At 39.8% G+C, this 57,671-nt stretch carries 45 protein-coding genes and 1 CRISPR repeat array (2 of these 46 cut by a window edge); of the genes, 22 read left to right on the forward strand and 23 right to left on the reverse strand.

Annotated features, from left to right (window positions below; genetic code table 11):
- From hflX to gshB, 6 genes are all read left to right on the forward strand, one after another.
- Window positions 1-338 carry the 3' end of a GTPase HflX gene (hflX, locus tag VB733_RS09645; RefSeq protein ID WP_323339912.1) on the forward strand. 1,423 nt of this gene lie to the left of the window's left edge, so only the last 338 of its 1,761 coding nucleotides appear in the window; the start codon falls outside the window, past its left edge; it ends in the stop codon at window positions 336-338.
- A gap of 700 nt (window positions 339-1,038) precedes the next feature.
- Complete coding sequence (locus VB733_RS09650; RefSeq protein ID WP_323339866.1) at window positions 1,039-1,932, forward strand: exosortase-dependent surface protein XDP2; 894 nt, start codon at window positions 1,039-1,041, stop codon at window positions 1,930-1,932.
- Between the two features lie 338 nt (window positions 1,933-2,270).
- A complete protein-coding gene (locus VB733_RS09655) occupies window positions 2,271-2,633 on the forward strand; it encodes a hypothetical protein (protein WP_323339867.1) in 363 nt (120 codons plus the stop codon).
- A gap of 166 nt (window positions 2,634-2,799) precedes the next feature.
- On the forward strand, window positions 2,800-3,984 hold the full coding sequence (locus VB733_RS09660) for a radical SAM/SPASM domain-containing protein (protein ID WP_323339868.1): 1,185 nt from the start codon (window positions 2,800-2,802) through the stop codon (window positions 3,982-3,984).
- Between the two features lie 223 nt (window positions 3,985-4,207).
- A complete protein-coding gene (gene grxC / locus VB733_RS09665) occupies window positions 4,208-4,468 on the forward strand; it encodes a glutaredoxin 3 (protein ID WP_323339869.1) in 261 nt (86 codons plus the stop codon).
- 129 nt (window positions 4,469-4,597) lie between these two features.
- Window positions 4,598-5,563, forward strand: coding sequence for a glutathione synthase (gene gshB / locus VB733_RS09670; protein ID WP_323339870.1), 966 nt, complete (start codon window positions 4,598-4,600; stop codon window positions 5,561-5,563).
- Window positions 5,564-6,214: 651 nt separating this feature from the next.
- Here the strand turns inward: gshB and ftsZ are convergent.
- Both ftsZ and VB733_RS09680 read right to left on the reverse strand, forming a co-directional pair.
- Window positions 6,215-7,516: a cell division protein FtsZ gene (ftsZ, locus tag VB733_RS09675; protein ID WP_323339871.1), complete on the reverse strand. Its 1,302-nt coding sequence runs from the start codon at window positions 7,514-7,516 to the stop codon at window positions 6,215-6,217.
- A 1,412-nt stretch (window positions 7,517-8,928) separates the two neighbouring features.
- Complete coding sequence (locus VB733_RS09680) at window positions 8,929-9,777, reverse strand: cell division protein FtsQ/DivIB (RefSeq protein WP_323339872.1); 849 nt, start codon at window positions 9,775-9,777, stop codon at window positions 8,929-8,931.
- A gap of 1,036 nt (window positions 9,778-10,813) precedes the next feature.
- Between VB733_RS09680 and VB733_RS09685 the strand changes: the two genes are divergently transcribed.
- Both VB733_RS09685 and VB733_RS09690 read left to right on the forward strand, forming a co-directional pair.
- Window positions 10,814-12,160: a P-loop NTPase fold protein gene (locus VB733_RS09685; protein WP_323339873.1), complete on the forward strand. Its 1,347-nt coding sequence runs from the start codon at window positions 10,814-10,816 to the stop codon at window positions 12,158-12,160.
- 292 nt (window positions 12,161-12,452) lie between these two features.
- Window positions 12,453-17,480 carry a hypothetical protein gene (locus VB733_RS09690; RefSeq protein WP_323339874.1) on the forward strand — a complete coding sequence of 1,676 codons (5,028 nt, stop codon included), beginning with the start codon at window positions 12,453-12,455 and terminating at the stop codon, window positions 17,478-17,480.
- A gap of 23 nt (window positions 17,481-17,503) precedes the next feature.
- Here VB733_RS09690 and VB733_RS09695 read toward each other — a convergent pair whose 3' ends face one another.
- Window positions 17,504-17,815, reverse strand: coding sequence for a hypothetical protein (locus VB733_RS09695; RefSeq protein ID WP_323339875.1), 312 nt, complete (start codon window positions 17,813-17,815; stop codon window positions 17,504-17,506).
- A gap of 819 nt (window positions 17,816-18,634) precedes the next feature.
- Here VB733_RS09695 and VB733_RS09700 point away from each other — a divergent pair.
- Window positions 18,635-19,462, forward strand: a complete 828-nt coding sequence (locus tag VB733_RS09700; protein WP_323339876.1) for a photosystem II manganese-stabilizing polypeptide — start codon at window positions 18,635-18,637, stop codon at window positions 19,460-19,462.
- Window positions 19,463-19,908: 446 nt separating this feature from the next.
- On the opposite strand, the gene VB733_RS09705 is transcribed toward VB733_RS09700, so the two are convergent.
- On the reverse strand, window positions 19,909-21,324 hold the full coding sequence (locus VB733_RS09705; RefSeq protein ID WP_323339877.1) for an LCP family protein: 1,416 nt from the start codon (window positions 21,322-21,324) through the stop codon (window positions 19,909-19,911).
- 297 nt (window positions 21,325-21,621) lie between these two features.
- Window positions 21,622-22,053: a hypothetical protein gene (locus tag VB733_RS09710; protein ID WP_323339878.1), complete on the reverse strand. Its 432-nt coding sequence runs from the start codon at window positions 22,051-22,053 to the stop codon at window positions 21,622-21,624.
- Between the two features lie 116 nt (window positions 22,054-22,169).
- Here VB733_RS09710 and VB733_RS09715 point away from each other — a divergent pair, with 116 nt between their 5' ends.
- On the forward strand, window positions 22,170-23,369 hold the full coding sequence (locus tag VB733_RS09715) for an AI-2E family transporter (protein WP_323339879.1): 1,200 nt from the start codon (window positions 22,170-22,172) through the stop codon (window positions 23,367-23,369).
- Here VB733_RS09715 and VB733_RS09720 read toward each other — a convergent pair.
- From VB733_RS09720 to VB733_RS09750, 7 genes are all read right to left on the reverse strand, one after another.
- Window positions 23,338-24,681 carry a serpin family protein gene (locus VB733_RS09720; RefSeq protein WP_323339913.1) on the reverse strand — a complete coding sequence of 448 codons (1,344 nt, stop codon included), beginning with the start codon at window positions 24,679-24,681 and terminating at the stop codon, window positions 23,338-23,340. The two genes, VB733_RS09715 and VB733_RS09720, sit on opposite strands and share 32 nt — an antisense overlap.
- 294 nt (window positions 24,682-24,975) lie before the next feature.
- Window positions 24,976-25,464, reverse strand: a complete 489-nt coding sequence (locus VB733_RS09725) for a hypothetical protein (RefSeq protein ID WP_323339880.1) — start codon at window positions 25,462-25,464, stop codon at window positions 24,976-24,978.
- Between the two features lie 126 nt (window positions 25,465-25,590).
- Window positions 25,591-26,016, reverse strand: a complete 426-nt coding sequence (locus VB733_RS09730; protein ID WP_323339881.1) for a hypothetical protein — start codon at window positions 26,014-26,016, stop codon at window positions 25,591-25,593.
- A gap of 41 nt (window positions 26,017-26,057) precedes the next feature.
- Window positions 26,058-26,744 carry a magnesium protoporphyrin IX methyltransferase gene (bchM, locus tag VB733_RS09735; RefSeq protein WP_323339882.1) on the reverse strand — a complete coding sequence of 229 codons (687 nt, stop codon included), beginning with the start codon at window positions 26,742-26,744 and terminating at the stop codon, window positions 26,058-26,060.
- A 179-nt stretch (window positions 26,745-26,923) separates the two neighbouring features.
- Window positions 26,924-27,814, reverse strand: coding sequence for an NAD(P)-dependent oxidoreductase (locus VB733_RS09740; protein ID WP_323339883.1), 891 nt, complete (start codon window positions 27,812-27,814; stop codon window positions 26,924-26,926).
- Between the two features lie 123 nt (window positions 27,815-27,937).
- Entirely contained in the window at window positions 27,938-28,681 is a 744-nt protein-coding gene (locus VB733_RS09745) for a tetratricopeptide repeat protein (RefSeq protein WP_323339884.1), read from the reverse strand.
- A 561-nt stretch (window positions 28,682-29,242) separates the two neighbouring features.
- Window positions 29,243-29,467 carry a hypothetical protein gene (locus VB733_RS09750; RefSeq protein ID WP_323339885.1) on the reverse strand — a complete coding sequence of 75 codons (225 nt, stop codon included), beginning with the start codon at window positions 29,465-29,467 and terminating at the stop codon, window positions 29,243-29,245.
- 19 nt (window positions 29,468-29,486) lie between these two features.
- Between VB733_RS09750 and VB733_RS09755 the strand changes: the two genes are divergently transcribed.
- From VB733_RS09755 to VB733_RS09765, 3 genes are all read left to right on the forward strand, one after another.
- A complete protein-coding gene (locus VB733_RS09755; protein WP_323339886.1) occupies window positions 29,487-30,839 on the forward strand; it encodes a pentapeptide repeat-containing protein in 1,353 nt (450 codons plus the stop codon).
- A 101-nt stretch (window positions 30,840-30,940) separates the two neighbouring features.
- Window positions 30,941-32,041, forward strand: a complete 1,101-nt coding sequence (hppD, locus tag VB733_RS09760) for a 4-hydroxyphenylpyruvate dioxygenase (RefSeq protein ID WP_323339887.1) — start codon at window positions 30,941-30,943, stop codon at window positions 32,039-32,041.
- A gap of 202 nt (window positions 32,042-32,243) precedes the next feature.
- Entirely contained in the window at window positions 32,244-32,942 is a 699-nt protein-coding gene (locus VB733_RS09765) for an HAD family hydrolase (RefSeq protein WP_323339888.1), read from the forward strand.
- Between the two features lie 67 nt (window positions 32,943-33,009).
- Here VB733_RS09765 and VB733_RS09770 read toward each other — a convergent pair whose 3' ends face one another.
- The 3 genes from VB733_RS09770 to lpdA form a co-directional block, all read right to left on the reverse strand.
- On the reverse strand, window positions 33,010-33,258 hold the full coding sequence (locus tag VB733_RS09770; protein WP_323339889.1) for a DUF5340 domain-containing protein: 249 nt from the start codon (window positions 33,256-33,258) through the stop codon (window positions 33,010-33,012).
- Between the two features lie 132 nt (window positions 33,259-33,390).
- Window positions 33,391-34,293: an indole-3-glycerol phosphate synthase TrpC gene (gene trpC, locus VB733_RS09775; protein ID WP_323339890.1), complete on the reverse strand. Its 903-nt coding sequence runs from the start codon at window positions 34,291-34,293 to the stop codon at window positions 33,391-33,393.
- A gap of 166 nt (window positions 34,294-34,459) precedes the next feature.
- Complete coding sequence (lpdA, locus tag VB733_RS09780; protein ID WP_323339914.1) at window positions 34,460-35,890, reverse strand: dihydrolipoyl dehydrogenase; 1,431 nt, start codon at window positions 35,888-35,890, stop codon at window positions 34,460-34,462.
- 613 nt (window positions 35,891-36,503) lie between these two features.
- On the opposite strand from lpdA, the gene VB733_RS09785 reads away from it, so the two are divergent.
- Complete coding sequence (locus VB733_RS09785) at window positions 36,504-39,224, forward strand: choice-of-anchor D domain-containing protein (protein WP_323339891.1); 2,721 nt, start codon at window positions 36,504-36,506, stop codon at window positions 39,222-39,224.
- 50 nt (window positions 39,225-39,274) lie between these two features.
- Complete coding sequence (locus tag VB733_RS09790) at window positions 39,275-39,868, forward strand: Uma2 family endonuclease (RefSeq protein WP_323339892.1); 594 nt, start codon at window positions 39,275-39,277, stop codon at window positions 39,866-39,868.
- 17 nt (window positions 39,869-39,885) lie between these two features.
- Here the strand turns inward: VB733_RS09790 and VB733_RS09795 are convergent, their stop codons facing one another.
- On the reverse strand, window positions 39,886-40,593 hold the full coding sequence (locus tag VB733_RS09795) for a tetratricopeptide repeat protein (protein WP_323339894.1): 708 nt from the start codon (window positions 40,591-40,593) through the stop codon (window positions 39,886-39,888).
- A gap of 343 nt (window positions 40,594-40,936) precedes the next feature.
- A CRISPR array of direct repeats spans window positions 40,937-42,201; the repeat unit is 37 nt; unit sequence GTTTCAATCCCTGATAGGGATTATTTTTAATTGCAAT.
- A gap of 541 nt (window positions 42,202-42,742) precedes the next feature.
- On the opposite strand from VB733_RS09795, the gene VB733_RS09800 reads away from it, so the two are divergent.
- Window positions 42,743-43,273 (forward strand): hypothetical protein, encoded by a 531-nt coding sequence (locus tag VB733_RS09800; protein ID WP_323339895.1) that lies wholly within the window; start codon window positions 42,743-42,745, stop codon window positions 43,271-43,273.
- Window positions 43,274-43,557: 284 nt separating this feature from the next.
- Here the strand turns inward: VB733_RS09800 and VB733_RS09805 are convergent, their stop codons facing one another.
- Together VB733_RS09805 and aepY are read right to left on the reverse strand one after the other, a co-directional pair.
- Window positions 43,558-44,637 carry a 2-aminoethylphosphonate aminotransferase gene (locus VB733_RS09805; RefSeq protein ID WP_323339896.1) on the reverse strand — a complete coding sequence of 360 codons (1,080 nt, stop codon included), beginning with the start codon at window positions 44,635-44,637 and terminating at the stop codon, window positions 43,558-43,560.
- 71 nt (window positions 44,638-44,708) lie between these two features.
- The gene (aepY, locus tag VB733_RS09810; RefSeq protein ID WP_323339897.1) at window positions 44,709-45,884 is read right to left on the reverse strand and encodes a phosphonopyruvate decarboxylase; all 1,176 of its coding nucleotides are present in this window, start codon (window positions 45,882-45,884) and stop codon (window positions 44,709-44,711) included.
- A 527-nt stretch (window positions 45,885-46,411) separates the two neighbouring features.
- On the opposite strand from aepY, the gene VB733_RS09815 reads away from it, so the two are divergent.
- Window positions 46,412-47,323 (forward strand): DUF5895 domain-containing protein, encoded by a 912-nt coding sequence (locus VB733_RS09815; RefSeq protein ID WP_323339898.1) that lies wholly within the window; start codon window positions 46,412-46,414, stop codon window positions 47,321-47,323.
- A gap of 52 nt (window positions 47,324-47,375) precedes the next feature.
- Here VB733_RS09815 and VB733_RS09820 read toward each other — a convergent pair whose 3' ends face one another.
- Complete coding sequence (locus tag VB733_RS09820; protein WP_416336309.1) at window positions 47,376-48,686, reverse strand: alkaline phosphatase; 1,311 nt, start codon at window positions 48,684-48,686, stop codon at window positions 47,376-47,378.
- Between the two features lie 237 nt (window positions 48,687-48,923).
- On the opposite strand from VB733_RS09820, the gene VB733_RS09825 reads away from it, so the two are divergent.
- Window positions 48,924-50,369: a carotenoid oxygenase family protein gene (locus VB733_RS09825; protein WP_323339915.1), complete on the forward strand. Its 1,446-nt coding sequence runs from the start codon at window positions 48,924-48,926 to the stop codon at window positions 50,367-50,369.
- 217 nt (window positions 50,370-50,586) lie between these two features.
- Here VB733_RS09825 and VB733_RS09830 read toward each other — a convergent pair whose 3' ends face one another.
- Complete coding sequence (locus VB733_RS09830; RefSeq protein ID WP_323339900.1) at window positions 50,587-51,141, reverse strand: DUF4126 domain-containing protein; 555 nt, start codon at window positions 51,139-51,141, stop codon at window positions 50,587-50,589.
- Between the two features lie 237 nt (window positions 51,142-51,378).
- Window positions 51,379-52,674: an adenylosuccinate lyase gene (purB, locus tag VB733_RS09835; protein ID WP_323339901.1), complete on the reverse strand. Its 1,296-nt coding sequence runs from the start codon at window positions 52,672-52,674 to the stop codon at window positions 51,379-51,381.
- A 176-nt stretch (window positions 52,675-52,850) separates the two neighbouring features.
- Between purB and VB733_RS09840 the strand changes: the two genes are divergently transcribed.
- On the forward strand, window positions 52,851-53,426 hold the full coding sequence (locus VB733_RS09840; protein ID WP_323339903.1) for a Uma2 family endonuclease: 576 nt from the start codon (window positions 52,851-52,853) through the stop codon (window positions 53,424-53,426).
- 146 nt (window positions 53,427-53,572) lie between these two features.
- Here the strand turns inward: VB733_RS09840 and VB733_RS09845 are convergent, their stop codons facing one another.
- Window positions 53,573-54,637, reverse strand: a complete 1,065-nt coding sequence (locus VB733_RS09845) for a DMT family transporter (protein ID WP_323339904.1) — start codon at window positions 54,635-54,637, stop codon at window positions 53,573-53,575.
- A 223-nt stretch (window positions 54,638-54,860) separates the two neighbouring features.
- Between VB733_RS09845 and VB733_RS09850 the strand changes: the two genes are divergently transcribed.
- Both VB733_RS09850 and VB733_RS09855 read left to right on the forward strand, forming a co-directional pair.
- On the forward strand, window positions 54,861-55,250 hold the full coding sequence (locus VB733_RS09850; protein ID WP_323339905.1) for a hypothetical protein: 390 nt from the start codon (window positions 54,861-54,863) through the stop codon (window positions 55,248-55,250).
- A gap of 230 nt (window positions 55,251-55,480) precedes the next feature.
- Window positions 55,481-56,218: a DUF4079 domain-containing protein gene (locus VB733_RS09855; RefSeq protein ID WP_323339906.1), complete on the forward strand. Its 738-nt coding sequence runs from the start codon at window positions 55,481-55,483 to the stop codon at window positions 56,216-56,218.
- A 92-nt stretch (window positions 56,219-56,310) separates the two neighbouring features.
- On the opposite strand, the gene VB733_RS09860 is transcribed toward VB733_RS09855, so the two are convergent.
- Window positions 56,311-56,985, reverse strand: a complete 675-nt coding sequence (locus VB733_RS09860; RefSeq protein WP_323339916.1) for a response regulator transcription factor — start codon at window positions 56,983-56,985, stop codon at window positions 56,311-56,313.
- 434 nt (window positions 56,986-57,419) lie between these two features.
- Here VB733_RS09860 and VB733_RS09865 point away from each other — a divergent pair, with 434 nt between their 5' ends.
- On the forward strand, window positions 57,420-57,671 hold the 5' portion of the coding sequence (locus VB733_RS09865) for a magnesium chelatase subunit H (protein ID WP_323339907.1). The gene runs 3,750 nt beyond the window's last position; the window shows 252 of its 4,002 coding nt (coding positions 1-252); the start codon lies at window positions 57,420-57,422; its stop codon lies off the right edge, out of view.

Here is a 57,671-nt window from a genome sequence, read left to right on the forward strand (position 1 = left end):
TTATCCATGAACTACCAGATGCTTTGATGGATGCTTTCCGCGCCACCTTAGAAGAAGTGACAGAAGCTGACGCTTTATTGCATTTGGTTGATTTATCCCATCCAGCTTGGTTGAGTCATGTTCGGGCAGTACGGGATATTTTGGGAATAATGCCCATTACACCGGGTCCGGCATTGGTGGTATTTAATAAAATCGATCAAGCTAGCAGTGAAACTCTTACATTAGCGCGGGAAGAATTCCCGATGGCTGTGTTTATTTCCGCCAGCGAGCGTTTAGGTTTAGAAACCTTGCGTCAGCGTCTTGGACAGTTGATTCACTACGCGGTTTCATCTCAGTAAATACAGGAAAATAGATAAATTTTCAATAGTAAATTACGCGGTTATATTAACCGCGTAATTTGTTTTTTGTATCAATAAATTCGCCAAAATCATACACACTAGTATAAGAAGGCAGTCCCCATGACGCACCCGTCACCGCCAATCATGAAAATGCATAACAGAATCTATCTATTTAGATTTTCATCTAAGGAGCATTTTCAAGGCAGAAGGCTAAAAATAAGCTTTTGTAGATTTTTACTATTAATGGCTGGGTAATTCAGTGTAAACACTAGATATTACTATTCTGAATTTTTCACTTGAGGACAGGCGATCGCATTTCCTAATTTATCTTATGTCTATAATTCAATTGAATTGATCAGTATTATTTTTAATAGCAAATATAATATTTATACAAAATAAAGTATTGATTTATGAACAATTTATGCTTGATAAAATAATTCCGTAAGATTACATATTAGTTTTACTAAATATCTTAAACATCTTGAACCAGCATAATTACTGAAACAGAGATAATTACGTAAAAAATTATAATTGATACTCACTAAGATAAATTTCTAATAAATATGCAGAGTAACTATAGACTATCTTGTATTGCATGTGGCAAATTATGTTTACGACTCTCTGAAGCGTCAATCTAGTATTCATTGACTGAATGCACTCATTTTTTAAATACTAACGAATACAAATAACAACAAATAACATGAATTTTCACCGTATATCTAGTTTTGTTTTTATCTCTTTAGGCGCAGTTGTAGTGCTTTCTCCGTCCGCTCAAGCCGCAAGTTTTCAGACAAACTTTACTCAATCTATGACAGGTGCAAATGCTTCTAAAGGTGACATTTGGCTAAACTCGATTACCCAGAAAAGTTCGATTACCCAACAAAACGTTACGTTTAACAACTTTTCCTTTGTCAAGACAGTTGATATCTTATCAAACACACCAATCACCGGAGTCAAATCAAACAGTACTAGCACGCCTGGAAACAACAATAACAACACTGGGGCAGCTAGTACAGATAAAGGTGATTTAGCTTCTTCTCCCATCGCTGTTTCTGGTCTGAAAAACCCAACTGGTACTGAAATTGCCACCTTCTTAGGTAACAAAAACTTAAACAATATTATCGATACTGAGGATAATGGTTCGTTTAAAATGAACCTCTTCTTCGACCAATTGATTCAAAAAGACGACACCGGATTAGATAACTTGTTCTTTTGGGAACGGGGTATGAACAGTAACTTGGATATCCAAGCCATAGATAGTAATGGTAAATTAATTGGTAATCTAGTCAAATTAACTAAGGCACAGCAAAATAACGCAGGTTACAAGATTGATACAACGGAAATTGCTGGCGCTCAAAACGTTGGGTCATGGGGAGTCAGCCTCCAACAATTGGGAGTCAACGCTTTTGCCGGTATTCAAATAATAGCCAATGGAACAAGCTATAATGGACCTGATTTCAAAGTAATCGCCAGAAGTTCACCACCTCCACGGAGAAAAGTTCCTGAGCCAGGTACAATAGCAGCTTTGGGCTTGATGACTTTAAGTGCGTTTGGAATTAATAAGAAAAATAAAAACTTGGTTACCCAGAGTTAAACAAGAATAGTTAGTTTTACATCTGTAGGGCGAATGGGACTAAGTTAAGATACTGAGTTTGGTGCGGTTTTTACAAATATTTTGCTCTTGGTGCTGTGAAAACCAAGGAAAAGAACAATAAGAAGAATTCCTCCGAAGATTAAGTCAAAGCATAGAGTTTCATCAGCCTAATTAATATCTGGGCTTAGAAGTAGACTAAAACTTCTGAGCCATTTTTTTTGGCAACTCAATCTAACCCTGCATAAACCAAAACAGTCGGACATATCAACTGGTAGGAGCGAGAAAAACAAAATCGCTTGTAGAAAATGTAGAAAATCAATCACCTACCAGGAAAAAAAATGAATCTTTTACCTTCTAAATCTAGCCATTTTGCCTTAGCAATGAGCTTGGCTGTAGCAAGTTCAATTATTAGCACAGTTGCCAAGGCAGAAGCGAATCCATTTATTCCTAAAACTACTGTAAATCAAGCAAATATTCAGAAAATCGATAATCCGATTGTTCGCAACAAAATTGATATCTTGACTCCAGGAAAAATCAATACCACTGGTGCAGACCCATTTAAAGAAGGATTTGCTGACTTTAAAGAAAAACCAGGATTTGCTGACTTTACAAAACCTATCGATGGTTCAATTATCACAAATCCAGCTATCAGACAACGTCCATCCGCAGTTGGTACATTCAAACAAATTCAAACTCCTTAAGTGTGAATATTTAAAACTTTCGGGAAGCAGGTATTAATAGCGATCGCTTAATATTCCCTGATTAAGCTTTGGTGCGTTAAGAACGACCCTCTAACGCACCCTAAAATACCTACAAATCTACAAAAATTTATTCTGTATTATTCTCCTAACAAAGTAGGTAATTATCATGACACAGGAAACAAAAAAAGTTCAATTTGTGGTCAAAACATCGAAACATTGTAATCTCCGTTGTCGCTACTGCTATGAATATGCAGAACTAGGGAATAAAAATGCGATCGCACTAGCTCAAATTGAAAAAATGTTTACGAATATTGCTAATTATTATCAAAATCTAGAATTTCCTATAGAAATTGAATTTGTTTGGCATGGTGGAGAGCCTTTATTACAAAAACCTGATTTTTACTGGCAAGTTTTTGATTTACAAAAAAAGATATTTAATTATGAAAATATTCGGATTAGAAATGGTGTACAAACTAATTTAACTTTATTAGATTCACAACGATTAAAACTTTTAAAATCAGGATTTGATGGTGTTGGAGTTTCACTTGATTTATTTGGAGGATTACGAGTTTATCAAACAGGTATTGAATCCCAAAATAAGGTTTTAGAAAATATCGACAAACTCACAGATGCAAATATCGATTTTGGGTGTATCAGTGTCCTGACAAAGCAAAATCTAGATTTTATTCCAGAGATATACAGCTTTTATCGCGAGATGAACCTTTCTGCCAGAATATTACCTTTGTTCAAAGGTTCATTTGAAAATCAACATCAAGGATTTGAAATCACTGCGTACGAAGTTTTAGAAGCATATAAAAAACTTGTCGATTTATGGTTAGCAGATGATAAATTTGTTTGGATATCACCAATTTATGAAGCAATTAAACAAGTAATTTATCATTACAGCCCCAACGCACCCACGAGTTTCTACGACAAACGCGAATGGGAGTCAATTTATATTGTCGATGTGGATGGAGAAGTCTACAGCTATGCGGATGCTTATGCAATTACCCATAGCCACGGTAATATCTTCAATCAACCTCTAGCAGCGTTAATTAGTAGCTCTCAACATCAAAAAATTATTAGGGAAGCAGAAGAGAGAATTCAAGAAACTTGCAGTCAATGTAAATTCTTTGGCAGTTGTAGCGGCTATCCTATCGCTGAAGGTAATCGTCAATATAATGAAATTAATCAAGATGGTTCGATTAATTGCATTGTTGATAAAGGAATTAGACAATATATTGAATATCGTTTATTTGAAATGGGAATTATTGATGTAGAGAGAGGAACAATTACGCTCGATAAGTTTAATGTCAACAGCCAAAGTTCACCAAGTTTAGCTTATATTTAATTAAACCTACCCGCCTAATACCAATTCACAATTCGCAAGTCGCAATACTCGCTTCGCGAGAAGCTAAAGCTACGCAATTAAAAAACTTAGATGCAGCAAAGCTTTCAGGATTTACATCTGTATCAGATTTTTCGTGAAATGGTATAACTGGACAATTTCTGCTAGTAGCAGTTTACAATTAAGAACTGTAAAGAAAAATAAGAGTAAACAAAATCATAACCTTATGGCAGCCAAAGTAGAAATTTACACTTGGAGAACTTGTCCATTTTGCATTCGTGCGAAAGCTTTATTGAAAAACAAAGGTGTTAACTTTACCGAATACAGCATTGATGGAGACGAAGACGCACGCGACAAAATGGCAGAAAGAGCAAATGGTAGACGATCGCTTCCACAAATTTTTATCAATGATCTGCATATCGGTGGTTGTGATGATATCCACGCACTTGATGCCCAGGGAAAATTAGATAATTTACTGGCGAACTAGAAATCCTGATTCCTGTCGGCTTGCAGGTTGGCTGTGTTTAATGATGAATTGGTAATCGCTGAACTTGACTTCCTGCGATCGCGGGTATGACAAAATTTTTCCTTCCCCTTTTTCCTTGAGGCTGCAATTGTGAAACTGGCTTTTATTATTGACCCTATTAATAAACTTGATCCCTGCCACGATACCAGTGTAGCCATTATGGAAGCTGCCTGTGTTTTGGGACACGAAGTTTGGATAACTCAAGCGAGTCAGCTAAGTGTAGTCAACAGCCAAGCTTGGGCTTTTCTCCAAAGAGTTGAACTGACACCAATTGAACTGGTAAGCGATCGCTGGGTTGCTGCTAATCCTTGGTATCAGTTAGGTGAAAGTATTAATTGCTGCCTGGAAACTATGGATGCAGTATTTATGCGGACTGACCCTCCCGTTGATACTGCCTATCTGTATGCAACTTATATTCTTGACTACATTGACCAAAACAAAACTTTGGTAGTAAATAATCCTAGTGGCATACGGTCAGCAAATGAAAAAATGTATGCGCTCCAATTTGCTCAGGCAATTCCCGAAACAATTGTGACTGCTGAGAAATCAGTCATTCGCCAATTTGTTGATGCTAAGGGTGCAGCGATTCTCAAACCTCTGGGAAATAAAGCTGGTGAAGGTATTTTATTTTTGCAAGCAGGCGATCGTAATTTCAACTCAATCGTTGAACTTAGTACCCAACAAGGCAAAATACCTGTGATGGTGCAGGTTTATTTGCCGGAGGCGAAAGCAGGAGATAAACGGATTATTTTGCTCAATAGCGAACCCATAGGCGCTTTAAATCGTCTTTCAACTGCTGGCGAATTTCGTAATAACATGGCTGCTGGCGGTACGGTTGCGAAAACGGAAATTACCCCACGTGAACTTGATATCTGCCAGCAACTAGCACCAACTTTGCAAAAAGACGGTTTAATTTTTGTCGGTATTGATGTGATTGGTGGTTATCTCACTGAAGTTAATGTTACTAGTCCCACAGGCATCCGCGAAATTGATCGTTTTGAAGGGACTCGTCTCGGTGAGCAAGTTATTAAATGGGTTGAGGGGAAAAAAGATTAGTGGTTTCCAGCCCGGAGGCTGAGAAGCAGTCAAAAAATTTACAGGTGGACTACTAGTAGTCTGTCAGGGTTGAAATGAGGGACTATAGTGTGAGCTTCTCGCTCACGCGGGCTTTCCGTCCCCGGAGTTTTCCGTGAAGAATATCTCCCCGGAAACTCCTCTCCCCACTACCAAAAACCCCTCAAAACAAAATTGACAGACTACTAGGGGATTGGGTATAAAAATTTGCAAAAATTCTAGGAAGTCCCTACCTGTTTTTGGGGTTTATTAGAAAAATATCTAAAAAAATTTTACATAGCAAATTTAGAGCAGGTAATGATATTGGCTGACACTCCTGCTAACTTGATTTTGATTGAATTCATCACATTAATTCGCGTGGCGACGAATTTTGCCCAACATTGGGGTAATGGTTTTTATAGAGATTGATGGAGAAAATTAACTAATTTAACTATCAATCGGTAACTTCAGGGAACACTAAATTACAAATACATAGTACAAACACTTCAATACAAATACTTCAACTACATGGAGTATTTGAATTTAAAGCTTTATAAATTCAAGGAATTACCTCGTCTTTAATACAAGAAATCTATGATACATTGGTACTAGCATCTGCCAGCCGCTACAGAAAAATTACCAATTGGGACTTGCTTAGTTTCCTGGGTCTTTACGTCTCCGTTGTAGAAAATCAGGAATATCCAATCCGGGTTTTTTGGGTTCTGCGGTTGGGGCTGGTGCTGGTGTATTTGTTGGTGGTTGTTGCTGTTGCAGTGGTCGCCGCGATTGTGGGGTGACAATGCCGGGACGTTGGTTGGCGCTGGTTTGAGTTTGTGCGGTTTGGACTTCGCCAGTAAAGCCAGTGGCAATTACTGTCAAGCGCACTTCCCCTTGGAGTCGGTCATCGATGACTGCACCAAAAATAATATTCGCGTTGGGATCAACCACTTCATAAATGGTTTCGGCAGCAGCATTGACTTCATGTAATGTTAAATCGCTACCACCCGTGATATTAAACACAACACCACGCGCACCTTCAATTGAGCATTCCAGCAAAGGAGAAGAAATAGCCGCGATCGCAGCTTCACGGGCGCGTGATTTGCCAGAACCAATCCCAATTCCCATTAATGCCGAACCTGCATCTGCCATGACTGCCCGCACATCGGCAAAGTCCACGTTAATCAAGCCGGGGATGGTAATAATATCCGAGATGCCTTGGACACCTTGACGGAGTACGTCATCAGCATAACGAAAAGCTTCTTGCATGGGAGTTTGTTCCGGGATCACTTCTAAAAGCTTGTTATTAGGAATGATGATGAGTGTGTCTACCCGGCTCTTAAGTCCTTCGATACCTTGTTCAGCTTGACTGGTACGACGGCGACCTTCAAAAATAAATGGGCGTGTCACAACACCGACTGTCAGCGCTCCCATCTCCTTGGCGACTTCTGCCACAATTGGGGCTGCACCCGTACCAGTACCGCCTCCCATCCCAGCAGTGATAAAAACTAAATCAGCACCTTCCAGAGCAGTTGCGATTTCATCTCGTGATTCTTCTGCGGCTTTTTGACCGATCGCCGGGTTGCCGCCTGCACCTAAGCCTCTTGTCAATTTCTGTCCAATTTGTAGGCGACTGGGGGCAGATGCCAAAGTTAGTGCTTGAGCATCGGTATTGATTGACCAAAACTCTACTCCACCGACATCTGAAGCAATCATGCGGTTTACGGCATTACTACCACCACCACCAACCCCAATTACTTTAATATTTGCAACCCTACCGGGAACTATGTCGCCAATGCGGGCATCTTCAATCGGAATTTTTTTGCTGTCATTATTCGACCCAAAATTTAGACCCGAATGGCTAAAAGGGTTGTTGGAGTTTACGGAGAGCGATAATCCGGGCTGTCCTGGAGATTGCGAGTTTTTATATGTTAGCCCTTGGTTATTATCAAGTGTCATGGGATTTGCGTGCTTGTAGATAAACGGCTTTTTAAGGTGTTATTCACCTAGTAGGTCAACTATTTGCAAGGCTACCATCATTAAAGATGATATGTTTTTTCTGCGGCTTATAACTTCCAAACGATTTTGGGTGGGCGATCGGAAAGTTGGTTTTGGCTACGCCTGTAATCAAGTTATTGGCTTTTAGTTTGTCATCCTCGAAGCTATTAATCGGCGAACCAAATGGTAATTCTAAAGAAGTATACCTAGTATTTACCTAAAATTGATATGTATAACTTCAACCGGACTTTTGTCGATTCACTGCAATGTTACACTTTTACTCCGTATAAGATTTGTGTTATTAAAAACCGATACATTGAGAATAGTAAGTTAATAATTGTCACTAATTTTACAATTGCATATGTATTTTTAGCTTCTCCGCAAAAACATTTTTAATCTTGTATCAATTGAAAAAGCTGTTGGCGAGATACTGAGATTCGGGTTGGTTTTCCATATCTCATTCACCTTTGCCAAGTCAGTTTAGTCGGATTTTCCCCCATGGCGATAGGTTAGCTGAAGATGTATATTCTCCAAAAATGCGATCGCTCTTTGGCTTTGGTATGAAAAGTATGATTACACAGTCAAAAATTATTGACTCACAAATATACCCAGTGATAAAAACGCGCCTAATAGCGCGTCTTGTTTGCTCGATCAACTTTACCATTACAACACCATGACAATAGATTGCAACTTTAAATACATATGAATACATAAGGTATGTAGTTTGTGCTAATCAAGTTTGTGCTAGCTATGTTGGTGACAACCTGCGCTTCTAGTAAACTGCGATTCTCTAGGGGAGACGCAACGCAAACGTCAGGCGACTGAGTCAAATCTTACCAGTATTCTCCAAGAACCTATGTTCACTAGAACAGAAGGGCGTTTGTTAAAACCAATCGATTACTCCAGGCTATACTGTCTCCAGTAAGAGGATGAAAAGATAAATAATCTCTTCTTTGCCGACGCGATGATCGAATTGTCTAACACCTTACGCCTCATCTCTAAATGTTTGGGTAATGATATTTGGAAAATAACGAATTCCCATCTTACTCCCAAAACAATATTAAAAACTTGTTCTCCTATTTTAATTAGAAGTTAACGCCTAATTTCGCCTATCTAGGCAAAAACTAAATACTCATTTACATATCTCACAAAATGAAACCTCGTTGTTAACTAAGAGATTTCAAGTTATTGGCGGGGATAATACAAGCTCTAATGTTTAAAACTCAAGTTTATTGACAATTATCTAGTTATTTGAGAGTTTAACCCTGATTTTCTCACTATCAAGCTTCAATATTGTCGCCAATTTCAGATTCTCAAATCTCAATCATTCCTCCTTTCCCAGCTAAATATGACTGAAATCTTCAGTTGCAATCTCAAGGATTTAATCGCTGTTTTTTCAGAGCATTTGTACTACGGGAAATTTGTATTGTTGGTGAATCTGGGTCTTTCAAGTCGATATACTCGATTTGATCGGTATTCACTTGTGCTGGTAGGTGTGCCATTTGCAGAAGTACCTTAAATTTTTCTGGGAGTAGAGAATTAGGTGTGCCTAAATGTACCTGACCTAATTCAGTTTTTAAGATTAAATTGCTGGGATCACGCCAGTCAATCTCAGTAATTTTTACAGAACTACGGCTCAGAGTCTGGTAAAATTGCGCCCAAAACTGCCGATATTGTTCGGGAACACCGATCACTTTGAGAGTGGGTAGTTTTGATTTTACATTTGAGGAACTATAGAAATCTGCTGGAATTAACGTCCCAGTGATATCAAGTAGTCCTAATGTCTTTTCTGTTACTCCTTCATCACTGCCATTGCGCTCCAATACAACCGCGATCGCCACGGGAATTCGTTCTTGAATTTCCACAACTAACCCTGGAGGCAGCAGACGACGACTAACATTTGCACGAGCGATCGCCGGCTGCTTTTGTAAAGACTCAGCAATCTGCGACGGCTCAATTTTCCACATTGATTGGGGATAGGATAAAGCGATTCGTGATTGCACAGCCTCATTGGAAAGCAATTGATTCCCGGAGACTTCGATATCTTTGGCAGCTTTTATGACCCAATGTGGTTGGATTGCACCCCATAACAAAGTACCAGCCAAACCACTAACCGCAACTGTTTGCCAAATCCTCTGAATAATCTTGACTCGCCGTTGTCGGCGTAACTTGTTCCGCCTCTGCGTTAAATCCGTGCGGGATACTGATGCGATATCAGTCATGAAAACCCCTTCCACACCTGAAATTTTCAAGTTTGCTGTCTTGCACTAATAATAAGCAAGTCACCAGCAAATTTAAATGAACCATATTTGCAACACCAAACCACTTTTCCCGAATTTCCTGAAAATTCCAGCAAATTCTCAAAATTCACACCAAAATTTTTGAGCGTGCAGATAATAATTTCTTTAAAAGTGTGCAGCGTTTATTTTGGAGCAAATGTAGCTTTTTGACTGTGGGGTGAGAGCCATCATCGGAGAAAAAAAGCTACAAATGAGGTATTGACAAAAACTAGATTAAATGGATGTACGCTGGTTCATAGCTAAATATTTAGTAGTAGCTATTCAGTCTTCAGCGTGAATCGGTAGAATGCAATGGTTGTAGTTTTATACTCTACCAAAAAAATATGGGAATGGGAAACTAAAGATTGGCGTTCAGGAAAAAGGTGAACAGAAATAGGTGGAGAACTAAGCTGTGGCGCATTTAGTTTGTATATTAGACGCGGGCAAGATGCCCACACTACAATAACTTGATGTTTTTCATTTATACAATTTAGCTACACATCAGCTTATACCCAGTAACCACTAGCCAATACCCGAAACGAATTTCCCGGCACAGGTATTGCCAAAAATATTGCAAAAACTCCCTAACTGAATATATACTCCTGATTGATTGACAAATATTTGAGTCAATGTTATCAGGTTGGTGACTTACTTAATATACGGTGTATTCAAGACAATTTTCTATTCCCAGCTAGAATGTGATAATTCTGGAATCTTCAGCAAAACATTCAGTATGTTTGGGTAGGTAGAGATTGTCAAAAGTTAAATAGCGGGTGTAAAAAAGACAGATACATTCGCGATCGCTAGGGATAACTTCAACCTCTACCCGATTAAATACTAGGTTAGCGTATCAAAAATGACCTAATGCTCTCTGCTGTATAGCAAAATACAGGGGTATTAATTGATGTTGTCACAAAAGTCGCTAGTCAATTTGGGGTAGAGGAATCGTATATAAAAGTACCAAAATAATTGCATCTACATGAAAACAAGTCTAAATTTATCTAGATTTTTCAAAGCCTGTAACCCCAGTAAAACGTTAGTAATGGGCGATGCTGCGGATAGGCAGTATTACATTGACTTTTCAGATGTGCGCGGTTGCAAAATAGTTGAAGAATTGCAACGAACTATAGTACGTATTTCTCCTGACGATCCAACTTGCCAGTTATTTACAGGTCATATTGGTTGTGGGAAATCAACCGAGTTGCAAAGACTGAAAGCAGAGTTGGAATTGGCTGGTTTCCATGTTGTGTATTTTGAATCTAGCCAGGATTTGGATATGGCTGATATTGATGTCAGCGATATTTTATTGAGTGTTGCCCGCCAAGTCAGCGCTAGTTTGGAAGCACTGCAAATTCGTACAAAACCAGGATACTTTACCAATCTATTTAAAGAAATCGGTGATTTCTTGCAAACTCCAATTGAGTTGACTGGAGAAGCCGAGTTTTCACTAGGTATTGCCAAAATTAGCGCTAAAACTAAAGATAGTCCACAGATGCGATCGCAATTACGACAATACCTCGAACCGCGTACTAATAGCATTTTGCAGGCAATTAATGAAGAATTGCTAGATCGGGCAAACGAACAACTCAAAGCACGAGGGCAAAAGGGTATAGTCGTCATCATCGATAATTTAGATCGGGTCGATATGCGACCAATGCCATCCGGGCGATCGCAACCAGAATATTTGTTTATAGATCGCGGGGAACAGTTGCGTCGTCTCAAATGCCACCTTGTTTATACAATTCCGCTAGCGTTAATTTTTTCCAACGAATACGAAACCCTCAAAAATCGTCTCGGTGGGGGAATTGCCCCCAAGGTACTACCAATGGTACTAGTTAGACAACGTAGTGGTAGCGACTACGAACCGGGAATGGCTTTATTACGTCAGCTTGTCCTCGCGAGAGCTTTTCCAGAAGCGTCTTGGAATGAAAGGTTGGGAATGATTGCTGAATTATTCGACTCACCCGAAACCCTAGATCGCCTATGTCGCGTCAGTGGAGGGCACATTCGTAATTTATTAGGTTTGCTCTATAGTTGTTTGCAGAGAGAAGACCCCCCATTTTCGCGAGAATCCCTAGAAGCAGTTATTAAAGACTACCGTGATGATTTGCTACTCGCCATCAACGATGAAGAATGGGAATTACTTTACGAAGTCGTTAATCAACAAAGTCTCAAAGGTGAATCCGAATATCAAAGATTGCTACGTAGCATGTTTGTTTTCGAGTATCGCGATCCCACTGGACGTTGGTTTGGCATTAGTCCAGCACTTGCCGAAACAGAAAAAGTCATCGCCTGGCAAAAAAAAGTTTTTAGGGCTGAGTTTTGAGGAAAAAGGAGAGGGGGAGATGGGGAGATGGGGAGATGGGGAGATGAGATGCAAATCATATTTTCCATATCTATTCCATATCTATAATTGTCCCCGCGTCCCCGCGTCCCCACATCCCCACATCCCCGCGTCCCCAAGCAAACTAAGTATTTATACAGTAGCAAACAGCATTAACATAAAATTCTGTGAAATCTATCAGTAATTACACAGTATTCATTCAGGCATGTTAATGCCAAAATCATGTTTCGGCAGGTTGGCTACTTATTGTTCTTTTCTAGCCCAGTTTTGAGTTATGACAGAGTGGCAATTCACAGCAGCGATCGCAAACGCCAATCAGCGTTCACTACAACGTTTGATTCGAGCGATCGCGCTTTCTAAAGGTCAATTTGCCCTGATTTTAGTTCGGTGCAACTACGGGCAATTACGCAGACAAGTGTTGGAAAACATTCGTTCGCTCACTAAAGATGTTTACTTACGCGAATTGGAGCTTTTACCCTCCGCAACTGCAAATCTACACAACACAATCGTCTCAGAACTGTATCTAGACATTCCTGCTGTAGCTGGTGATGCTTTACCATCTGCTGTAATGGTATTTGGTTTGGAGTCTGTTACATCTTTGGAAGATGTTTTAACTGGGTTAAATCAAGCACGCGATATTTATGCCGATACTTTTCCATTTCCTTTAGTGTTGTGGCTGAAAGACGAAGTTGCAACAATGTTGTTACGTCTTGCACCTGACTTTAAGAGTTGGGCAGCAACAACGATTAAGTTTGAAATGGCGAAGGAAGATTTAATTGCATTAATCCGTAAAGAAACTGAATCGGTATTTACTGATGTTTTGAATACAGGTTTAGATACTGGTAATCTGAATTCCAATTTAACTGCAATCAATTCAATTTCTAGCGAAATCGCCACAGCCCGCGAAGATTTACTACGTTTATACAATTTCCAACTCGAACCAGAAGTGGAAGCTGGATTGGAATTTGTTTTGGGACGCAATGCTTATATTGATGACAAAATCGAACCTGCTCTCGCTCATTATCAGCGTAGTCTGACTTTATGGCAACAGGAAGGGGAGACAGGGGGACATGGGGATACGGATAAAACTTACCGGGATGATTTTTCCCCCAGTAAAGCGCGGACGACATATCTTTCCCCATCTCCTATCCACTCTCTCCACCAAGCTATAGTCCTCTTTCACTTAGGGCTGTGTTATCGCCGCATGGCTGATTTGCGTCCAGCTTTAAATCGCAGTTATTGGCAGGAAGCACTGATTTGGTTTAAGCAATCTCTAGATGTATTGGAACTGTCGCAACGACAGGATTTATTAGCTAATTTCATTACGCCAGTTTGCGAAATGTTGCAACGCCTGGAAGCTTGGGAAGAATTGCAGATGATGGCGCAGAAGTCTTTGCAATTACATCAAGCGAATGGTAGCAAGGCGCAGGAAGCTCAAGATTATGGTTTTTTGGCGGTAGTAGCGGCGGCGCGCTCCAATTGGGTGCAGACTTACGACTTGGCGAATACTGCCCGTTCCATTGCCGAAGCCGCCTCTGGGGTGACACGACAGCAGGAAAGTTGGTATCTTCTGTTACTTGGTCGCGCCCAACGCCACTTGGGTGAGTGGGAAGAAGCAATCAATAATTTGGAATGGGCGAAGGTTGTTTGTGAGCTTCAATACGAGCCATCATTATATTTAGAGATAGTTGAGGAATTGCGATCGCTCTATTTTTTCGAGCGCCACAATTACAGTGAAGCCTTTACACTCAAGCAAGAAAAAATACAAATAGAGCATCAGTATGGCTATCGAGCTTTTATTGGTGCGAGTCAGTTACAACCACAGCGCTACAAAATTAATCCCTTAGCTCAAAATTCTAAGTTTCCCCAAATTCCCGAAGAGGTTGCTCAGGAAATTGCCGCATCGGGACGACAAAAAGACATCAATCGTTTAATTGAAAAATTAACCAGAACTGATTGTAAACTAACAATTATTCATGGTCCTTCAGGAGTTGGTAAAAGTTCCATACTCAAAGCCGGATTAGTACCAACTTTACAGGAAAGAGCCATTGGCGATCGCATGGCAATGCCAATTGTGCTATCAGCCTATAGCGATTGGGTGACGGTATTGGGGCGCAATTTCAACCAATCTTTAGCAAAGACAGATTTATCGGTATCGATCAAATTTTCAACTTCGGTATTGTTGCATAATCTCCGGGAATTGGCGGAGCGTAATTATGCGGTTGTGTTGATTTTTGACCAGTTAGAAGAGTTTTTCTTTACGATTAAAGACCAAGCCCAGAGAGTTCATTTTTATAAGTTTATTAGTGAATGTTTAAACATACCTTTTGTCAAGGTAATTTTCTCAATTCGCGAAGATTATTTACATTATTTATTAGAATTTGAACGGCTTGCCAATGAGAGGGGACGCAAAGGTTACGATTTAGGAGTAATTAACAAAAATATTCTCGACAAAGATATTCGTTACTATTTGGGTAATTTTTCGGTACAAGATGCCATTGGCGTAATCGATATTTTGACCCAGCGATCGCATTATGAATTGAGTAATGAATTAATTGACCAATTAGTGCAGGATTTAGCTGGGGAAGTTGAGGAAGTTCACCCCATAGAATTGCAAATTGTGGGGGCACAATTGCAAGCGGAAAAAATCACCACCTTGGAAGAATATGAAGAATGTGGTGGTTCGGAAAAACTGGTGGAACGCTGGCTGGAGGAAGTTATTAAAGATTGTGGTCGCGAAAATGAACAACTTAGTTGGAAGTTATTATTTGAATTAACTGATGAAAAAGGAACAAGACCTTTACGAACTAAAATAGAACTGGCAGTTGCCTTAACTAAGAGTATTGATACTGCATTTAATTTAGATTCCGATTGGGAATTGATTCTCGATATTTTGATGGGTAGCGGATTAGTCATGCGAATGCGCGACGAGTCTGGAGATAGATACCAACTCGTCCATGATTACTTAGTGGAACCCATCCGGCAAAAAAATAACTACGGAATAGTTGCCGAACTCGAAAAAGTTAGGTTCGAGAAAACCCGTGCCGAAGTCGCCCAAAAACTGAGCCAAGAACAACTCAACTTCGCCCTCCAAAGACGACTGCGGGAAGCCAGAGTCGCAGGTGTCGCCCTGGCAATGATGACTGCCACCATTGGCGGATTGTGGTGGCAAGCCGATAGTCAAAAACGTGTTGCCGTTCATCAAAGCATTCGAGCAGAGCGTAGCGAAAACAATTCTAAAATCAGTGCGATTACAGCCGCTAGCGAAGCCCTTTTCGCCTCAAATAAAGAATTTGACGCTTTAATCGAAAGTTTGCGGGCATGGCGCAGACTCAACCAAGCGAATGGAGTCCAAGCAGACACCAAAGCTAGAGTTGTCACCGCACTCCAACAAGCAGTATATGGAGTCAAAGAAATCAACCGTTTGGAAGGACATACAGATGTACTGTGGGGTGTGGCATTTAGCCCTGACGGTAAAGTCATTGCTTCCGGTAGCACCGACAGAATGGTGAAAATCTGGCAACCTGATGGAAAATTACTGCAAACCCTGAGTGGGCACAATTTTGCCGTCACACATGTTACATTTAGTCCCGATGGTCAAACTCTAGCTTCTGCAAGTTTAGACTCAACAGTCAAACTGTGGCGACGTAATTCCGAAACCGGCGAATTTAACCCCCATCCATATAAAACCATCGATGGGCACAGCGACGGAATTCTCAGTGTCAATTTCAGCCCTGACGGCGAACTCATTGCCACCGCCAGCCAAGATAAAACAGTGAAACTGTGGCGCAAAGATGGAAGTTTATTCAAAATTCTCCGAGGACATAAAGATACTGTTAACTGGGTTAATTTTAGTCCCGATGGTCAATTAATTGCTGCTGCTAGCGAAGATAAAACCATTAAAATTTGGCGTAGGGAGGGAACTCCAGTCGCCACCCTACCCGGACATAAACAAGGTGTAACATCGATAGTGTTTAGTCCTGATGGTCAATATATAGCATCAGGAGGACGAGACAGCTTAGTCCAACTTTGGCGCTACAACTACTCAGCCCCAGGAAAAGTAAATTTTCGCCTGGAAAAAACCCTACAAAATCATCGCGCTACAGTTTGGAATTTAAATTTCAGCCCCAATAGTAAATATTTAGCATCTGGAGGAGACGACAACACAATTAACCTCTGGAATTTAGATGGTTCCCTCCTACAAACATTTAAAGGTCATAACGATGCGGTGTCCAGTATTGCCTTTAGTCCCGACAGCAAAATCCTTGCCTCCGCTAGTTGGGACAAAAGTGTCAAACTCTGGAGTTTAGAATTATCCCAGTTGCCAATTCTTAGCGGACACGAAGACAAAGTCTTTAGCGTTGCTTGGAGTCCTGACGGTAAAATGCTTGCCTCTGCTAGTCGCGATCATACAGTGAAACTTTGGCAAAGAGATAATAGTGCTACCAATGCTCGCCTTGCAAAAACCTTAGAAGGACATCAGGGGCTAGTTCAAAGTGTGAGTTTTGACAACACTGGACAAATACTGGCGACAGGAAGCCACGACAAAACAGTTAAATTATGGCGACGTGATGGTTCCTTAATGAGAACCTTAACCGGACATACCGATAAAGTTAGAAGTGTGATTTTTAGCCCCGATGGGCAAATGTTAGCCTCCGCCAGCCAGGACAAAACAATTAAACTGTGGAATCGTGACGGAGATTTACTCAAAACCTTAGAAGGACATCAAGGCTGGGTAAATAACCTCAGCTTTAGCCCCGATGGACAAATTTTAGCCTCCGCCAGCGACGATAAAACTGTCAAACTGTGGCAACGAGACGGCACATTAATCAAGACCCTATCTTCCCACGATAGTTGGGTATTAGGAACAAGCTTTAGTCCCAGCGATCGCATTTTAGCTACCGCCGGTTGGGACAATACAATTAAGCTGTGGGATTGGGATGGTAAATTGCTCAAAACCCTACTTCGGGGTTACAGCGATAGTGTCAACGCCGTCACCTTCAGCCCCAATGGTGAAATCATCGCTGCTGCTGGTTGGGATGGTACAGTCAAGCTTTGGAGTCGAGAAGGTAAATTAATCAAAACCTTCAACGCCCACAAAGCCCCCGTATTAGGCGTAAGCTTCAGCCCCGATGGTCAAACATTAGCATCAGCTAGTGAAGACAACACCATTATTTTGTGGAACATGGACTTAAACAACCTCTTGCAACGTGGCTGTAATTGGGTTGGCGACTATCTCCACAATAACCGTAATGTCGAAGGACGCGATCGCAATTTATGCGAAGGAGTTGCTAGTCGCTGAAGCCAACGTCAGAAATAATCCCTCTAACCCCCATCTTCCTCCTGCATATTTGCCAGTAAACCTTGTAACCGCATCCTTTCTATGTAAGGCCATCCCCCCTCCATTTCAATCTCCCGTAATAATGCATAAAGAGCTTGACGATTTTGTGGTAAGCTCGCCTGGAAAACGCCGTCTCGAACTTCTCTATGTAAAAATTCTAACTGACGTAATAACGCCAACAGCGCGATCGTATCCCCCTCACAAGCCGCGATCGCATCTTCGACAGATGTGCTAATTTTCTGGAGTTTATGGGATAAAATCCCTGATTCTGATTCAAATTGATTACTATTGCTCATCACACCAAATTGATACTGGAATTGATACTAAGTGATTCTGTTGAGAAAAATTAAAAACTTGCAGAAATTAAAACAATAGTACAAGAACGTAGAATAGAGAGTGCAGAATTCAGGATTTCAGAATTCTGGTTCTGCACAGCTTTTCCTTTTTTGCACGCAAACACAACAAGGTAAAAAAGTCCATAGGCAAACCTTTTGATTTTGAGCCAGAAAAAATAGTACGATCTGGCTGAAAAGCATATAAAAAACGGGCTGCGTGTAGTGGCAACACGGACACGGAAAACAACGATAACAGCGAAGCCGGCAAAACCCTCTCTGGGTATTCATTCTAGCCTTCTCTTTCGAGTCTGGAATGGTGTCGTTGCGTGCAAGAGCGTTATTTTCTTTGCGCTCTGACTCTAACCAAAAATTTGTTGGTGTGAAACTGCGACAAAATGCCAGATTAATTAAATAGGACTTACGCACGGATTACCTATCTACACATTGTGTAGAGGTGATAGATGAGTAAAATGATGCTTTTCTTAATCGTCAGGAAGCCTTCTGAAAGCCTGATTTTTTCATCACAAGCGCGTCAGTTCTAACTAAAAGTTCTGTCAAATGGTTTTGTCCAATGCAGCTTTCGAGCTTTTTATCCTCTGTAACCAGAAGAATTCTATCAAATTGAGTGCCCTGGGTTACTAAGGATTTGAACTCAAAGTAAAATAAAGCGATACGTCGAAATACGTTTAGCACAGCAGTTTTATCACTTAGATATTAATTTTTGACTTTGACTTTGACTTTGACTTTGACTTTGACTTTGACTTTGACATTGAGGTTGACATGAGGTATCGCGCTTTAATTGCTACATTGCTTGCTTTATGTTTGGGGTTTATCACTGCTTGTAGTGATGCTCCAACAGCTAGTACAACTGCTCTGACATACGAACAAATTCGTGGTACTGGCTTGGCAAATAAATGCCCCCAAATTTCTGAAACCAGTCGTGGCTCTATTCCTATTGATTCCAGTCAGTCCTACACCATCAAGGAACTGTGTATGGAACCAACTAGCTACTTTATTAAAGAAGAACCCACGAACAAACGTCTGAAAGCAGAATTTATCCCCGGTAAGGTATTAACCCGTAAAACTTCTTCACTCGATCAAATCCAAGGTGACTTGAAAGTTAATTCTGATGGTAGCCTCACCTTCCAAGAAAAAGATGGCTTTGACTTCCAAGCTACTACCGTCAAATTACCTGGTGGCGAAAGTATTCCTTTCCTATTCACCGTCAAAGGATTGGTTGCGAGTACACAACCTGGTTTAACCAGCATCAACACCTCAACCGACTTTAAAGGTTCATTCCGTGTTCCTTCCTATCGTGGTGCGACTTTCCTCGATCCTAAAGGTCGTGGCGTTGCTAGCGGTTATGATAACGCAGTCGCTCTTCCCGCTCGTTCAGATGCTGAAGAACTTGCCCGCGAAAACGTCAAAAGTGTCGATGTTTTGGAAGGAAATATCGAATTGTCAATTGCTCAAGTCAACAGTGCTACTGGCGAGATTGCAGGTACATTTGAGAGCATTCAACCTTCTGACACTGATTTAGGTTCAGGTGACCCCAAAGAAGTTAAAATTCGCGGTATATTCTACGCTCGCGTCGAATCTCAAGCTTAAACCTCGTCCTAAATTGAAACCTGAGTTATTCACCAGGATTTATTTCCAACGGGACATGATGTAGGTTGAATAGTATAAATTGTAGTTCAACATTAACTCAAGATTAGCTAAGAGGATGATGTTGGGCTTGGCAAAGTACCCAACCAACCTACAAAATTATTTCCTTGAATACTGCAAGCAACACAACCCATAAAACCTTGTTTGAATTTCTAATGCAATTTAGAAATTCAGCAAGTTTTTTTATATTAGAGGATATTTGAAAATAAATAAGAATACAGAGACATAGTGCGGCTACGTCTCTCCATACGGTTCGGTTAGGGAGGAAAAAAATAAGAATAAGACTGGGAGCATCTATACGCTATTGATTCTAAAAGCTAATAGCAATTTTTGTTTAACCGAACCCTATTGCTACATCTCTAATCATGTTTGAAATTCGCAAGCCAAAATCACTGTTTCAAGGAATCTTCTAAAGAATTAAGTTGTTGCGTCCAATCTTTACCAACTTGGATACTGATATCTGAGCCAAGGTTGCCGGTACTTTCAACCCGAACTTCGCCAAAACCGATCGCATCACGAAGAATCTCAGCACTGCTATGATCACCTTGTTGGGCAACTATGTGGGTCATTTGTAAAGGTTCACCCCAGCTTTTGGCGATGTAAACATTACGATAACCAGCTTTTGTCAAGGTTTGAATTAAGGGCTGGAGATTGGTTTTTTCGTCCCCGGTACTATCTTGAATCGCAATACGTAACGAACTTGGTTCTTGGTTATTTACTTGGCGGTTTGTTGGCAAATCAAAGTGTTGTGCCATTGTTTGAGTGATGCGGTTTCTGTTTGGTATCCAGTAGCTGGCATCAAATTCGTTTTTCTCGCTAAACCTACCCGGAACCATTAATTGGAGGATATTTGAACGATTGGTACGTGCGCCATATCCAGCTAATGCTAATAACTCTTCGACGGTGAGGTTAGTATCAATATTTTCTTTGACGACATTGAGGATATCTGGTATCCGAGTGAGAGTAGCAGGATTAAGAGTTTGATCCATTAATGCCCGCATGACCAATTGTTGACGTTGAATTCTGCCGATATCACCATTTTCATCGTGACGGTAACGTAATAATTGCAGGGTTTTATTACCATCAAGATGCTGCTGACCTTTTTTGAGGTTGATGTAAAGATGCTGGGAATCATCTTGATATTTCATATCTTTAGGGACATAGACATTTACGCCACCTAAGGCATCAATGAGTTTTTCGACTCCCAGGACATTGATGCGAATGTAGCGGTCAACTCCAACTCCATCCAGCAGATTGCTCACGGTTTTTGCGGTTAAAGCGGGTCCACCGTGGACGTTGGCGGAGTTAATTTTTTTCCTGCCATGTCCTTCAATGGTAACGCGGGTATCGCGAGGAATCGACAGCAGTTTTAAATTTTTCTTTTCCGGATCAAAGCGGATGAGCAGCATGACATCGGCGAGACCATCAAAGGAATTGACTTGCGGCAGGTGGCGAAGACCCTTTGTTTCCTCAGGAGGGTTTTGAACATCGGAAGAAAGTACACTCATCCCCATGACGAGGATATTGACAGGACGGGTTAATTCCGAAAAGCGCAACCCACTCCCAGAAATGCGATCGCCGTCAAAAACTGCGGCTTCAGAAGGACTTAGATTGGCTTGCATGAGCGGCGTGCTACTCAAAGAAACAGCCAGAAGTGCCCCTGCTGTTGCTGATACCATCGCTATACCACTCATTCCCACCCAAAACCACAGCCAACGACCGGATTTAGTAGTGATTTTTTTGTCGTTAGGGGTTGAAGTGTCGCTTGAATGATTTTCTTCCGCCGAAGTTCTTTGAATGGTCACTTACTTCCTCACACTTTGAAATAAATAGTATTCACTGAGTCCAATCTGAACATCCAGATTATTTTTGTCACAATAACGATTTTTTAGATGATTAATGCTAAATTTTCTACTTTAATCCTAACCAAATACTTATAACAGTATTTCTCCTATTTTTTCTGTTGTTTATTCAGCAAATCCGGAGATGTTTTCTTGCAGTATGGCAAGATTTTATCTAATTTGCCTAGACCTAATCAGCATATACTTAGTCAAATGAGTGTAAATACGTATAAATACAGAGAATTTAAATTTGACTCTTACTTAAGAAGTATATTTACGTAACACTCGTTCAGCAAAACGACTGAATCCAGGCAGACGTTGTTTTTTGCGGCGAACAGCATTCAAAATCAACCAGAGGCTAACTAAAAAATAACCAGAAGTCAGAAAAGTATTGAGAACTTGGAGACGCAGGGTCAAAAAATCAGACGTTTGCTCTGCCCCTGTTGCCAACATGAGATATCCCAGTATCCAAGCCATAGCCAGGGTGATAGACAAACGACTTGCCATGAGTTGTTCTTTGGTTCCTTGACGACTGTATAGAGTCCACAGCGAAGGGAAAAAACCGACAATCGGAATCATGTAGAGAATTAATTGTAAAGTAGAAGTGCTGTCGCTGGTTGTTATCTCCTTCGTAATTACGCCTTGATCGTCATCACTTGGGTTTAATTTGTCAATCATTTTACGTTTTTTCATGTTTTTTTTCATGGAATTTAGTGTAATCCTAAGTTAGAGAGATGTATCTGGGGCGTGTAGTTGAGATAATAAGCAATAGAGAGATATTTATTTTAGTTGTATCCCGCAATCGGCAGATGCAAACACGCAAGCTCTTCGACTGGTGGCAAACATTAACACCGTTAGCGCGATTCTTAGCGATCGCGCTCCTAGCTCCGTTGTTCGTTTTAAATGGATGGGCAATTTCGGCAATTTTCGCTTATTTCCACTCGTTGATTGTCATTTTAGTCGGAGCATCAGTGCTAGCGTTTCTGCTTAACTATCCCGTAAGTTGGATGGAACGCCACGGTGCCAGACGCGAACAAGTAGCAATCCTAGTGTTTTTACTGGCTTTGTCTATTTTATTGGCATTAGGCGTAACACTGTTTCCTCTGGCACTGACCCAAGCACAACAATTAGTAGCACGGATTCCGGAATTGATCGATTCCGGGCGATCGCAATTGATGATACTCAATGAAAAAGCCGACACATTTGGGTTGCCCATTAACCTAGATGCTTTGCTGGTGCAAATCAACGATCGCGTCAAGGGACAATTACAAGCGATTGCGGGACAAGTCCTGAATTTAGCTGTAATTACCGTTACGAGTTTGTTGGATTTCCTCCTGACTATGGTGCTAACTTTCTATTTGTTACAACATGGTGACGAACTTTGGCAAAGTCTTGTGGATTGGCTACCAGCAAAATTCCGCGAACCATTCTCGGATACGGTGCGTATGAGTTTCCAAAATTTCTTCATCACGCAGCTAATTATTTCTACCTGCATGGCTTCAGCCCTAATTCCCACGTTTTTATGGTTGAAGGTTCCTTTTGGGCTATTATTTGGCTTGACAATTGGACTCATGGCACTTATACCCTACGGTGGTTCTGTGGGTATTGCGATGACAACATCGTTGGTAGCACTGCAAGATTTCTCGATGGGGGGAAGAGTTTTAATTGCAGCAGTCATTGTTCAACAAATTCTGGAAAACTTGATTGCACCGCGAATTTTAGGTAGTTTTACGGGCTTAAATCCTGTCTGGCTACTAATTTCGGTTTTAACTGGAGCGAGAATTGGCGGGCTTTTGGGGGTAATTTTGGCTGTTCCTACTGCTGTAGTTGTTAAAACCGCCTTAAGTGCGTTACGACGCTCTTCTAATAGCGAAGCAGATGCAAGTGAAATCAATGAAAGTAAAAATAAAAATATTGTGGTGTCGGAGGTAGCTGCACCTGGTACTGAATCATCTCCACCGGCTCAAGTCAGTTCTGCTACGCCTGTGGCTCCGCAATTGAACCCATAAATAAAATGCTGCCTGTTTGACGATCGCGAATACAAGCGAAAAATGGGCGATCGACTACCATTTCAAATGGTTTAATTGTTGGTTCAAATAGCAATGCTCGAATCATTGTCACGGAAGTGGCTGCTGCTGCTTCCGTTCCTTCTTCATTGACTTCGACAAAGGTTTTATGTTTTACCTCACTGATGGCTAGTTTTTCACCCATCCCTGAAAAATCAGCTTGACTGCTAAAGGCTTCACCCATACCCAAGGCTTTTAAACTCTCATTGAGCTTCACCTCGTAATTCATTTTGAAGCGGGGTAAGCGAATGGAACCTTCACGGTTACTCAACTGCGACATCCATTTTTCCCAATTTGCTGCGTTTAATGTTTGGTAAAACGCTGATAAATTAGAATCTTTTTTGGGCAAAAACACATCAAAACTGATTTTGCCATCTTGACCATATGGTAAGCTGACTGCTTGAAAATTTGCGGTTTCTAAGTATTGATAATTGCCATTTTGTGACATCATGGGATGTTGTTTCTGCTGACCAGATGCCAGAAAAAATGGGTATGGTTTTGTCTGATTGATGTCGAATTTATTTGTCCAATTACCTTTAAAGTAAATGGCGTTAACCAATAATAAGACTTGGTTGGGAGTCAGTTGTTTAACTATGTTATCAATTTTACCTTGAGTATTTTCTTTTACCCAAGCATTAATGACATCTGTAGCTGCGGCATCACTAAAGTTTAAATTTGTGACTTTCGCTTGGTAAAATTCACGATTTCGCTGGAGAAAATCAGATTTAAACTGAGCATCTTGATTTGCCCAGAGAGAATTCGCAATGTTTAATTGGACTTCCGGGTTAGGATTTTCCAGAATTTCCTTTAAGGCTGCATTCGAGGAATTAATTTGTTGCAGGCTGAATCCCTCTAATTCTAGCGTTTTCGCGATCGCTTCTTTTGTCGAGCCACTAGCTCCGTTATAAGTCATCGCCAGAGCCATGGCGACACTTGATGGCGAAACAAATATATTAGTATTGCTATTTTGTTGCCTATTTTCTGATTGCAAAACTTCCGAGAACAGCTTGAAACCAAACTTCGTATTTGCAGCTACAAGTTTTGTATCGGGCTTTGCTATTGAATTGGACATGGAAGATTCCGTGCGAGGTGTTCGTGACTCAGCGACTGCACTATTATCGCCACTAATGGAAGAACATCCAAGTACCCCCATTAAGACAATACCTGCTGCTGCCAGTGCATATCTTCTGCCTAGACGCACACCATAACGTCGTTGTAGAAATATTTCGCGAGCATTACTATTTTTTTGCTTCATGCCATCACCCTTATTTTCACCCTTCAGGTACACCAGTTTGCCGGGAAAGGTTCTCTTCAAACAACCAAATCACCGTCATTTGTTTCTGACTATGACATCCAAAGTACCTTTGTTATTAGGTGGTTACAGTTTTGGCAACAGTTCTTTTAATCTTTCAGCAACAAATATTTGAGTGTTATTTGCTGGTAATTAAACAGATTAGTCAATAAGTATTTATTACTTTTACAGAGTGTGGAGATATTTCCAATATTTTCCAACATATTTATGGTAAGCACTATGTGCTTACCAGCAAACCTAAACTTCAAAATGGTAAGATACAGCCCCCTCTTCACTAATCTTGAAATTCGCATTGAATTCTTTAGCTTTATCGTCTAAATAATCTTTTGCGTTATGTGGGGGTAGTTGCGACTGCATTGCAAAACTTAACAGTGTAATACGTCCGTGGTTTTCTTGTACCATCCGGTAAAAAAGCGATTGTAAGCGTTCATCTGTCTGTTGTTGAAGTGCTTTTTTTTCGTGCTTACCTTGTCGGTATAAAGATAACGTCATCCATCCACCAAGGATAGTACAGGGCAATCCAAAAACCAAACCCTGAACAGCTTTATTACTTAAATCAGCGAGATAAGTTGGAGATGCAAACACGAGTTCGCCATCTTCATCTATACGTGCAGTCCCTGGTTTATTGGCATTATTTTTTTCCATCACCGATGAAGCGGAGATAGTTAGAAACATAAAGCCGAGTATAAGCAACCAACCTGAAGCTAATTTTTCAGCAGTCTTCATAATTTCTTTTCAGACTTGAACCTCGCTTGCGATTTTAACTTTACTTGCGAATCTATACCACTAAATTTTTGGGGAACAGGGAGGAAAAAAATAATTAGTGATTTCTAACTTCCTATTTCCCGTTCCCTAAATCTGAAAGTAATAATAAATGCCACCATCACTACTTAAATCAAAGGAAGCATTAAATTCTTTAGCTTTAGCATCAAGATATTCTTTTGCCTCTTGCCCGGTAATATTTGCTTCCTTTGCAAAAAGAATTACGGAGATGCGCCCTTGATGTTGTTCAATGAGATGATAAAAGGTAGACTGAAGGCGATCGCTCAGAAGTTGACGATGTTTTCGTCTTAACCCCCAAAGCATATATCCACCACCAGCCAATAAGGGAACACTAAGGGCAATACCTGCAAATGCAGTGTCTTTTGCTTCCTGAATTTGCAGAGAATTACCATTTTTATTCTGTAATTCGGGTAAAGCTGAGGCAGAAATGATCAAAAAAATGAATCCTACAGATAGCATCCCAGCAGCAGCTAGTTTTGTGAGGAGTTTCATCATCGCAGCAAAAATTATGTTAATATATCGCCGCGATTCTAACCTTACTTTCGTGTAGCTTCCAGTAGTCGTGAAAAATAAAATCGAGTTTTAGTCATTTCATCGCGGGCAATACTAAAACCATTATTTTGGAGATATTTAACTATATCTGCTTCTTTGTGGAGATAGGCACGAGTGGCTTTACTTGCACCAGGGAAGAAACTACCAATCTTTTTCAGTAAACTTAAAGCACAGGTTTTGGGCGCAAAACTAAGTATAATTCGGGATTCCGATAAAGAACACAAATGGGAAATCATCTCTGCGGCTTTGTCTTGGGGATAATGAATGAGAACATCCAGACAAATAACAGTGTGATATTTCCCACTCAACCCTTCTAAATCCTGTACTGCAAATGTCGGATTATCGTTATTACCAAAGATTTTCAAAGCACGCTCCTTGCCTTCACCCACCATTGCCTCAGAAATGTCGCTAGCAAACACCTTCGCACCAGTTTCCGCCAGAGGAATACTCAGGCTACCGACACCACAACCAGCATCACAGACAGAAATTTCGGCTAAATTACCATCAGCCTTGAGCCAGTTAATCACCTTATCAACAGTTTGCTGATGTCCATTACGAATATCAAGCTGGACTTTATTGACTTCACCATCACCATAGATACGTTTCCAACGGTCAAAACCCGTAGAATTGAAATAATCTTTAACAATTGTTTTATCGTCAGCTGCGTTCATGAAACTCAATTTTTAATAAATACTTCTCAATCGTTAAAGTAGCAGGAAAAAGGTAAGGGGGGAAGGGGGAAAAGAATTTCATCTCTCCTGATTCTCTGTGTCTGCGTATCTTGGAAAATGTCTGGCTGTATTAAAAGTTTAGTTTTCAACGCCATAATGCAGAGGTACTGAACTAGCCTTTAATGTGCATTCCTAATTGCTTCTAGTTCTTGTTGAATCGATAAAGGTTGATATCCCCAAGCAAACGCCTGAGAACTGTCTAAGGATACATCTTGAGGGCGAGGCGCTGACATTTTTACATCTGCTTGACGACACGCTTTTAATCCAGTGACAGGAAGATTAAAAGTTTTCACCATTAATTGACCAAAATCATAGCGAGAAATTCTTTCTTTGCCACCTAGATTAATAATTCCCTGAAAATTTTTTGTTAATACTAAAAGAAGCCCTGTTGCGGCTGTATTCCCACTCGCAGGGGTACGAAATTCATCGATAAATAAATTTAATTCTTTACCTGCTGTTAATGTCTGAATAAAGTTTTGCAGAAAGCTTGTAGCTGTGGGTGTATGTTTTCCAAACATTAATGGCATTCGACAGACAGCAGTTAAAGGATATTTTGTCAACATTCCTTGTTCTGCTAAAACTTTTTGTTCTCCATAAAGATTAACAGGATTTACTGCATCTGTTTCTTTGTAAGGTGCGTTTTTGCCATCGAATACTAAATCAGTGGATGTGAAAGCAAGAGGAATTGATTTTTCGGCACAAAGTTCAGCAATATTTATCGATGCTGTCACATTGACTGCGTGAGATTCTTCGGGATGATTTTGGCAATAGTTGGGTTGGGAGATTGCAGCAGTGTGAATTACTGCATCGGGTTGAATTTGGGCAAATATTTGTTTGAGGGATTGGTAATGAGCAAGATTTGTTTTAATTAATTTAATGCCGGGAATCTGAATATCGTGAGAGAAATATGTGCCGTAAATTTCCCATTGTGGTTGAGTTGATACTGACGCTAATTGACAAACATGATATCCCAGAAAACCACTTACCCCTGTAATTAAAAGTTTTTTCATACCAAGTTAAAATTATTAGCTAAAATTACTCTATTCACAGTAATTTTACTTGATATGATTCAGACTCAATCAAATCAGGTGACTAGACTATATCCCCGACTTCGGTTGTAAATTGGGATATTCTTAATTCAGGAGTGCTTGAAAGCGCTTGTCTTGACGGATTTTGATAAAGTCAGTATCAGATTTAGCCAGCTTTTTGTACTTAGTTGGAACTAAATTTATTGCCTTTTGCAGATTTTCAATGGTGGCATCGACGTTATTTTGCAATGCATAAGTACAAGCTTTGTTGTAGTATGCTAAATCCTTTTTCGGATTAATGATTATTGCTTTGTCGTATGCTGCTATTGCTTCGGGAAAACGTTGCAATTTACTTAAAGCGATGCCTCGATTAATCCAAGCTTCCTCTTTATTTTGCTTAATAACGATCGCTTGATCATAAGCTGCAATCGCTTCTTGATAGCGGTTTAATCGACTTAAAACGTTACCTTGATTATACCAAGCTTCATGTGACTGGGGATTAGCTTTGACTGCATTTTTGTAAGATGCGATCGCACCATCAAATGTTCCTAGGGCTGTCAAGGCATTACCGCGATTAATCCAAGCTTCTGCAAAGTCTGGCTTTGTTGCTAAGACCTTATCATATATTGCGATCGCATCACGGTACTTGTGCGCGTTTAACAATTGGTTTCCTTGGCGGAATAGACTATCTAGCTGTTGGGTTGTGTGGACTTGGTTGAGTAGTTGAGCAACATTAGATTCCTGCACAACTTGCTGTGTATATTCTCCTCGGTGATTCGCCACATTCCCGCAGCCTAGCATCAACGAAGTCATTAAGCCAGAGGCAACAAAACTTCTCCAAGAGGTCATGTTGTACCTACAAAATTCGTAATTATCATCCTAAAATTTCTGAAGACAAAAAAAAGTATGAGAAAACACTAATCTATTTTTCTTTACTGATTCTTTTTATTCACTATTTACGATTAATTGAAAAACCATTTTTTTGCTTGATTTTACCTGATGGGTAAATTTTTGTAGATTGAAATAGAGTTCATTTTTGGCGTTGAGAGTCACTTTTGTCTGATTTTTACAGAAATTTTACATCAGGCAACCTTCATAAATAACTAGGATGAATCATGCTGATAACTGACTCTGAACATCAGCAACTCTAAATTTTATCCCTCATCAAGAGAGGTATTACATGTCATAAATCAAAAGATTTCTTTAATTCGAGCTATTGTATCTGTCAGTTGAATCAAAGCAATTAAGAATCAGCAACCTTCTGACTTTTGCATTTATTCGTATTTATTTACAGTTAGACAATATTACCATTTGTCGTTCTGTATCAGGTAATAGGTATCCGCTAATTTGGTAATATTATTTGACTTGACAAAGAATGCCTTCTGTGTGTTTTTTTGAGCATATCCCCTCTTAATTAGACTTTGCCCACGTAATCATTCCCTGATGAAGGAAGCAAGCGACATTCGTGGAAAAGAAAAAATATATTCCTGATTTGAATTCTCTAGCTATCTCCCCATCTCCCCATCTCCCCATCTCCGTGTCTCCCCATCTCCCCATCTCCCCATCCTCCTCAACAGCACTTGCCGAACCCCACCCTGTAACAGCTACGATAAAACATCTGTTGAATTGAGTCATCTGGGCGAAAATATTAAGCATGACGATTGAATCTAATTCCAACCCATCCCAGTCACCACAAAACGAAGCAAACCTTGAGGATAATTTGCAGCCCGATGATTTTGATGGTGGCGACAATGGTTTTACACCCGATGAAATGGCGGCTCAACAGGCTTTGGCAGCGATTAGCTCGTTGCAATCCTCAAAACACACAACTGCTTTAAAACAAGCACGTTCTACATTTAAAACCCATCTTCCCAATACAGCGATCGCGAAACCAAGGGCATTATTAATTACATTAATGGCGATCGCGCTGATTTTTATTGGCATGGCGGCTAATATCTGGATTATTGGCGCGTTCGGGACTTTAGTGACTTTGGTATTATCCATCGCCATGCTGTTGCCGTGGTTGCAAGAGGTAGTCAAAGAATGGATTTCACCGCAGGAACGCACGGTGGTTTTTGGAATTTTTGGATTTGTTACGGCACTGGTTGGTGTCATCAGATTTACAGGGATTGGGGACGATATTCTCCGTTGGGGACGGCGAGTTAACTGGGATGCCTCTGGAACCCTCGCCGAATGGTTTGGAGCCTTGGGACAAATCCTCATTGCCATCATTGCCGTTTACGTTGCTTGGCGACAATATGTCATCTCCAAAGACTTAACAATTCAGCAAAACCTACTCACTGTTCAGCAAAACATTATTACCCAACAACAAACAATCGATTCTTACTTCCAAGGTGTCTCGGATTTAGTCTTAGACGAAGAAGGATTATTAGAAGATTGGCCCCAAGAACGGGCGATCGCAGAAGGGCGGACTGCTGCTATCCTTAGTAGTGTTGATGGTAGTGGCAAAGCCAAAATTTTACGATTCCTATCACGCTCAAAATTATTAACCCCTCTCAAACGCGATCGTCATCTCGGACGTGCCATTCTTGATGGTAGTGGTGGATATGCTGAGGACAGAATTGCTGGGTTGCGTGTGATTGATTTAGGTGTGATGCTGGCTGGTTCTGACCTCGCCAATACCGATTTGCGCTGGACTGATCTCTCCGAAGCCAACTTGGTTCGGGCAAATCTGAATAATTGTGATTTGGTGAAAGCTAACCTATCCCGCACTATTTTATACGAAGCTAATCTTAGTTATGCCGATTTAAATTCAACCCGTTTCTTTTACGGTGCGGCGGAAACTGCATCACCCCGCAGTCGTACTGAACCACCCAACTATAAAACAGGCGAACACACTGGTGCAGTCATTGAAGATGCCGATTTTACTAACGTTCAACGGATGTCGGAATCAGTACGTTACTATTGCTGTGCTTGGTGTGGCGAAAAAAAACGTAGCACTATTCCCGGTGGTTGTGAAGGTATTCCCAATAAATTAGGACGGTAGATGTGATTTCTGGATATATTCTTGCTTAGGAAAGAGCCAAAAATTTCTAAAAACAGTCAAAATTGACGACAGATAAGCTGTGAGGCTGGATTTTCATAGTTATGAGAATTGAACATATCCACTTTTATGTGGAAGATGCCAAAACTTGGCGTAACTGGTTTGTAAACATTCTGGGTTTTGAGGTAGTAGAAAATTACATACTTCCCCCTTTTCCCTTGAATAACACTCAAAAACAAGAATTTCACACCCTTACAGAAGTTGTCAAAAGCAATTCCATCTGTTTTGTCATCTCTTCCCCTTTATTACCCACAAGTCCTGTAGCTGAGTTTTTACATCGCCATCCCCCTGGTGTCGTGGATGTGGCATTTATCATCGAAGATATGGAAGAGGTGATGATGCGGGTGGAAAGCCACGGTACGGAAGTATTACAACCTATTTGCGAATATCAGCAAAATGGAATGTACTTTAAATCCTGCCAAATCAAAGCTTGGGGTTCTCTCACTCATACTTTAATCGAAGTTAGGGAAATAGATAATCGAGGACACAAGGATATGGGGATATTTTCACTAGGCATTTCCCCATCTTTCCCTCATCTAACCAGTATTGACCATATTGTCCTCAATGTACCCGCCGGAGATTTAGACAAAGCTGTAGTTTGGTACGAAAAAATATTAGATTTGCAACCCCAGCAAATATTTAATATTCAAACAGAATTTTCGGCTTTGCATAGTCGGGTAATGACTTCTCGGAATGGGAAAGTCCAACTACCCATTAATCAACCAATTACCCGAAATTCGCAAATTCAAGAATTTTTGGATTTTAATCAAGGTGCGGGTATTCAACATATCGCCTTACGATCGCCCAATCTCGTCAATACCATCGCCAATTTTCGCGATCGCGGTTTATCCTTTCTCTCGATTCCAGAAACATATTATTTGCAGCTTGTCAAGCGTCCCGGTTTTAGCCTTTCTAATCCCGAAATCAAGGCGATCGCTCAACAACAAATACTTGTAGATTGGCAAGAACAGGAACCTGATGCCTTGCTGTTACAAATCTTTACCCAGCCTATTTTTGGTAAACCGACCTTTTTCTTCGAGTTTATTGAACGTCGTCACCTTGCCCAAGGTTTTGGTGAAGGCAATTTTCGCGCCCTGTTTGAGGCGATCGAATCTGAACAAATGAAACGCGGTAGTTTGCATTAATTTGGGGTGAGGATTGGATCACGGGAATGTCTTTTCCCATCCTCCTGGCGCTCCCTCATTGGGTGTTATTTTTAACTGGCATTGATTAGCTTTCCCAAACTTACCTATCAGGTATTCAAAACATTCTGCCACATCAAAGCGATCGCCCCTGAGCTAATCTTATAACAAAGATTTACATTTAATCTCCTCATTTAAATAATCAATGTTAAGAATAATTACAGATTTTGATGGACCGATAGTTGATGTTTCCGAGCGTTACTACCGCGTTTACCAACTTTGTTTAGAGAAAACTCGTCAACCGCAACAACAGATCAAAGTGCTGGGGAAAGCAGAGTTTTGGCAGATGAAACGCGATCGCATTGCGGAAACAGAAATTGGTATACTTTCAGGATTAGATCAGGAGCAAGCCTTAGAGTTTTCTAAATTGCGTAAGCAGACTGTACATACTCAGCCCTATTTTGAATATGATGTACTTGCCGAGGGTGCAGTTGATACATTGTCAAAAATCCAACATTTGCATGTTGATTTGGCAGTAATGACAATGCGACGGGTACGGGAATTAGATTATGCTGTGACGAAATATGATTTAGGCAAATTTTTTCTCGAAAATCGCCGTTATTGTTTAGCTAATGATTACGTAAAAACACGCGACATTGAAGACAAGCCGTTATTAATGCAACGCGCCTTAGGGGAATTACCGCCAGCTACCGATACTTGGATGATTGGAGATACAGAAGCCGATATTGCCGCCGCAAAAAGACATAATATTAAAGTGATTGCCGTTGAATGCGGAATCCGCGATCGGATTAAATTAGCAGACTATCAACCAGATTTAATTGTCAAAAATTTCAGTGTCGCTGTAGATATTATTTTGGATAATTGGCAGCAACACGCGGGATAAAATTTGCACAATTAATACAGTTGTAATTCGTAATTACCCAGATGAAAATTACGAACTACAAATTGTTTTATTCGGGAGTCGCGACTTTGCCAATATGATGATTGAGAGACCAACGATGGTCAATTTCGATTGCTGAAAATTGACAAGCTTGTTCAAGATGTTTTTGTTGAACAGCAGCTTTGCGAAGAGTGATAATCAGCTGGTTAACCTGTTGGCGCAGTGCTGGGTTTTGACTGACTGCTGACATTGTTTGTCGCTCTAACATTTGTAGCAGTAGTTCGTAGTGGATTGGAGAAGGCAGAGGAATTTGCTCCATGAATTATTCGTAATAATTTGTATGAATGGTTGGCGATGGTCGGTAGACCACTCCTACGGAGTATCGCGAGTGAGAGCAAGTTGCTTTCTATTTAAAATTGTTACACAGGAAACAAGGCTTTGGTTAAAGTCACTAATTGGATGGTAATGAAGTTTTCGCAAAGAGATTAATAACGGCAGCTTTAATATCAGCTTGTTTGACGATAGATTCACCGATAAGTACAGCCGCAGCACCTGCTGTCGTTACGGTATTTAAATCGTTAGCTGTATGTAAACCAGATTCGCTAACTACTAAAATATTGCGTTCTTCTAAGGCTTTTTGACGTTGTCCAAGCAGTTTGCAGGTATTGTGTAAATCTACTGAAAAGTCCTCCAAATTGCGATTATTAATCCCAACTAAGGAAACTCCATCTAATGCTAAAACTCGATCTAATTCTTCTAAGCTGTGAACTTCAATTAGAGGAGTCATTTTCAGGGAATTGGCAATTTTGACAAAATATTGTAAATCTTGGTCACTGAGAATTGCGGCAATTAACAATACTGCATCTGCACCTTTAGTTCGGGCTAGATACATCTGGTAAGGATAGATGACAAACTCCTTACATAACAAGGGCAAATCTACGGCATTACGCACCTTTTCTAAGTTATTAAAACTGCCTTGAAAAAACTTTTGGTCTGTCAGTACCGATAAACAAGTAGCACCAGCACTTTCATAAGCTTGGGCAATTTCTACAGGATCAAAATCTGCACGAATTACACCTTTACTGGGAGAAGCCTTTTTCACTTCAGCGATTAGTGCTGGGTTGGTTTTACCATGACGAAGTGCAGCCAGAAAATCGCGAGTTGGGGGTGCAGTCATCGCTTGTTTTTGGAGTTCGTGCAAAGGTAATTTCTCACGCATTTGTGCGACTTCAGTTTCCTTATGCCAAACTATTTCTTCCAGAATATGATTCGGTTCAGTATTTTCTAAAGCGGTTTGGTAGCGGATGATAGATACATCGATAGCGGGGTTAGGATTGCGACGACGGATTTGCATTTGTAGAAAGTTAGGAGTTAAAAATTGGGTATTGGGAGTTAGGAGTTAGGTGTGGGAAAGTGAACTACTCATAGTTGCCTGCGACAAAATCGTCGGCTGCTGTTGAGCTTAGACAATCATCAGAAAAGCAGTTCATCATTCTGAGTACATAACTCCTAACTGCAAACTACACTCCGACTGCCCGCTTGTAGGCTTCGTCGAGAACTTCGGAGAGTGTGGGGTGGGCGTGGACTAGGTGGGCGAGGGTATGGACGCTTTGACGATTTGCCATGGCGGCGGAGGCTTCATGGATTAAGTCAGATGCGTGTAAACCAAATATATGTACCCCTAATAGTTCGCCTGTGTCTTTGCGGTATATAACTTTGGTGATGCCGTCAGTTTCTCCTTCCGCTAGGGCTTTAGAGTTTCCTTTGTAGTAGCTTTTGGCAACTCCGATTTCAAAACCTGATTCTTTGGCTAATTCTCTGGCTTGGGCTTCAGTTCTACCCACATAGCTAATTTCCGGGTGGGTAAATGCGGCTGCGGGAATACTGTCGTAATCTACTACTTTGCTTCTACCGCAAATATTTTCAACAGCAACAATACCCTGTGCAGAAGCTGCATGTGCCAACATCATTTTTCCGGTGGCATCACCTATCGCCCAGAGGTGTGGTACAACTTCTCCGTTACTCAGTACCGCCATACTACCATTGACAGGGATAAAATTGCGGCGATCGCATTCAACTCCAACTGTTTCTAATCCCAAGTCTTTGGTGGCGGGGATGCGTCCAGTGGCAACTAAACAAGCGTCAACTTCAATTGTCTCGACATCTTCTTTGGTTTTGAAGTTTGCCAATTCAATCACTACAGGGGAACCAGGAATTACCCGCTTGGCGTAAATGCCAACGTAGGTTTCAATATCACGGGGGGTAATTAAGGTTCGTTCGGCAAGTTTGGCAATATCGCGATCGAATCCCGGCATTAATTGATCTAATGCTTCTATCATCGTGATTTCGCAGCCTAATGCCGAATACACATCGGAAAATTCTAAACCAATGTAACCGCTACCAATAATTGCTACCCAATAAGGTAATGTTTCTAACTTCACACCTTGGTCACTGGTAAAAACTGTTTTGCCATCAACTTCAATACCGGGAGGCACAAACGGTACGGAACCAGGAGCAATAATAATATCTTTAGCAGTAATATTTTTTTCACCAGCATCAGTAATAACACTAACTTTTTGCGTGCCGGCGATTTTACCCCAACCCCGAATAATATCAACTCCGAGACGTTTGAGGCTGTTGGTTAAATCGCCCTGAATTTTCGCAGCAAGATTATTGGCATGATTGGCGATTGCCTCCCGTTCAAACTGGACGTTCCCAATTTGAATCCCTAATGACTTGAGGTGATGGGCATTTCGCAACTCGCGCACTTTTCCCGAAGCGGCTAGCAATGCTTTGGAGGGGACACAACCACGGTTAACGCAGGTTCCGCCCATATCAGCAGCTTCTATAATCGCTGTTTTTAAACCACAGCCGACAGCGTGGAGGGCTGCACCATGTCCGCCTACTCCAGCACCAATAATTATCAAATCGTAATCAAATCCAAGACTCACGTTCATTATCCCCGCGTGCTTCGCCCTATTTATTCTCAACCGACCAAGCGATCGGTGCAAGTCCCTCAATTTTAGAATGTCGCTAAACCAAATTTATGATTTTGGCTACTAATAAGCAAATTATTTTGGCGATCGCGAGAGGTGATAGTATCATAAACTACTTGACTTAGCGATTGAATTCAGTAGTAAGATATCTGGGAGAATAAATACTGCGATCGTAATACTATTAACCATTAACCACAAAAAAATGTTTTCTTTGATCGCATATAATATTTGTGCTTGTCAAGTATCAATACAGATAATTTTTATAGTATATTTACTTATACAACTCAAGTAAAAACATCCAGAATTTCACCTCTCATCTTGTGTGTTAAGAGGTACTGTAGGCGGAGTAAAAACTGTCCTGAGCAGGTAATATCAAACCCCAATGATTGTTTTAAAATACATCTCTACAGGTAAAATACTGTATTTCCAGGGTGCAATTTTAATAGAAGAAGAAGCAGGGAGCAGGAAAAAGCTATTTGGCAATGTCAAATACCCAGTATCCAATCCTTTAGCTGAGAACTACCAGGATGACTGACGAAGCAAATCCAGGTGAAATACCGCAGATAAAATGACTCAACAGCAAATTGTCGAACTTGCCAAACAAGGTGATATTAATGCGATTGAAGCATTAATAAATGAATTGTTAAAGCCGCAAGGAATCACAGCAAAAGTCGGGTTGAAAGATAGTTGTTTATATGTTGCTTTAGTTGCTGTAAAGGTTCCCGAAAAAAAAGCTTTGGTGAGAATTATTTGTCAACAAATAGTTCAATGGCATGTTGAATCTTTGAATTATGCCAAAATTTATGCGGCACAATGGGGTAATAATCTACCTGTTTGGCAACAAGTGGTTCATTTGTATAAGGTGCGTCCAAAAAAGGTAATCAATAAATCGGTTCAGTTAACAACGCTTACTATTGGTGATAAAGCTTTGAGTAAAAATAGTAAATATAATCATTGTCAATCATCAGAAAGCTTAGGTAATTCATCAGAAATAGTTGGCAATTATTTAACGCTGGGTAAATTATCTATCCAAATAAATTCAAATTTGGGCAGTATTTTGAGTATTGCCACACAGAAACATCAAATCCAATCGCGTCCATCTCATCCGCCACAGGAATTATTATCATCACCAACTTTTCCCTATCTCATTGGACGTTTGAAGGAGATAAAAAGTGCGATTCATGCCTTAAATTGTAGTGATATATCTCCAGAATCAAAAAAATCAATCGAATTTTATGGTGATACTGGTTTAGGAAAATCGGCTTTACTACGTTATTTAAATTCATTTATTCAGGGCAAACGAGTTTTCACTGATGGCACAATATTTTTAAACTCTCACTATCAAACAGTCAGTGATATACTCCAATCGCTATTTGATATTTTGTACGCAAGTGATATTACCTACAAACCGACAGATTTAGAAATTAGCCAAGCTGTCAATGGCAAAAAAATTCTGATTATTTTAGATGATAAAAATCTCACAGCCGCAGAAATTAAACAATTACAAACGACACTACCTAATTGCCCTCTAGTATTAGCATCCACTAGCAAAAGATTGGATGAAACTGACTTTACAAATCCACTCTCAGGTTTAACAACAAGAGATGCATTAACTTTTGTAACACAAGAATTAGAAGTTAACCCTGATGATTTTCAAGCCATAGAAGCATTGGCAAATCTATTGGGGGGAAATCCTTGGTTGTTAAGACTGGCGGTGACAAGCATTAACCAAGAAATCTATACTTTGGGTGAATTGGTTTTAAAGTTGCAACCTCCAGCTACAAATCATGTGTTAATTGCAGGTATTTTGGCGGCAATACCGAAATCGGATCGCGAAATTTTGCTAATATTAGCAGCAATGAATGGTGTGCCATTGTTAGCAACACAAGTTGAGGCTTTGAGTGGAGTCAGCACAACTGCAATTATTTTACAAAACTTAGCGAAGTGGCATCTTGTCACCATCGAGCAAGAGCGATACTACATCAACGATATACTAATTAGAGTATTAGAGAAGGATAATAATCTCACAGCTTGGCGTGAGTTAATCCGGAATTATTTTACTAATTGGGCAGAAAAATATCAGAGTTTGCCGAGCTTATTACATTCCGAAACTGATATTTTCATCGAGATACTAACCTGGGGAGTCAAAGCTGAAAATTGGCAGCAGGTTTTACGCTTGGTACAAGCAATTGAAAGTTCATTAGCTTTGGGTAAACAATGGGGATTGTGGGAAAAAGTTTTAAAATTAGGTTTACAAGCAGCTCTGACAGTCAATGACAAACCTGCCGAAGCATTCATGCTGCATCAACTGGGAAGTAGAGCGTTGTGCTTAGAAGATATGGCAGCAGCAAGGAACTATTTAACTCATGCTTTAAAAATACGTAAGTCATTGGAGAATGAAAATGCAGCTAACATTACCCAGCAAAATCTCAATCTAATTAGTGTCATCCTCTCCAAATTGGACGCAGATACAACAAAACTTACCTTAAATTCGATCGCTAATAATAGCATTTCCGCAAACACAAAAATACAACTATCGGCAGTGACATTAATCTCCTTATTTTGTGTCGGATGTACTGGATTTATGGCTTGGTTAGTTTTATTGCGTCCAAAATTGTTACCAATAGCACAAACCAACACTCCAAATCTGCCTGCAAACTCTGATGAAACAGATTTAACACAAATAATCTTCACTCATTCAAAACTGAATTTTGGCAGGCAAGCAGTTAATACTGAAAGTCAAAGGCAAACTGTGACAATTGCCAACCAATCTGCAATGTCAGTACAGATAGGTAATATTCAAAAAGATGGAGAACAAGGGGATTTTGAAGTCAGCAACAGTTGCGTAACTACGATTTCACCGAATCAAACCTGCAATATTTCCGTTGCGTTTGTACCTATCGACACAGGTAAACATAGTGCTAGTTTAGCAGTAAGCGATCGCAATGGGAAAATTTTAAAAACGTTGTTGATAGAAGGATTTGCAACTACAGCACAATTAACACCAGATAATCTTGTGCCCGCACCACCTCAAGTAAAACAAGAACCGCTACCACTTCCGCAACCAAAATTGATACCGCCATCACCATTGCTAAAATCGCCAAAACGAATCATTCCTCAATTCCCTGTTGCTGCACCTATACCCGAAAGCAGCGAATCACCAGCGATACCAACTGAGTCACCCCAACCTGGAGTCACAGAATCACCGCAACCAGAAGCAACAGACACAACCTTACCAACACCAACCGAAGAAATTCCCGCAGTTATCGAAGCACCGACAACACCATAACTAGTCAAGCTCTAAAATTAGGATAAGCGATCGCAAGTTAAACTGGATTTATGGTTACTAATTCTATTCAAGATTATTTTTCCCCGGAAGAATATTTAACAGGGGAAAAGTATAGTCAAATCAAGCATGAGTACGTTGATGGTGAAGTTTACGCAATGGCAGGGGCGAGCGATGCCCATGTGACTATTAGTTTGAATGCAGCAATGCTCTTGCGAAATCATCATCGTGGTAGTGGTTGTCGTGTTTATGTAGCGGATATGAAAGTGCAAATTCAAACACGCGACATCAACCGCTACTATTATCCAGATGTGATGGTGACATGTGATGGGCGGGATAAGGAATCAGAGTATTTTAAATCTTATCCCTGTTTAATTATTGAGGTTTTATCAGATACAACTGAAGCCATTGATAGAGGTAAGAAATTCAAAGATTATCGGCGTTTAGAATCGTTACAAGAATATGTAATTATTTCCCAAAAGACAATGGATGTGGAAGTGTTTCGTCGAAATGAAAAGGGATGTTGGGAGCTATCTGCTTTTGACGCAGGGGAATTAGTTGAATTTGCAAGTGTTAATTTTTGTTGCGATATTAGCAAATTTTACGAAGATGTGGATTTAGATACTAGAAATAATTTTATCCCTTGATTTCATAACGCCGGAATCTATATTTTATTGCTTCCAGCAATCCTGAATCCTGAGTCATCATAAGATATACTTGGGTCATCGGTTGGTTTTAATTTTCGTAATATATTTTCAATTCTTTTAACACGTTCATTGCGATTTTGCTGTTTAAAGATATTCAAAGCTTTATTTAAGGATGCAACACCTTCATCACGTTTATTGACTTGCAAAAGCACCTGTCCTAAAAACATTAAAGCATCGCCATATTCAGGATTAATTTCCAGTGCTTTACGAAATTGCGTAATTGCATCATCCCATTTTTCTTGACTGGCATAGCTAATACCCATACCATTATATGCAAGTGCATAACGTGGATTTAAACGAGTTGCTTCTTGAAAAGATGCGATCGCATTTTCCGGTTTTTCTTGACGTAAAAGCACATTACCTAATTGATAATGTCCAAAAGCATCTTTAGGAAATTTTTTCACTAGTTGGCGTAAATTTTCTTCTGCACCAGTCAAATTACCTGATTGCATTTGCGAGTTAGCTGTTTGAATTAGCTGTGTTCTCTCTGACTGTTCACTTTCCGATAATTGGGAAATAAGTATTCCTGAAGATGGAGTTGTTTGATTCGAGAATGTGCTAATAGCGGAGACAGATGAGGATGCCAAACATACAGATAAAATACCCAATGTCAAGTAGTAAAAATGTGTTGTAAATACTGACTTCGATTGACTTTTGATCTGCATAATGATTCCGTTGATTTTAGTCCCTGACAGGTTACTTAAATTAGTTTGCCATTTAATCTCGATCTTTATCCATTTTTCCTGATATATTCCAATACGGTAATGCTCCGCAGTAGAGGTGCTAGCGGCTTCTCGTAGAGTAGCAAGCTACAGTTAAGGTTGTCGTTAATCGATTTGTTGAGAACCAAGACTTGGGGGATTCTCCCCCAAACCCCCGATTGGGGGACGGTTGCGTCCCCCAAGCCCCCTCCAAAAAAGTTGATCTGTTTTTGTTTTTGGTGGTTGATTTATATAGGGATTATTTTAAATTGCAATGGAATCCCGTCATCAGTTTGGCTTTGACAAGGTTTCAATCCCTGATAGGGATTATTTTTAATTGCAATCATAATTAGCCAAACAAGGTTTAAATTTCATGGGTTTCAATCCCTGATAGGGATTATTTTTAATTGCAATTTTAGAAGTAATACAAAAGGAATAAAAACCATGTTTCAATCCCTGATAGGGATTATTTTTAATTGCAATATGGGAATATTATCAGTCTAAAGGAATAGTTTACGTTTCAATCCCTGATAGGGATTATTTTTAATTGCAATTTCGCAAAAGTGGATAAACCATATACATATTCAAATGTTTCAATCCCTGATAGGGATTATTTTTAATTGCAATAGTAGCCTCAATAACATGCTGCAACGTTAAAGTGTTTCAATCCCTGATAGGGATTATTTTTAATTGCAATCGCCTTCCTTGCAGGATGAGAACCTTTGACCAAATGTTTCAATCCCTGATAGGGATTATTTTTAATTGCAATCTTGTTGCCCTCCAGGTGCTGGAGTTGCGGGAAAATTTGGTTTCAATCCCTGATAGGGATTATTTTTAATTGCAATGCAATTAAGCTGTCAGCCTTTTGTGGACGGCAGTCAACGTTTCAATCCCTGATAGGGATTATTTTTAATTGCAATTGGTATTTCCCCGTCTGCGATCGCGGAAAACATGGCATCCATGGTTTCAATCCCTGATAGGGATTATTTTTAATTGCAATAAAGGTTTTTAGCTCGTTTTATACCTATGGTTTTGTTTCAATCCCTGATAGGGATTATTTTTAATTGCAATGTATTCGATTTTTGAATCGAGGTCTTCACTATTGTTTCAATCCCTGATAGGGATTATTTTTAATTGCAATGAAAACATTATACAGGTTCTAGGAAAATATCTATGGTTTCAATCCCTGATAGGGATTATTTTTAATTGCAATTACTAGCGTTAGTATGTTCTGTACAGAGTTAAATGTTTCAATCCCTGATAGGGATTATTTTTAATTGCAATGTTGGTTGCTATACCGAAGCTTTTTCAATCAACGTTTCAATCCCTGATAGGGATTATTTTTAATTGCAATATAACTTGGGGCTGAAAGGTTTATTAAGGTTTCAACTGTTTCAATCCCTGATAGGGATTATTTTTAATTGCAATTTTGAAAGAGGGGAACTTCATGGTTTACTACGTTTCAATCCCTGATAGGGATTATTTTTAATTGCAATGTAAGTTAGGAATATTTTCCCCAGGCATACCAATAGGTAGTTTCAATCCCTGATAGGGATTATTTTTAATTGCAATAGCTCGCTACAGAACCCTTACTGTATTTAGTTTTCAAGGTGCAGTTGCGCTAACCTCATCTAAAATACTGTTTCAAGCGATCGCTTGTCAAGAGGTCAACCGAACAAAACAGCCCAAACCTAGTCATAGTCAATATTTTGGGAATCGCGCCAACCTCAAAACCTCGAAAAAGCCCTCAAACCCATACCCAGTCAATAATTCCACCACAAAAATCAACCATTATTTTTCTACACCCTCTGGTTGGCGCAAGCACGAGAGCAAATCCAGCCAAAACTATTATCCTGCGGTACTTTTCCAAGAATTGCTTGTTTTCACAAATGAAATGCTCACGATTGATTTGTATTGATTTATCGTTTGGTGTGATGCGATCGCATTTGCTGAAGCTTCATTTTTGATTATTGCATGGAAACTACTGTAACAAGTCGTGTCTTCAATCTGTTAAGAAACTTGATGTTACGGGAATACTTAAACCAAGAATCTACGTGAATCTATATCAAAAAAATTATCAGGATTTAATTTGTAGTCAGTAGCCCAGAACACTATGAGAAAAATAATACCATTAGATAGTTTTACGATTTTGACACCTGACACCGCAGATGTAGTTCAGCAAAACTTGAAGCAATGTCTATTCTATCGAGGAAGCATTTCCGAACAAGGCTTTAAGATTACTCGCAATTTGTATCACTCTGTATTTACACTGATAAAAGGACGTTTGGAAGTCCAATCTCATCAAACGGTTGTTCACATACAAATAAGTCTACACCCTTTTTTAATTGCACCTTTAGGGTTATTTTTTTTGTTCTGGTATGGAATCGCAGTTCCGGGTATGTTTGCATCTGCAAAGTATATCTATGCAACATCACCGCGTGTCTCAATTCCTGCCGATGGAAACGTTGCTCAAAGCGCAATTGCCGCAATTAGTTCTGCTCCAAAAGGTACTATGCCGACTCATTTGGCTGCGATATATTTAGGGCTTCCCATCGTGATGCTGGTTATATTTGTGGTATTTTTTTGGGCGGATGCAAAACAAATTCGGCGTGAATTGACTCAAATTATTCGGGGAAAAATCTAGTAATATCATGTTTGGATAATCCTTAGGAATCATGTAAAAATAAGTAGTGCAACTGTCTGGCTTCCTATTTCTCAAAGGTCGGCAAGATGCCCCGGAGTTTGCCGTAAAGAACATCTCCCTGGAAACTCCTCTCCACACTACTTTTTTAATTTATTTTTACACGAATATTTACAATTAAAACTTCTCCGCGTCCTCGCGTCTTTAAGTCTCCGTGTCACTCTTAATGATATATAAACCTGTCCCAATCCGACTCAGAGAGGGACAAATTGATTCGTTGATGTTTGCTAGTATCGATTCAACATTTTTTTAATTACTTCTAAAAAACGTTCCATATCTGCTTGACAAATTGCTCCCATTGTGGAAACTCGAAAGATGGATTTTGATAAATTCCCTTGTCCAGCGTAAATTATATAGCCTTGTGATTTGAGGCGATCGTGAAATTCTTCGTAGGTGAAATTTTTGGGCAATTTATAGGCGTTGAGAACTACGGATGACTGTTCTTGTGGGAGTATAGGCTCAATTCCCATTGCCATCAATCCTTCCCGTACAAGGTTTGCAAGTTGGGTGTAATGGGCTTTTCTGGCTTGCCAACCGCCTGTTTCTTCCAGTTCTTCTAAGGCTTCTGCGAGGGCATAAAATATCTGTGGGGATTGGGTAAAAGGTGTTCCCCCGGCATCTTGTTGACGGCAGTAGGTTCCTAAGTCTAAATATAGGGTGCGGGGTACTATTTCAATTGGTGGTAAGGCACTACGCTTTAAAATCACAAATGCTGTACCAGGAACCCCATGCAAACATTTATTTGCTGTAGCTGCACAAGCTGTAATTCCCCAAGCCGCAAAATCAATTTCTTCGGCACCAAAACTACTGACGGCATCGACTAAGATTTTAATATGGCGATCGCAACAAATTCTCGCTAGTTCTTTTAAATTATTTAATCGTCCGGTAGTGGTTTCGTGGTGGACGACAGCTAGATGGGTAATATCAAGATGACTATCAAGAAATTCTGTTAATAATTGAAAATCTATTTCCTCTCCCCAAGGATGATGGACAATACTGTAATCTAGGCGGTGTATTTGGGCGATTTTTGCCATCCTTTCACCATAAACGCCGTTTTCCAGCACTAATAATCTACCGCTCCTGGGAACTAAACTGGTTAGCATTGCTTCTACTGCTGCTGTTCCTGAACCCGTGATTAATACGGATGTCCAATGTCTTTCTGGCAACTCGTATATTTGCAGTAATTTCTCCCGAATTTTGGTTTGCAGTTGGGAAAATTCAACTTCGCGGTGACACAAATCAGGCTGGAGAAGGGCATTACGAACGCGATCGCTTAAAGTAACTGGTCCTGGATTGAGTAAAATCATCGAATGTTTGGAGTTAAGCTTTGGGCATTTACGGGGCTGGGCAAGCAGTAAAAAATATTACATATATCCTGTTATTTTTCCCTTTTCCCATGAATATGATTCATCAAACGTTGTAAGACGACAGCTGGTGACATATTTGGACGGGGGAGGTTCTCAAGCGTGCCGGGACGAATTTTGAGATGGACAAATTTGGGTCTATTTTGAGTTGTGTCCATAAATAATGCCTCAATTAGACCTAATTCACTCCCCATCAAAGTAGTGCCATAACTACACGCCTCAGCGATTTTAGCAAAGGATACGCCCCGTGATACAGTCGCTTGTGCCCCTGTTGAGTCATGGACTTCGTTATCTAAGAGAATATGGATAAAATTAGCACCTGCATAAGCGCCAATAGTCGCAAAATTACCCATTCGCATTAATGCTGCCCCATCACCGTCAATGACTACAACTGTTAAGTCTGGACGTGCTAAAGATAGTCCCAAAGCCAAGGAGGAAGCACAACCCATCGAACCGACAATATAAAGATGATTTGGGCGATCGCTCAAAGCAAATAATTCTCTACCTGTATATCCAGTTGTGGCAATTATTACCGTGTTTTCTGGGTTGGTTTGTTGGACAATTGCCTCTAATACCTGATATCTAGTATTTAAAGAGTTTACAGATTGAGACAATCCCACCTCCCCCCATCTCCCCCTCCCCCCCTCTCCCCCTCTCCCCATCCCCATCTCTTTCCTTTGCAAAGCATGGGGTGCTACAGTTCCTTTCCGCATAATTAATGCATAGGGGCGCTGCTCTTGCTGCATATAATCATTAGCACGTTGTAGCACTGCTGCAATTTCGCCGGCATTGTCAGGAAAATATTCCCAAGGAATTCCCATTGTTTCCAATAATTTATCGGTAATTTGTCCCATGAGTTCATGCTGCGGTTCATCTTTGAGGTTAATGTCTCCCCGCAAAGTGCAAATTATTAATACTGGGATTTTAAAGATGTAAGTTAGGGAAGTTAAAGGACTAACAGCATTTCCTAAGCCGGAATTTTGCATCATCACCACAGCCCGTTTGCCACCAATCACCGCACCTGCTGCTGTTGCTAATGCATCACCTTCGTTGGCAGATGAGATGTAAGTTAATTGAGTATCATTAATAACGTAATTAATAAATGGAGTCAGAAAAGAACAAGGCACGCCTGTATACCATTCAAAGCCTAATTTCCGGGCTGCTTCAACAAATTCTTCGGCTTGAATCATAGTTATTTTAGAGACAATTTATAAAGTAAATATTAAGGATAGTCGCGCAGGGAGAAACCCGGTTTCTCATCAAAAAGTCAGATGATGCTCGATATTTAAATCCAAGAAACCGGGTTTCTTTGGTTTTAAGGTTTACTTTATACATAACCTCTTACGTGTTTATCAATGTTCTTTTGTATTAATGCAGGAGTCAGGAGTTAGGAGTCAGAATTAAACAGGGGATTATGTAACTTTATCTGCAAATTTCCCTAATTTAGAGTCGTGCCAATGGAGATGATATCAAACATCAATTTTTATCATTAATCAAGTTTTATTTAAATTAATTATTATTTAAACGCGATCGCAATCTCAAATTATACTGGTACACTAGTTCTATACTAGATTTATAGTGAGTGTTTGTTGTAGAAGGTGCAGCCAGCATTGATTGTAATAGCTCTATAAAAATGGGATACTGTTATTTTCCATCAAAAGAAAGCGTTTCGGATACAACTTTTCAAAACCCAAAATCTAATTGACAAACGTCTAATATGAAAGCATCTGCAAAATTCGACTTCGAGGATGAAAGATTTAATGCACCACCCTCTCAAGTCATACCTTGGTGCCAGATGATTAATCCGCGATATAACGATGATGGGGTACAATCCCACGGATTAGCGATTAAGCTCGATAATGCTCAAGCTGTGGGATTTGAACCAGATGATAATTGGCAAGAAGTTGAGCATGAATTTTCATCTGGAGTCGAAAAAGTTTATTTAAGCACTACTCCTAAGATAGTTATAGTGCGTCGAGGACCATTATCGGTAAAAGATAGAGAAACTGGAACTAAATTAGGGACATTACGGGATAATTACGATGCATTTTTAGCAGATAAACTCAAGTTTAAAACTTTTACTCGCTATCTGATTTTTTTGGTGGGTGAAAATAAGAAGTTTTTGCATGAATCACCATTACAATTAACATTACATGGTGTAGCCGGAGCCAGTTTTAGTAAAACCTATTGCGAATATCAACAAGGAAGAGCTTCGGGTGGATTTGTTGTCGAACTTGAACGTGCATATGCGAGTTTTCGGAAACAGCCATTTATGCCCAAAGGGGCTTTATTCCATGCCCACGGGATATTTTGTCCCATCATTGAATCTGAAGAAAGAGGGATTCATCCGAATACTGTTTTAGTGGCTTCTACAGTTGACTATAAACATCCCACAGTCTCCACTTTAACCCAGTATTTAATTGCTTCCGACTCTCCGGAATCAGCGCTGATTACGAGAGCGTTTGAAGATTACAAAGAATTTGGCAAAGAACAGGTTCGTACTGAAGCTAACGGGAATAGTGGCAATAACGGTAATAATGGAAATTATAACAAAATGGCGATCGCAGGAGTTGCTAGTTCTTCCTATGTTTACGCCGATGATGACGACTTTGCCTATCCACCTTATTAAGCAATATTAAGCAGTACAGTTCAGTTAAAAATATTAACTGAACCGATTGCCTCTATTTTTCTTTTGTATAGGGTGCTATTTCTTTACCAAAAAGCGTAAGGTACATGAGCCGATAAATATCAGTATTGTCGAGAGTATTCGGCAATTTATCAGCATTTAATCCCTGCGCTTTAGAAACGATCGCACCTACATTATCACCTCCACTTGACCAACCAATCGCAAATGGAAAACTTTTTCCTTCTTGATTTGCTGCCGAAACGAATGGAGGTGTTAATGTTCCCTCTCTCCCATCCCAAGGTGCGCCATTTTTACTGTTTGCGGGAATTGGTTTGTCGAGGGGGAAATCTTTTTCTGTCACCCCAATGACTTCTAAACCTCCAGCATCGCTATCGGCGGCGGTAAGTAGCAATGTATTCGGGTTTTTCTCGACATATTTCATCGCTATACCCACCGCATCATCTGCACGTTTCATTGCTTCTAGCGTACCTGGAGCATTATTGTAGTTGGCGAAATTATCGGTACCTTCTTCCTCCAACACCACAATAAAGTTTTTGTTCTTCGCCGACAAAATCTTTAATGTCACATCTAACATGGATGCAACAGTTGGCGCAGTGGGAACATACAGAGGTAAATTATCCTTTTTTAAATCTTCCTCCGTCGCATCATTGTAGGTGTCATCTGCGGCGAAAACACCCAATACTTTTTTTGTATTTGCAGGTAGTTTTAATAATTCTTGGCGAGTATATACAACCGTATAACCCTTTTTCTTGGCAACCTCAATTAAATTCACACCATCAGTACGCTGACTTTGTTCTGCTGTGCTGTGTTTTCCCGCAGTTCCTTTGGGAAGATACCACATTTCACCACCACCCAAAATCACATCCACATTCGACTCAACTATTTGCTTGGTAATTTCCGCAAAATTGCGACGACTGGGCACTTTCGCCACAAAAGCACCTGTACCTGGTTCATGAATCATTCCCGAATTGATGATAGCAGTACCTTTGCCAGATGCGATCGCTTCTTCAATAATTGTTTGGGTTTTACCAGAAGCCGCGACAACAGGTTGCAGCTTTTCATCCAAACCAAACGAATCAGCATTGACTTTGACTCCAGTTGCATGAGTCACTGCACCACCGTTGGAAGTCGCCGTCAGCTGGTTTTTCATATGTCCTAGGTAAACACCCATGTGGGACATCTTATCCCAATTTAGTCTCCCATCTGGACCATAGTGTAACATTCTTGCGGCACCCCAGTGGGAAGGACTCGCACCATCGGGATGGATAAAGATGACATTTCCTTGGTTGGAGACGCTACTATTGCTGGAAGCACCACCACAGCCAGTAATTACAACTAAACTCAATGCTGCTAAACTGATAACCTTAGATAAATGACGCACTGTTGTCAAAACCCCGCTCAATTTTAGATTTTTAGATATCTTGTTGACTTTGGGAATAACGAAAATATTTTTAGCAAAAATTATTGATAACTTAACAAAGATTGATGGAAATTAAGAACACACTACTAAACCATGATTAAAATTTGGTTAACTAGTTGTGTGATTTTCCTGACGCAAACTTGCTTCTTAACCTGGAAAAATATGACAACAGCTAGTAATCCAATTTCGAGTCAAAATGCATGGGCAAAACCAATTCTGGAAACTGCAAAAGAGTTTCCCCACACACCAATAACCAGTAAAGAGGGTAAAATACCTAGTGGATTGCGAGGTACGTTATATCGTAACGCTCCTGGAAGATTAGAACGCAGTGGAATCCGCATGGGACACTGGTTTGATGGCGATGGAGCAATATTAGCTGTAAATTTTACTGATAATGGAGCCAGTGCTATTCTTCGCTATGTACAAACACAGGGTTATCAGGAAGAAGCCACCGCCAATCAAATTATCTACGGGAATTACGGTACTGTCGCACCAGGCTCAATCTTGAATAAATTATTCAAAGGTGTGAAAAATTCTGCGAATACCTCAGTCCTAGCACTTCCAGATAAACTTTTGGCATTATGGGAAGGTGGGAAGCCTTATGCTTTGAATTCACAAACCCTGGAGACTTTTGGCGAAGATGATTTAGGGGCGCTTACAAACGGGTTAGCTTATTCCGCACATTATAAACGGGATACACAAACGGGTGAAATATTTAATTTTGGTATTAGTCCCGGTTTAAATGCAACTCTGCATATTTACAAAAGTACAGCTAGTGGTGACATCATCCAAAAAGCATCCCATCAAATTGATGGCATATCCTTAATACATGATTTTGTCTTAGCAGGACAATATTTAATCTTTTTCCTGCCTCCCCTACGTTTAAACTTGCTATCTGTAATTACAGCTAAAAGTTCCTATGCTGACGCTTTTAAATGGCAACCCAGCAAAGGAACACAATTTTTAGTCATTGACCGTGAAACGTTAAAATTAGTTAGCCGTGGGGAAACTGAACCTTGGTTTCAATGGCACTTTTGTAATGGGTATGTAGATACTAACGGTACAGCAATAATTGATATTGCCCGCTATGAAGACTTTCACACAAATCAATTTTTAAAAGAAGTCGCCACAGGAAAAACCCACACCATAGCCAAAAGTCATTTATCGCGGGTTTATTTAAATCCCCAAACCGGAAAAGTCCTCAAAATCGAGAAAATCTTCGATAATCACTGTGAATTTCCCAGCGTACCCCCAGAAAATGTCGGCAAAGAATCACGCCATGCATATTTATCAACATTTCGCAACCCAGCAGAGATGCAAGGAGAATTATTGAATGCGATCGCTCATTTCGATTACAGTCAAAATATTCTTACCATTGCCAAACTCGGCAAAAATCGCTATCCATCGGAACCTATTTACGTCCAAGATAGAGAAAATCCCTTGCAAGCTTGGATTCTAACTGTTGTTTACGATGGTACAGAGGATGCCAGTGAAGTTTGGATTTACGATGCCGAGAAGTTAAACGAAGAACCCCTATGCAAACTTGAATTACCAGACGTGATTCCCCACAGTTTTCACGGTACTTGGAAACAATCTTTCACCAACTAAGGAAAAAGGCATTGGCACACCACTAGTACAAGAAGGCAGAAGGCAGAAGGCAGAAGGAATAAAGATTCTAAAACAAGCTTTTTGTCACTTTAGAATGGTTGGTTCATTTCTGCCGAACTGTACTAGTCAGTTATTATTCATTTTTCTGTGCGTCTCTCTATCTCCCTATCTCCGCGTCAGTTTTCTCGTTGGTATTTAACCGGAGATGATATGAAACTCAAATCCCTTGCTTTCTTCCTTGACGATACCAATCATACCAAACCTTACCGCTACGAATTGCCCACCAAAGTAGTAATAAAGCGATTAAACCACCCTGCCAAGGCGCATCAAAGGCAAAAATCACCAACACAACACCCAAAAAATCTTGAATAAAAACAGCCCACAATGGTAAACCCCGCAAACGGAAAAACCAACCGACTTGCACAAGTTTGAGAATAAAAGCCAAACCCCCACTAACCAACGCCAATAGCCACACAGGATTAGTTGTTGCGGGATTAATAAAAGCTAAACCCATAATAGCTCCAACCACAGGACTGCAAACTAATTGAACTACCTGTAACACCCTTTGTCCAATTAACTTTTTGGAAGCAAATACTTCAATTAGAGACAAAATAGTTAGCAAACTCAGCAAAAAAGGAGAAGAAACACCAGATAAAATCGGAACTTGCGTCCAAAGAACATTTCCTTGCAGTAATCCGATAAATAATAGTGGTAAAGCTATTCTTATACCTGCCGCCGCAGAAGCAGAAAGTGCAGCTAGAACTTCAATCATAGTGACTGCGATCGCTTATATTATTGAGCTAGGGGTGTTTCTCTCAACTTACCCACTTTGACAATATTTTTAGGCAGAAAATAAAAAATACTTCCAAAATACTGACACTGATGCACACTACTAAGTCCGTTGTATACCAATTTTTGGGAAAAGGCGAGTGAGGATACGGGGACAAAGAGATAAAAATATAGAAAATCTTCCTTCTTCCTCTCTCTCCCCCTCTCCTTACCCTATTCCTTAAATACCCAGTCGTTGATACACTTCATCCAAATGCTGGAGATGATGCTGTGGGTTAAAGCAGGCATCAATTTCTGCCGGAGATAATTGTTCTTTGACTCGCCCATCATGAGTAATTAAATCGCGGAAATTACCATCGATTTTATTCCAAGCTGTATGGGCGTTTTCCTGCACAATTCTATAGGCATCTTCTCGACGCATTCCTTTTTCAACCAGTGTTAACATTACCCGTTGGCTGAAAACAACTCCTCCATAGCAGTTCATATTGCGCGCCATATTATCGGGATAAACCAATAAATTCTGAATCAAATCAATGCTTTCCACAATCATAAAATGGGTCAAAATGCAAGCATCAGGCAACATCACCCGTTCTACTGAACTGTGGGAAATATCCCGTTCATGCCAGAGGGCGACATTTTCCACAGTTGCAACTGCATAGCTGCGAATCATCCGTGCCATCCCCGTCAATCGTTCAGAACGAATTGGGTTGCGTTTGTGGGGCATTGCCGAGGAACCTTTTTGTCCTTTAGAGAAATATTCTTCGACTTCCAGGACATCGGTTTTTTGCAGGTTACGAATTTCGACAGCAAAACGTTCCAGGGAAGCAGCGAGTAATGCTAATTGTTGCACATACTCAGCATGTATATCTCTGGAAATTACCTGCGTTGAGGCAGTATCGGGTTTGAGTCCCAATTTTTCACAAGCTAATGCTTCAACACGGGGTTCGATATTGGCATAAGTTCCCACAGCACCGGAAATTTTGCCAACAGCAGTTGTCTTGCGAACATTTAACAAGCGTTCTTTGTTTCGCAATACCTCCGCTAACCAACCAGCTAGTTTAAACCCAAAAGTAATTGGTTCAGCATGAATTCCATGCGATCGCCCAATCATTACTGTATAACGATGTTCGCCTGCTTTGTGGCGAATTACCGCAATCAAATCTTCGAGTCGCTGCAAGATCAAATCCAAACTAGCCACCATTTGCAGCGCCAAAGCCGTATCCAGCACGTCGGAACTCGTCATTCCTAGGTGGATATAACGCCCCGCATCTCCGACATACTCATTAACATTTGTTAAAAAAGCAATCACATCGTGGCGGACTTCTGCCTCTATTTCTAGCACCCTTTTGGGGTCAAAATTCGCTTTCGCTTTGATTTCTCTAACTGCATCACTGGGAATATAGCCTAAATCTGCTTGTGCTTCGCAGACGGCTATTTCGACATCCAGCCAGGTTTTAAACTTATAAGCATCTGTCCAAAGATTGCCCATCTCAGGCAAGGTATAACGCTCAATCACAGTCCGCCATTGATTACAATGTCATATTTTACCTTTGAGTGGTTCTATAGTTAATCAGAAGTTAAAGAAAATTCTGAATTAATATATTTCCAGGTGGTTTTGGGTTGTGAATCAATTATCCTGTCTGCAAGCGAGTAAGTTAGTAAAATGGTTGTTGTTGGGTTAGAATTCGCCCTATGGAAGCCTTAACAGTTGATTTCAAGTCAGTTATAGAATTAACAGACGAGCAATTTTATCAATTATGTCGCTCCAACCCTGATATCAGATTTGAGCGCAACGCCACAGGGGAGTTGATAATTATGCCACCAGTTGGAGGGGAAACAGGAAATAGAAATGGTAGAGTTACACAACAATTATTTAATTGGTCAGATATAGATAATACTGGTATAGCGTTTGACTCATCTACAGGATTTAAATTACCTAATGGTGCGGAGCGATCGCCTGATGCTTCTTGGATAAAATTAGTAAGGTGGAATGCATTAACACCAGAACAACAAACTGGATTTTTACCCCTTGCTCCTGATTTTGTGATTGAATTGCTGTCACCTAGTGATAGTTTGAATGTGACTCAGAAAAAGATGGAAGAATATAAAAGTAATGGTGTATGTTTGGGTTGGTTAATTAATCGAAAGTTGCGACAAGTTGAGATTTATAGAATTGGTCATGAAGTGGAATTTTTAGATAATCCCAGTAGTTTATCGGGTGAGGATATTTTACCTGGTTTTATGTTGAATTTAGAGGCTATTTGGTAGAATAAAAATTTAATAAATTAAATTTTCATAATTCAATTATAGTAAAAAGTTGTTCTGATGATAATTATTTATTTTGAGTTATTGATTACATATTATTATAACCAAAATTAATATTACCTCAAATTATTCTTAACAAGATTCTGATATTAAATTCCCTTAAATCCCATGTTACTTTCTAACTTTTGCTCAGTTGCAGTAGAACTTTTCTTGGCTAAGTTAGAAAGATGAGAATTATGATATTTTATGCCAATTTGGCTGATGATAATTCCCACTAAAATTAAACTACCACCAATATACTGAGCTAGAGTTGGCACCTCAGCCAAAACTAAATAAGCTGCTAAAACTCCTACAATTGGAGTAAAAGAGCCAACCAGAGAAGCAACAGAAACAGTAGAAGCTCTTAAACCCTTAATCCAAAATGACTGACCTAGCACTACAATTACTACGCCATATACTAACATCCACTGCCACAAAAAAGGTGAAAATGCATCCATAAAATGGTCGCCACCATAAAGTATTAAAGCAATAAAGAAAAATATGACGGTTCCCAAAGCTGTACGAAAAACACTATAAATTCCCAAAGGAATTTGAGTAAGATTTTGTTTACCAATAATTGTTGATACTGCTAAAGCAAATGCTGCCACTACTGCCAAGACTTCTCCAATTCCAATATGAAAACCTGGCAAATTCATCATGGCTTCTCCTGGAGGTTGCAGAATAATTGTGAAAGTGACACCAATAAAGGAAATGAATGCTCCTATAATTGCCCAAATATTTACTCTTTCTTTCAACAACCAAACTGATAAAGCTAATGTTAAAGGTGGTTCCAAACGTCCAACCAAAACAACATTATTAACATTAGTTAATGCCAATGCTTGAAAAATTAAACCAGGTGCGATCGCTCCTGATAAAATAGCGACTATTGTCAGATTAAACCAGGTTTTTCTAGATATTTTTGCCAATATAAATCTATTCCACTGTCGCCAGTAGATTATCATCAAAACTATTAATGCACACAGATTACCTACAAATAATACATTACATAGAGAAATTGGATTGCGATCGCCCATAAAATTTTGAGCGCCAATTTCTGTCAGTTTCCTCGTTATTGCACTAGATGCTCCAAAAATCAAAATAGCCAGCCAAAGATAAATTTGTCCTGGAATTTTTTTGTGGATTTGACGCTTCCGTCTGCTATACCTGGAAACCATAAAACCCCTACCATGAAAACACTTTTTCTTGATAATAAACTGCCTTGATTAAGTCAGGGTGAGGTAAATCTGAAAAAATCCTGAGTAAAAATTGAGTTTTTTTAGGGATAAATTCAGAAAAATCCTGGTTTGGGTTCAACTAGTTCTCAGGGCTGACTGCAATACTTTGGACAGTTGAGATGATGCAAACACTAAATTCAAACCAAAAATTCAGGAGTCAAAAATGAAATTTAATTCACTGCTTGCAACTATTACCCTAGCTAGTATGGTGACGATTTGGGATGCGCCAATTAAACTCATTAATCCTTCACTGGCTCAGGCTTCAGCCCAAGAAATGAAACAGGAAATGAAAGATGTGACTGGCTTAAAAGCTCAACAAAAAATTGATATGCTTATCAAAAGTAAAGGTCAGTTTGGCAGTGGTGATCAACTCAGACGTTACTTTTTTGGAGATTTAGAGCCAATTGCTGTCCAACCTGGTGGAGCCGGAATGGTTGTTAATCTCTACAATAAAGCCAATAATGTGACGATTTCTTATTGTGCAACCTATGATGTCGTAGTTGCAGTCAAAAAAGGTAGAATTACTGCTTTTGCACCTAGCGAAGTTAAGTAATTTTGATAAATTTGCATTCAACTCATATCTTCTAGCATTGCCAATCCAATAGTTACCGCAATTGATACATAAATTAGCTAATAGTAAAAGTAGTCTTAATAATACTAAAACATTCCATATTTTTTTATTTTTAGCTTATTAAAATTGACTTTAACTATTAGCTTACAACTCAAATTTTGAGTTAAATCTTGACATTAATCAAATCAATAATTTCTAAATAGAGGTTTAATATGGAAGCTAAAGATGTAATTTTACTATTGCATCCAGTATTTGCCGTGATTATAGTTTTTCCCTTAATTGGGATTGTCGTCAATCGTGCATTACAAACTCGTCAGCGTCGCTTAGAAACAAAAGCAACAGGTAAAAGTAAGATACCCCCAGTTGTGGGACAAGAACATGTTCAGTTAGGTCGTTGGTTAACAGGTTCTGTGGTTAGTATTGTTTTAATAGCTTTGGCAAATGATATTTTTGTCAATATTTTGGAAAAGCAAGTTTGGAAAAAATCACCTTTTCAGGTAACTTTTATCATCTTATTATTTGTGGCGACAATTATTTCTCAAATTTTACTTTATCAAGCCAAACAAAAAAAATGGCGTGCGATATTTGCGACATTAACTGGAATGGGCTTGGTGATACTTGGCTGTCAAGATGGCATTTATCGCAAAACAGACCAGTGGTATATTTCCCATTACTACTATGGAATAGCTGCTACTTTATTAATGATTTTCTCTCTAGCGATTTTGCCCGAAATCTACAAAGACAAAAGTAATTTTTGGCGCAAAGTTCATATCACCTTCAGTTGTATTGCTCTCCTCATATTTATCGTGCAGGGAATGACGGGAACACTTTCATTATTGGAAGTTCCCCTGAGTTGGCAAGAAGCATATATACAGCAACTTTATCAGCAAAATTGTAATACTCAAACTTGCATAATTCAGGCTCCAAGTTTACCTAAAAAATCTGAATAAATCTCAATAAAAATTCAATTTTTACTATTACTCATTTATATCCTTGAGTTTTTCAAGAATTCGAGGATATAGGTGAATTGTGATCAACAAAATTATTCCCTTAATGCATATCCCACCCCACGCGCCGTATATATCAAACGCTTCTCATTATTTTCTTCCAACTTCAAACGTAAATAACGAACATAAACTTCGATAATATTAGAATCCCCCATAAAGTCATAACCCCAAACCTTTTCTAAAATTTGCTCCCTCGTAAAAACCTGACGGGGATGACTCAGAAGATATTCCAATAAATCAAATTCTTTTGCTGTTAAATCGATCGCCCTTTTACCACGAAACACTTCACGAGTACGACGATTTAAACTCAAATCTTCAAACTGTAATAAATCTTCATCTGTTTCTTGAGTACGACGCAGATGGGCACGAATTCTGGCTAATAATTCCTCTATACTAAAAGGCTTCACCACATAATCATCAGCACCCGCATCTAAACCAGCTACACGATCGCTCACTTCATCTTTAGCTGTCAACAAAATCACTGGTATCTTATTACCTGTAGCTCGCAAACGACGGCACAGTTCTAAACCTGTTAACCCTGGTAACATCCAATCCAAAATAGCTAAATCTGGTGATGACTCCCGTGCTAAGGTTAACCCAGTCATCCCATCGTGGGCAACACTCACCTTGTAACCTTCGCTACTCAGTTCCAATTCCACAAATCTTGCTAATTTAATTTCATCTTCAACTAGAAGTATATGTGCAGTCATATTATTCATATTTATATATCTCAAATCCTACATTTAGTTAATGTAATGCCACAACAAAAGTAATTTTTTGGTCAGGTTCCGGAAAAACTGCAACCTTAACTTCCATAATCTCTACAAACCTGATAAGACGCATGAAATAATTTTTGATTAAATTATTAATCTCTAAATAGTTATTAAAAAATGTAAAGAAAACTTAATATTTGTGTGAGTGATTGCTTTCTGGTAATCTAAATTTTTGTAACAGTAAATATCCGTTTTTATATCTTTTTGTGTCAAACAGACGACGAATGCGGCTTTATGAAGGACTTTTCTGATAAAAACTTCATAGTACCTCAAATTGTCGAAATATATTACATGTAAGGTTTGCCTGCGCTTTCCACACATGTAGCTGACCCTTTAAAGAAGAGAACACGCATTTAAGGAGCTTCGTTAGCATGTTCACTCACGTCAAGTCCACCATTCGTCATATTGCACCCGACGATTTGCGGGGACGGCATTTACTCAAGGTGGTCTATGTCGTGTTAGAGTCGCAGTATCAAAGTGCTTTATCGCAAGCGGTTCGGGAGATTAATCAAAATAATCCGAATCTGGCGATCGAGATTAGCGGCTATTTGATTGAAGAACTTCGCGACAAAGAAAATTATGACGAGTTTAAGCGGGAGTTGGAAACCGCAAATATTTTTATT

The sequence above is a fragment of the Calothrix sp. UHCC 0171 genome (assembly GCF_034931845.1).
GTDB lineage: Bacteria > Cyanobacteriota > Cyanobacteriia > Cyanobacteriales > Nostocaceae > Brunnivagina.

What these genes read in the sequence shown, in the direction of transcription:
- VB733_RS09755 (WP_323339886.1), top strand. Translation starts at nt 29,487, where the DNA reads ATGACGATTGAATCTAATTCCAACCCATCCCAGTCACCACAAAACGAA.
- VB733_RS09785 (WP_323339891.1), top strand. Translation starts at nt 36,504, where the DNA reads ATGACTCAACAGCAAATTGTCGAACTTGCCAAACAAGGTGATATTAAT.
- VB733_RS09770 (WP_323339889.1), bottom strand. Translation starts at nt 33,258, where the DNA reads ATGGAGCAAATTCCTCTGCCTTCTCCAATCCACTACGAACTACTGCTA.
- VB733_RS09700 (WP_323339876.1), top strand. Translation starts at nt 18,635, where the DNA reads ATGAGGTATCGCGCTTTAATTGCTACATTGCTTGCTTTATGTTTGGGG.
- VB733_RS09650 (WP_323339866.1), top strand. Translation starts at nt 1,039, where the DNA reads ATGAATTTTCACCGTATATCTAGTTTTGTTTTTATCTCTTTAGGCGCA.
- VB733_RS09800 (WP_323339895.1), top strand. Translation starts at nt 42,743, where the DNA reads ATGAGAAAAATAATACCATTAGATAGTTTTACGATTTTGACACCTGAC.
- VB733_RS09845 (WP_323339904.1), bottom strand. Translation starts at nt 54,637, where the DNA reads ATGGTTTCCAGGTATAGCAGACGGAAGCGTCAAATCCACAAAAAAATT.
- VB733_RS09850 (WP_323339905.1), top strand. Translation starts at nt 54,861, where the DNA reads ATGAAATTTAATTCACTGCTTGCAACTATTACCCTAGCTAGTATGGTG.
- VB733_RS09795 (WP_323339894.1), bottom strand. Translation starts at nt 40,593, where the DNA reads ATGCAGATCAAAAGTCAATCGAAGTCAGTATTTACAACACATTTTTAC.
- VB733_RS09740 (WP_323339883.1), bottom strand. Translation starts at nt 27,814, where the DNA reads ATGAAAAAACTTTTAATTACAGGGGTAAGTGGTTTTCTGGGATATCAT.
- VB733_RS09750 (WP_323339885.1), bottom strand. Translation starts at nt 29,467, where the DNA reads ATGACTCAATTCAACAGATGTTTTATCGTAGCTGTTACAGGGTGGGGT.
- VB733_RS09685 (WP_323339873.1), top strand. Translation starts at nt 10,814, where the DNA reads ATGAAAACAAGTCTAAATTTATCTAGATTTTTCAAAGCCTGTAACCCC.
- VB733_RS09695 (WP_323339875.1), bottom strand. Translation starts at nt 17,815, where the DNA reads ATGAGCAATAGTAATCAATTTGAATCAGAATCAGGGATTTTATCCCAT.
- VB733_RS09830 (WP_323339900.1), bottom strand. Translation starts at nt 51,141, where the DNA reads ATGATTGAAGTTCTAGCTGCACTTTCTGCTTCTGCGGCGGCAGGTATA.
- VB733_RS09715 (WP_323339879.1), top strand. Translation starts at nt 22,170, where the DNA reads ATGCAAACACGCAAGCTCTTCGACTGGTGGCAAACATTAACACCGTTA.
- VB733_RS09765 (WP_323339888.1), top strand. Translation starts at nt 32,244, where the DNA reads ATGTTAAGAATAATTACAGATTTTGATGGACCGATAGTTGATGTTTCC.
- VB733_RS09855 (WP_323339906.1), top strand. Translation starts at nt 55,481, where the DNA reads ATGGAAGCTAAAGATGTAATTTTACTATTGCATCCAGTATTTGCCGTG.
- VB733_RS09720 (WP_323339913.1), bottom strand. Translation starts at nt 24,681, where the DNA reads ATGAAGCAAAAAAATAGTAATGCTCGCGAAATATTTCTACAACGACGT.
- VB733_RS09790 (WP_323339892.1), top strand. Translation starts at nt 39,275, where the DNA reads ATGGTTACTAATTCTATTCAAGATTATTTTTCCCCGGAAGAATATTTA.
- VB733_RS09660 (WP_323339868.1), top strand. Translation starts at nt 2,800, where the DNA reads ATGACACAGGAAACAAAAAAAGTTCAATTTGTGGTCAAAACATCGAAA.
- aepY (WP_323339897.1), bottom strand. Translation starts at nt 45,884, where the DNA reads ATGATTCAAGCCGAAGAATTTGTTGAAGCAGCCCGGAAATTAGGCTTT.
- VB733_RS09805 (WP_323339896.1), bottom strand. Translation starts at nt 44,637, where the DNA reads ATGATTTTACTCAATCCAGGACCAGTTACTTTAAGCGATCGCGTTCGT.
- VB733_RS09745 (WP_323339884.1), bottom strand. Translation starts at nt 28,681, where the DNA reads ATGACCTCTTGGAGAAGTTTTGTTGCCTCTGGCTTAATGACTTCGTTG.
- bchM (WP_323339882.1), bottom strand. Translation starts at nt 26,744, where the DNA reads ATGAACGCAGCTGACGATAAAACAATTGTTAAAGATTATTTCAATTCT.
- hppD (WP_323339887.1), top strand. Translation starts at nt 30,941, where the DNA reads ATGAGAATTGAACATATCCACTTTTATGTGGAAGATGCCAAAACTTGG.
- VB733_RS09815 (WP_323339898.1), top strand. Translation starts at nt 46,412, where the DNA reads ATGAAAGCATCTGCAAAATTCGACTTCGAGGATGAAAGATTTAATGCA.
- trpC (WP_323339890.1), bottom strand. Translation starts at nt 34,293, where the DNA reads ATGCAAATCCGTCGTCGCAATCCTAACCCCGCTATCGATGTATCTATC.
- VB733_RS09725 (WP_323339880.1), bottom strand. Translation starts at nt 25,464, where the DNA reads ATGAAGACTGCTGAAAAATTAGCTTCAGGTTGGTTGCTTATACTCGGC.
- VB733_RS09710 (WP_323339878.1), bottom strand. Translation starts at nt 22,053, where the DNA reads ATGAAAAAACGTAAAATGATTGACAAATTAAACCCAAGTGATGACGAT.
- VB733_RS09690 (WP_323339874.1), top strand. Translation starts at nt 12,453, where the DNA reads ATGACAGAGTGGCAATTCACAGCAGCGATCGCAAACGCCAATCAGCGT.
- VB733_RS09860 (WP_323339916.1), bottom strand. Translation starts at nt 56,985, where the DNA reads ATGACTGCACATATACTTCTAGTTGAAGATGAAATTAAATTAGCAAGA.
- VB733_RS09840 (WP_323339903.1), top strand. Translation starts at nt 52,851, where the DNA reads ATGGAAGCCTTAACAGTTGATTTCAAGTCAGTTATAGAATTAACAGAC.
- VB733_RS09655 (WP_323339867.1), top strand. Translation starts at nt 2,271, where the DNA reads ATGAATCTTTTACCTTCTAAATCTAGCCATTTTGCCTTAGCAATGAGC.
- VB733_RS09730 (WP_323339881.1), bottom strand. Translation starts at nt 26,016, where the DNA reads ATGATGAAACTCCTCACAAAACTAGCTGCTGCTGGGATGCTATCTGTA.
- VB733_RS09680 (WP_323339872.1), bottom strand. Translation starts at nt 9,777, where the DNA reads ATGACTGATATCGCATCAGTATCCCGCACGGATTTAACGCAGAGGCGG.
- VB733_RS09825 (WP_323339915.1), top strand. Translation starts at nt 48,924, where the DNA reads ATGACAACAGCTAGTAATCCAATTTCGAGTCAAAATGCATGGGCAAAA.
- grxC (WP_323339869.1), top strand. Translation starts at nt 4,208, where the DNA reads ATGGCAGCCAAAGTAGAAATTTACACTTGGAGAACTTGTCCATTTTGC.
- ftsZ (WP_323339871.1), bottom strand. Translation starts at nt 7,516, where the DNA reads ATGACACTTGATAATAACCAAGGGCTAACATATAAAAACTCGCAATCT.